Origin of the sequence: Paeniglutamicibacter sp. (assembly GCF_046714615.1) — a bacterium.
GTDB lineage: Bacteria > Actinomycetota > Actinomycetes > Actinomycetales > Micrococcaceae > Paeniglutamicibacter.
The window spans coordinates 1-40,447 of sequence record NZ_JBKKAP010000186.1 but is presented as its reverse complement, the minus strand read 5'-3'; the positions used below and the strand labels follow the sequence as shown (position 1 = coordinate 40,447).

At 65.2% G+C, this 40,447-nt stretch carries 34 protein-coding genes and 3 tRNA genes; 11 read left to right on the top strand and 26 right to left on the bottom strand.

Annotated elements, in window-relative coordinates:
* Positions 1-332: dihydrofolate reductase family protein (locus ACLQ7E_RS22030; RefSeq protein ID WP_411734719.1), on the top strand; the 332-nt coding region annotated here is incomplete at its 5' end.
* A 164-nt stretch (positions 333-496) separates the two neighbouring features.
* On the opposite strand, the gene ACLQ7E_RS22025 is transcribed toward ACLQ7E_RS22030, so the two are convergent.
* Positions 497-949, bottom strand: coding sequence for a MarR family winged helix-turn-helix transcriptional regulator (locus ACLQ7E_RS22025; protein ID WP_411734718.1), 453 nt, complete (start codon positions 947-949; stop codon positions 497-499).
* Positions 942-2,045, bottom strand: a complete 1,104-nt coding sequence (locus ACLQ7E_RS22020; RefSeq protein WP_411734717.1) for an LLM class flavin-dependent oxidoreductase — start codon at positions 2,043-2,045, stop codon at positions 942-944. Before ACLQ7E_RS22020 ends, ACLQ7E_RS22025 begins: the two co-directional genes overlap by 8 nt.
* A gap of 156 nt (positions 2,046-2,201) precedes the next feature.
* Here ACLQ7E_RS22020 and ACLQ7E_RS22015 point away from each other — a divergent pair, with 156 nt between their 5' ends.
* Entirely contained in the window at positions 2,202-3,698 is a 1,497-nt protein-coding gene (locus tag ACLQ7E_RS22015; protein WP_411734716.1) for an MFS transporter, read from the top strand.
* A gap of 103 nt (positions 3,699-3,801) precedes the next feature.
* Here ACLQ7E_RS22015 and ACLQ7E_RS22010 read toward each other — a convergent pair whose 3' ends face one another.
* The 4 genes from ACLQ7E_RS22010 to ACLQ7E_RS21995 form a co-directional block, all read right to left on the bottom strand.
* Positions 3,802-4,002, bottom strand: a complete 201-nt coding sequence (locus tag ACLQ7E_RS22010) for a hypothetical protein (RefSeq protein ID WP_411734715.1) — start codon at positions 4,000-4,002, stop codon at positions 3,802-3,804.
* 60 nt (positions 4,003-4,062) lie between these two features.
* Positions 4,063-5,928: an HNH endonuclease signature motif containing protein gene (locus ACLQ7E_RS22005; protein ID WP_411734714.1), complete on the bottom strand. Its 1,866-nt coding sequence runs from the start codon at positions 5,926-5,928 to the stop codon at positions 4,063-4,065.
* Between the two features lie 903 nt (positions 5,929-6,831).
* Complete coding sequence (locus ACLQ7E_RS22000; protein WP_411734722.1) at positions 6,832-7,284, bottom strand: pyridoxamine 5'-phosphate oxidase family protein; 453 nt, start codon at positions 7,282-7,284, stop codon at positions 6,832-6,834.
* A 239-nt stretch (positions 7,285-7,523) separates the two neighbouring features.
* Positions 7,524-8,009 (bottom strand): hypothetical protein, encoded by a 486-nt coding sequence (locus ACLQ7E_RS21995; RefSeq protein WP_411734713.1) that lies wholly within the window; start codon positions 8,007-8,009, stop codon positions 7,524-7,526.
* A 77-nt stretch (positions 8,010-8,086) separates the two neighbouring features.
* Between ACLQ7E_RS21995 and ACLQ7E_RS21990 the strand changes: the two genes are divergently transcribed.
* Both ACLQ7E_RS21990 and ACLQ7E_RS21985 read left to right on the top strand, forming a co-directional pair.
* A complete protein-coding gene (locus ACLQ7E_RS21990) occupies positions 8,087-8,308 on the top strand; it encodes a hypothetical protein (protein WP_411734712.1) in 222 nt (73 codons plus the stop codon).
* A gap of 531 nt (positions 8,309-8,839) precedes the next feature.
* Positions 8,840-11,425: an AMP-binding protein gene (locus ACLQ7E_RS21985; protein ID WP_411734711.1), complete on the top strand. Its 2,586-nt coding sequence runs from the start codon at positions 8,840-8,842 to the stop codon at positions 11,423-11,425.
* A gap of 118 nt (positions 11,426-11,543) precedes the next feature.
* Here ACLQ7E_RS21985 and ACLQ7E_RS21980 read toward each other — a convergent pair whose 3' ends face one another.
* Both ACLQ7E_RS21980 and ACLQ7E_RS21975 read right to left on the bottom strand, forming a co-directional pair.
* Positions 11,544-14,912: an efflux RND transporter permease subunit gene (locus ACLQ7E_RS21980; protein WP_411734710.1), complete on the bottom strand. Its 3,369-nt coding sequence runs from the start codon at positions 14,910-14,912 to the stop codon at positions 11,544-11,546.
* A gap of 1,057 nt (positions 14,913-15,969) precedes the next feature.
* Positions 15,970-16,407 carry a hypothetical protein gene (locus tag ACLQ7E_RS21975; protein ID WP_411734709.1) on the bottom strand — a complete coding sequence of 146 codons (438 nt, stop codon included), beginning with the start codon at positions 16,405-16,407 and terminating at the stop codon, positions 15,970-15,972.
* A gap of 269 nt (positions 16,408-16,676) precedes the next feature.
* Here ACLQ7E_RS21975 and ACLQ7E_RS21970 point away from each other — a divergent pair, with 269 nt between their 5' ends.
* Positions 16,677-17,648, top strand: coding sequence for an ImmA/IrrE family metallo-endopeptidase (locus ACLQ7E_RS21970; protein ID WP_411734708.1), 972 nt, complete (start codon positions 16,677-16,679; stop codon positions 17,646-17,648).
* A 167-nt stretch (positions 17,649-17,815) separates the two neighbouring features.
* Here the strand turns inward: ACLQ7E_RS21970 and ACLQ7E_RS21965 are convergent, their stop codons facing one another.
* From ACLQ7E_RS21965 to ACLQ7E_RS21950, 4 genes are all read right to left on the bottom strand, one after another.
* Positions 17,816-18,151 (bottom strand): hypothetical protein, encoded by a 336-nt coding sequence (locus ACLQ7E_RS21965; RefSeq protein WP_411734707.1) that lies wholly within the window; start codon positions 18,149-18,151, stop codon positions 17,816-17,818.
* Positions 18,152-18,670: 519 nt separating this feature from the next.
* Positions 18,671-19,753 carry a glutamate--cysteine ligase gene (locus tag ACLQ7E_RS21960; protein ID WP_411734706.1) on the bottom strand — a complete coding sequence of 361 codons (1,083 nt, stop codon included), beginning with the start codon at positions 19,751-19,753 and terminating at the stop codon, positions 18,671-18,673.
* Between the two features lie 204 nt (positions 19,754-19,957).
* Positions 19,958-20,368, bottom strand: a complete 411-nt coding sequence (locus tag ACLQ7E_RS21955; RefSeq protein WP_411734705.1) for a CDGSH iron-sulfur domain-containing protein — start codon at positions 20,366-20,368, stop codon at positions 19,958-19,960.
* Positions 20,369-20,415: 47 nt separating this feature from the next.
* Positions 20,416-21,441: an iron-containing redox enzyme family protein gene (locus ACLQ7E_RS21950; protein WP_411734721.1), complete on the bottom strand. Its 1,026-nt coding sequence runs from the start codon at positions 21,439-21,441 to the stop codon at positions 20,416-20,418.
* 448 nt (positions 21,442-21,889) lie between these two features.
* Here ACLQ7E_RS21950 and ACLQ7E_RS21945 point away from each other — a divergent pair, with 448 nt between their 5' ends.
* A complete protein-coding gene (locus tag ACLQ7E_RS21945) occupies positions 21,890-22,966 on the top strand; it encodes a helix-turn-helix domain-containing protein (protein ID WP_411734704.1) in 1,077 nt (358 codons plus the stop codon).
* A gap of 82 nt (positions 22,967-23,048) precedes the next feature.
* On the opposite strand, the gene ACLQ7E_RS21940 is transcribed toward ACLQ7E_RS21945, so the two are convergent.
* The 7 genes from ACLQ7E_RS21940 to bcp all read right to left on the bottom strand — a co-directional run bounded on the left by ACLQ7E_RS21940 (position 23,049) and on the right by bcp (position 29,562).
* Positions 23,049-23,234: a CsbD family protein gene (locus ACLQ7E_RS21940; RefSeq protein ID WP_411734703.1), complete on the bottom strand. Its 186-nt coding sequence runs from the start codon at positions 23,232-23,234 to the stop codon at positions 23,049-23,051.
* Between the two features lie 180 nt (positions 23,235-23,414).
* Positions 23,415-23,834 carry a hypothetical protein gene (locus tag ACLQ7E_RS21935; RefSeq protein WP_411734702.1) on the bottom strand — a complete coding sequence of 140 codons (420 nt, stop codon included), beginning with the start codon at positions 23,832-23,834 and terminating at the stop codon, positions 23,415-23,417.
* 204 nt (positions 23,835-24,038) lie between these two features.
* On the bottom strand, positions 24,039-24,740 hold the full coding sequence (locus tag ACLQ7E_RS21930; protein WP_411734701.1) for a PRC-barrel domain-containing protein: 702 nt from the start codon (positions 24,738-24,740) through the stop codon (positions 24,039-24,041).
* 601 nt (positions 24,741-25,341) lie between these two features.
* Entirely contained in the window at positions 25,342-26,766 is a 1,425-nt protein-coding gene (locus ACLQ7E_RS21925; protein WP_411734720.1) for a malate:quinone oxidoreductase, read from the bottom strand.
* Positions 26,767-26,915: 149 nt separating this feature from the next.
* Positions 26,916-28,757, bottom strand: a complete 1,842-nt coding sequence (locus ACLQ7E_RS21920; protein WP_411734700.1) for an ABC transporter substrate-binding protein — start codon at positions 28,755-28,757, stop codon at positions 26,916-26,918.
* 135 nt (positions 28,758-28,892) lie between these two features.
* Positions 28,893-28,974, bottom strand: a tRNA-Leu gene (locus tag ACLQ7E_RS21915).
* Between the two features lie 90 nt (positions 28,975-29,064).
* Positions 29,065-29,562 (bottom strand): thioredoxin-dependent thiol peroxidase, encoded by a 498-nt coding sequence (gene bcp, locus ACLQ7E_RS21910; protein WP_411734699.1) that lies wholly within the window; start codon positions 29,560-29,562, stop codon positions 29,065-29,067.
* A 226-nt stretch (positions 29,563-29,788) separates the two neighbouring features.
* Between bcp and ACLQ7E_RS21905 the strand changes: the two genes are divergently transcribed.
* From ACLQ7E_RS21905 to ACLQ7E_RS21895, 3 genes are all read left to right on the top strand, one after another.
* Positions 29,789-30,247, top strand: a complete 459-nt coding sequence (locus tag ACLQ7E_RS21905) for a hypothetical protein (protein WP_411734698.1) — start codon at positions 29,789-29,791, stop codon at positions 30,245-30,247.
* Positions 30,248-30,589: 342 nt separating this feature from the next.
* On the top strand, positions 30,590-32,353 hold the full coding sequence (locus tag ACLQ7E_RS21900) for a SulP family inorganic anion transporter (RefSeq protein ID WP_411734697.1): 1,764 nt from the start codon (positions 30,590-30,592) through the stop codon (positions 32,351-32,353).
* A gap of 92 nt (positions 32,354-32,445) precedes the next feature.
* Positions 32,446-32,649, top strand: a complete 204-nt coding sequence (locus tag ACLQ7E_RS21895) for a hypothetical protein (protein ID WP_411734696.1) — start codon at positions 32,446-32,448, stop codon at positions 32,647-32,649.
* Positions 32,650-32,708: 59 nt separating this feature from the next.
* Here ACLQ7E_RS21895 and ACLQ7E_RS21890 read toward each other — a convergent pair whose 3' ends face one another.
* From ACLQ7E_RS21890 to ACLQ7E_RS21880, 3 genes are all read right to left on the bottom strand, one after another.
* A complete protein-coding gene (locus ACLQ7E_RS21890) occupies positions 32,709-33,698 on the bottom strand; it encodes an AAA family ATPase (RefSeq protein WP_411734695.1) in 990 nt (329 codons plus the stop codon).
* Positions 33,699-34,251: 553 nt separating this feature from the next.
* Positions 34,252-34,324: transfer RNA gene (locus ACLQ7E_RS21885), tRNA-Lys, on the bottom strand.
* 788 nt (positions 34,325-35,112) lie between these two features.
* Positions 35,113-35,188 (bottom strand) — tRNA-Lys (locus tag ACLQ7E_RS21880).
* Between the two features lie 260 nt (positions 35,189-35,448).
* Between ACLQ7E_RS21880 and ACLQ7E_RS21875 the strand changes: the two genes are divergently transcribed.
* On the top strand, positions 35,449-36,366 hold the full coding sequence (locus ACLQ7E_RS21875; protein WP_411734694.1) for a 2-hydroxyacid dehydrogenase: 918 nt from the start codon (positions 35,449-35,451) through the stop codon (positions 36,364-36,366).
* 127 nt (positions 36,367-36,493) lie between these two features.
* Here the strand turns inward: ACLQ7E_RS21875 and ACLQ7E_RS21870 are convergent, their stop codons facing one another.
* Positions 36,494-36,910 carry a CBS domain-containing protein gene (locus ACLQ7E_RS21870; RefSeq protein ID WP_411734693.1) on the bottom strand — a complete coding sequence of 139 codons (417 nt, stop codon included), beginning with the start codon at positions 36,908-36,910 and terminating at the stop codon, positions 36,494-36,496.
* A gap of 437 nt (positions 36,911-37,347) precedes the next feature.
* Between ACLQ7E_RS21870 and ligD the strand changes: the two genes are divergently transcribed.
* Entirely contained in the window at positions 37,348-38,274 is a 927-nt protein-coding gene (gene ligD / locus ACLQ7E_RS21865; RefSeq protein ID WP_411734692.1) for a non-homologous end-joining DNA ligase, read from the top strand.
* A gap of 147 nt (positions 38,275-38,421) precedes the next feature.
* Here ligD and ACLQ7E_RS21860 read toward each other — a convergent pair whose 3' ends face one another.
* From ACLQ7E_RS21860 to ACLQ7E_RS21850, 3 genes are all read right to left on the bottom strand, one after another.
* Positions 38,422-38,847 carry a hypothetical protein gene (locus ACLQ7E_RS21860; RefSeq protein ID WP_411734691.1) on the bottom strand — a complete coding sequence of 142 codons (426 nt, stop codon included), beginning with the start codon at positions 38,845-38,847 and terminating at the stop codon, positions 38,422-38,424.
* Positions 38,848-38,901: 54 nt separating this feature from the next.
* A complete protein-coding gene (locus ACLQ7E_RS21855; protein ID WP_411734690.1) occupies positions 38,902-39,252 on the bottom strand; it encodes a lipopolysaccharide assembly protein LapA domain-containing protein in 351 nt (116 codons plus the stop codon).
* Between the two features lie 211 nt (positions 39,253-39,463).
* Complete coding sequence (locus tag ACLQ7E_RS21850) at positions 39,464-40,141, bottom strand: DUF6766 family protein (protein ID WP_411734689.1); 678 nt, start codon at positions 40,139-40,141, stop codon at positions 39,464-39,466.
* Positions 40,142-40,447: the final 306 nt, after the last annotated feature.

Here is a 40,447-nt window from a genome sequence, read left to right as displayed (position 1 = left end):
TGGTCGTCGTGACGCACCGGCCGAAGCCCGAGGGCTGGGACCCCGAGGCGCCGTTTCACTTCGTCGACGGCGTCGAGGCAGCCGTGGCCAAGGCGCAGGAGCTCGCGGGTGACCGCATCGTCGAGGTCGCCGCTGGCGACGTCGGTGGCCAGGTGCTTGCCGCGGGCCTGGTCGACGAGGTGCGCATGGACGTCGCACCCGTCGTGTTCGGGTCCGGCAAGCGCTACTTCGGGTCGGTCCACGCACAGCACCTGTTGGAGGATCCCGACGTGGTGATTCAGGGCAACCGGGTGCTTCACCTGCGCTATCGGGTGCGCCGTTGGCCGATCTGAGCGGGTACGCGAAGAAGTCCACTGCGAACGGTGACACAAGATCGGGCCTCCGGCTGCGTTTGCGCATCGCTACCCCGGGGCCGACGCGCCAGCCAACATCGAGCCAGCGATTACACCCTCAACCGTGAAGAGCCCCTTTGCCGCGTCCAGGGTGGACTCGGTGGTTACGGGGCTTCCACGTGCAGGCGCAACTTGTTGGCCAGCTCCTGCAGTGTCGTAAATTCCTCGGCGGAAAGTGCGGAGCCGATGAGCTCGTGAATGCCCTTGACGTGTTCGCGGCCCATTTCCTTTTGCAGACGGGTCCCTTCCTCCGTCAGGGTGATGAGGACGGCCCGCTGGTCGGAGGGATCAGACTGGCGCGAGACCAGGCCCTTTGCTTCCAGGCGGTCGGCCATGCGGCTGAGGCTCGGCTGGGAAATCAGCAAGTGTTGGTTCAGGTCCGAGAGACGGCTGCTTCCCGAGGGGCACCTGGAGAGGTTGAACAACACGTCGTATTCACGGGTGCTGAGCTCTTTGAACTCCGGGAGCTTCTGGATCTCGCGCATCACCGTGACCTGTGCCCGGAACAATGCTTCCCAGGCGGCGGTCGAGGAGCGCAGCGTGGCTGGGTTAGGCATTGTCGCTCCCGGCGGTCTGCTTGGCGTCGCGGGCCGCAACGCGGTTGGCGTGGGTCGGTGCCTCGGGGTGGTCGGCCGGCTTGCGGCTTTCCAGTTCCTTGCGGAGCGTCGGCAGCACGTGCTCGCCGAAGAGGTCAAGCTGCTCCAGGACGGTCTTGACCGGCAGGCCAGCGTGGTCGACCAGGAACAGCTGGCGGTGGTAGTTGCCGAACGCCTCCTGGAAGGTGAGGGTCTTTTCGATCATTTCCGCCGGCGATCCCACGGTGAGCGGGGTCTGGTCGGTGAAGTCTTCCATCGACGGGCCGTGGCCGTAGACCGGGGCGTTGTTGAAGTACGGGCGGAATTCGTTCTTGGCATCCTGCGAGTTCTTGCGGATGAAGAACTGGCCACCCAGGCCCACCATGGCCTGGTCGGCACGGCCGTGGCCGTAGTGCTCGTAGCGCTCGCGGTAGAGGTTGATCAGCTGCATGTAGTGTTCCTTGGGCCAGAAGATGTTGTTGGCGAAGAAACCATCTCCGTAGTAGGCGGCGATCTCGGCGACCTGCGGGGTGCGGATCGATCCGTGCCAGACAAACGGGGCCACGCCATCAAGCGGGCGCGGGGTGGAGGTGAAGTTCTGCAGCGGGGTGCGGAACTTGCCTTCCCAGTTCACCGTGTCCTCGTCCCACAGGCGGCGCAGCAGGTTGTAGTTCTCGATCGTCAGGTTCACCGAGTCCTGCATGTTCTTGCCGAACCACGGGTAGACCGGCGCGGTGTTGCCGCGCCCGAGCACCAGGTCCACGCGGCCGTCGGCCAGGTGCTGGAGCATCGCGAAGTCCTCGGCGATCTTCACCGGGTCGTTGGTGGTGATCAGCGTGGTGGCCGTGGAGAGGATGATCTTCTCGGTCTGCGCCGCGATGTAGGCCAGCGTGGTGGTGGGGGAGGAGGAGAAGAACGGGCGGTTGTGGTGCTCGCCGATGGCGACGACATCCATGCCGACCTCTTCGGTCTTCTTGGCGATGGCCACGATGTCCTTGATGCGCTGCTGTTCGCTCGGAGTTTTGCCGGTGGTGGGGTCGCGGGTGATGTCACTGACTGAGAAGATGCCGAACTGCATGTTTGCCTCCTGTTGGGCTGGTGGACTGCGCTCTGCTTTACAGTATGCCAGATTTGTATGCGTATGCATGTAATAGCGACAATGGTCACCAAATAATTCCCCGGGGTTCATGTGGGGTGACTCACGCCTCGGTCTTCTTCGCGATAGGATCCGGCCATGGATATCCCGCTATCGACCAACCAGGACCCGGCCAAGCAGCAAGCGGTGCGCTGGAGTGCGGTCGCAGGAGTCGTTGGATTCCTGGCCATCGTGGAGCTCACCAGCGGATTCCTGCAGGGCTACTACACGCCGCTGATGACCGACATTGCCCGACATTTGGGGATCCACGACGCGGACGTGAACTGGTTCGAGGCCGCCCAGCTCATGCTCTCCGCACTGGCAGTGCCGCTGCTGGCCTCCCTCGGGGATATCTTCGGGCACAAGAGGATGCTCCTGCTCTCGGCCGTGGTCACCGCGTTGGCTTCATGGGCCGTCGTGTTTTCCGGCTCCTTCACCACGTTCTTGATTGCCTGGGCGCTCCAGGGCTTCTATGCGGTGTGGCTGCCGCTGGAAATTGCCATCGTCTTTTCCCGTGCCCGCAAACTGGGCATCCCCGGACCCATGACGCGGCGCGCGGCAGGACTCCTGGTCGGGGCACTCGAGGTCGGGGTGATCGCCGGCGCCTTGGCCGGCGGTGCGCTGATTGAGGTCTTTGACGGAAGCGTGCCGCTGACCATGACGATCCCTGCCATTGCCACCACGCTTTGCATCGCTGCGGTGGGCTTTGGGGTGCCCGATGACGGGGTACGCAACGGGGCCAGGATTGATGGCGGGGGATTCGGCTATCTGGCCATCGGTTTGCTGCTGCTCACCAGCGGTCTGAGCTTCCTGCGGATCAACGGACCGGGCAGCCCGCTGGTGTGGGGATCCCTGGTGCTGGGCCTGGTCGTGCTTTACGTGTTCTACCGCCACGAAAACAAGCGGTCCGATCCGTTGATCGATTTCAAGGTCCTCTTTGCCCGGTCGATGTGGCCGGTGCAGCTGACCGCCGGTCTCTTTGGTGTTTCCGTCCTGGGCGCCCAGGTCCCCATGAGCACCTTCGCCCGAACAGACCCCGCCGTCATCGGCTACGGGCTGGGGCTCAGCGCCTCGGGGGTCTCGGTAATCATCGGGGTCTACGTGTTGGCCATGCTCGTTGGCGCGTTGCTGTTCCCGATTGCCGCCCGCTGGGCGGGAACGCGGATGACGTTGATTGCCGCCTGTTTCCTGGTAGGTGTTGGCTACCTTTTGTTCCTGCCTTTGCACGCGAGCCTTGCGCAAGTGCTGGTGAACATGATGATTGCCGGTGTCGGGTCCGGAGCGCTGATCGCGGCATTGCCGGCGGCTGCCGCGGCAGCCGCCCCGTTCAACCGGACCGGCATGGCCACCGGGCTGACCAATGCCGTGAAGACCATTGGCGGATCCTTCGCCTCGGCGATCTTCGGGCTGGCGCTCATTGGTCAGGTCGCCGGTGCGGTCTCGGAAGGGGCGGCGGGGAACACCGCTGCGCCGCTGGCCGGCTACATGATTGTGTGGGCCATTTGTGGCGGGACCGCGATCGTGTGCGCGCTTGCCTTGTTTGCCGTGCCGCGAGATGCACTCGAGGACGCCCGGTCGGACCGGGGCGCGGCGTAGGGACGGGATCAGGGGCAGGGCATAAAGCCACGGGATGCCCCGGGATTCGAACGATCCCGGGACACCCCTGGTTGCACTGCGTGGTCTGTCCGGAAATTTCGGCTTAGCGCGTCAGCGTCCCGCAGCCAGAAACCGCGAAACCCTTGGCGGAAGCTGGAACGTCGATGACCAGGCATCCTGCCGTGAAGTCATTGCTGACGAGGTCTCCGTATTTGCCGGTGAAGTCCCGGTAGGTGGCCCAATAGCAGGACGACGTGCCCTTGCCGAAGTATCGGCCCGGGGTGTCAAAATGACATACAGCCAAGTCACGGAGTTGTTCGGGAAGCGTACATCTCGCTCGGCGAGGGATTTGCGAACGAACCGGTCAGAAGAGCGGGGGCTGTTCGCCCTGCCAGTGCTTGTTGCGGCGGGGAAGCTGTTCGGGGTCCTCGAACGGGGCAAGCTTTACCCACGGAACGCCGTTCTTCATGACGACCTCGAAATCGCCCTTGTCGGCGCCGCGGTGCTCGGAGGGGCAGAACATGCCCAGGTTCCACACACTCGTTGTTCCGCCCGCGGACCAGGGCTTGATGTGGTGGAATTCGCAGTGCTCCGGCGGGATGGTGCAGTTGGGCTTGATGCAGCCGCGATCGCGGGCACGGATTGCCTGTTTCATGGACTCGGGCGGGTAGCGTCGCTCGCGCCCATAGTCCAGGATCTGGCCGTCGCCGCCGAGCACGATGGGAATGAATCCGAACTCGGCCAGGCGTTGGCGCACCTCGGTTACGGAGATCTCCAGGCCGTGCGCGCTCCATCCGGCGCCGCGGGCCAGCCCGAGGAGTACCTCAAGAGTGATGTAGACGAAGAGCTTTGCGGTAGGCAGGCCGGTGGCACCGTTGGCCGAAGTCTTCGGGGTGCGCATCAGGTTCAGCAGGGTTTGCAGGTGCCGTTGGGCGGGAGTTGGATCCTCGGCGACGGTGCCGGTTTCCAACGGCGGTGGATCATCGAAGGTTTCAGCGTCGGGCGGGTGATTGAACCAATCGGGACCGTCCGCCGGATCCGGTGGAGGGAACAAGGAATCCTGGGTGGGGTCGGGGCCGGTGGCCGGGACCAGAGTCGAACCGGGTGCCGGTTCAGTGTTGGGTTCGGGGGTTTCAGGGGTTGGGGGAGCGCCGATTCCTGCGGGGGAGGTCCCGTCGGCTTCGGCAAGGGTGTCATTGGCCGCGGTGTCGGTGGAGGTCTTTGCATCGTCTGCGGTGCCTGCGTCGCCGTCCTCAGCGGTGCTGGCCTGCGGGGTGGAGGGCCCGGTGGAGGACGTGCGGCCTGGGACCGTGGCTGCCGCCGCGATGGCCTGGCGGTTTCCGGCCAAGGTGCGGGCGTTGTCGGACTCGGCGAAGTGCGAGATGAAGACCTCTGCGTCGGCATTGAGCATGCAGGCTGTGAAGTAGGTGTAGTGCCGGGTGCGCCTGGAGACGAAGATGCCGGTCTTGTTGCGGATCTCCTTGGCCGTGGGGGTGGAGTCGGCTTCGTCGAGCTCGTCGCTGATCTTGTCGAAGAGCTTGGTGGTGTTCTTCGCGTCGCCCTCGGCCAGGGACTCGGCCACGCGGGACTCGAGCAGATCGGCGAATTGTGCGGCGTCAGGGCGGGCCTCGATGGCCGGGCGCAACTTCTCCAGCTTGCGCGCCGCAGCGGCAACGGCTCCAGGCGCGCTCTTGCCTTTGGCCAGCTGCTCGGCCAGCTGCGGGTAGCGCGGGCCGTGGGGCATACCGTGCTCGTCGACGCCCGGTAGCAGGTCGTCGCCCGCCTGCATGCGGTTGAGGACCTCGAAGTAGTCGATTCCCGCCATGCCTGCGAGGCAGTCGGCGGGGGTCTTGAACTGCAGCCGGCCGGTGGGAACGGTGCGCGGGTCTTCGGGCAGCTGGGTATCCCCGGCGAGGAATGCGCTGGGGTCCTCGGCGATGGCGCGCAGCTCGGTGAGGGTGTCGGCGGGCAGCTCGTGTACTAGGGTTTTCCGGGCCAGTTGCGCGACCTTCAGCTGTGCGACCGCGATGGCGTGCTTGGCCTGTTCGATGGTGATTGCGGTGAGCAGGGCCCGGGTGGGGGAAGCTGGACGGGCCGCGATGCGGGCGACGAGGACGTCGATTCCGCGGATGCCCTCGAACAGTGCGCGCAATTCATCGTCCGGGGTCGGCCTGTACCCCGGATCGTCGCTGTGTCCAGCGAGGTTGGCGATGAGCGCGTCTGTTTGCATTGCTCCAGTGTGCGGGCTTCGGGAGTGCGACGGCGGTCGGGTCGGGAAAATGTGGATAACCCGGGGTGAGGTCATTCCTGGAGTGGCTTGCCGGTGGGATCCGACCCGGGGTCTGATGCCCGGGCCGGCCTCGCGCGCGCGTACGCGAACGCGCGCGAAAAAGTGCGCGGTGTCCGTGCTCGAGGGTGCCGGGCGAGTGCTTGGGTGAGGGGAGGCGAACGCGACCGTCGGTGCAGGGTGTGGTCGGGGTAAAACCATGGGCGTCTATGGGTGGACCCTGGGGGATTTTACGGTGAATGGGCCCGGGCCCGGGGTGGAAGGCAGGGAGAAATGTTGTGCAAGGAAGGGTGGGTGGGGAACTGCCTGGGAAAGAGCGGGGAGCGGTGTAACCAAGGTCTTCGCTGTCCGAGGCAAGCTATGCAAGACGGCGTTGCCGACCCCCGGATTTGGGGACGCTTGGAATGCGGATATTCCAAACGCGCGGATGTCGGAGGGCGAACCGTGCTGCGGGAGAGGCAAAGAAATCCTGGCGCGGATCCGTTCGGAAGCTCCGAGATTTCAGAGAGTCACGGGTCATCCGAAGGTAAGCCACCCGCTTATGGCGGGAATTCCAAAAGAGCATGCCGGATCGATGGCAGGTAACGCTGAAGTTTGGGTGTCGGGGCCGGTACCGTGACAGGTTTTCGTGGGTTGCAGGGCCGAGCGCTTTGCTCCTTGACGCATTTGGGGGCGCGGTGCTGGCCGGTAGAGCCACATTGGCATCTTGAAGGGCTCCGACGCCTATGAGAATACTCTTCTCCCCGTGGTTGTACATGCCTGGAAGCATGGATATTCGTGAGGGTTTCGGGTTTGGCGAATCCTCTGTGACGGCTCGGAAATCAGCTGCCTCACCCGCGCCGCTGCCTACCCGTGGCGCATGTGCTTCCACCAGGTCAGCGGGTCGGCAACCTTGAAGCGCCGCCCCGTCATCGAGGTGGGGACGATGCGCACGAACTGGTCTTTGGGCCCCGATTCCCAGGGGAAGAGCATGAGGTTGAAGGAATCCAGGGTCTCCTCAATGCCGCCAAACAGCTCGGCCTTGCCCTGGACCATGACAGACCAGGCGACGCCCGTTTCCGGGTTCACTCCGTCTGCCTGGAATGCAACGTGGGGCTGCGCACGCAAGGTGTCCAGCTTGGTCCCCGGTCCGGTGCGGAACACCACGGTGCCGTGGTCGACGGTGAAGTTGATCGGGAAGATCTGTGGCATGTCGCCGTGGCTCACGGCAAGGTGGCCGAGTGAAACCGCCCGCAGCAGTTCCAGGCACTGGTTGGATTCAAGGGTCTCTACGTCCGTGTGTGTCTGTTGCTTTTCCATGCCTTGAGCGTACGTGCGGACGGTCGATGTTGCCAGCGTTTCGATGGTGAAAGCTGCGCCCATGTCGGTGTCGTGATCCACACGGCGACGCCATTGACCATTCACCCTTCCCTGAGGAAGCCCGTTACCCGTTTTCCCGTTGATGCCCCGCTGACGCATGCTGCGACGCGGCGCTGGACATTTGGTCGAGGCCAGTCCTGCGTTTCGAGCGCCACTGGCCTGCGCGGCCGGGACGGGCGTCACCCCGGCCTCGACGTGGTCCCGCGGACGGTGGGCGGGCTCTGGACCGACAGGGAAATCCGGCGATCATCGTCGGCGGCGGGCCACGAGATCTGCACGATCCACTCGCCGTCCGGCTCGGCGAGACGGTAGACCGTTATGAACGGCATCGTTCCGCCCTGGTCGACCGTCGGCTCCGCCGTCCACCGCTGGTCCAGGAGGTACGTGCCGGCCGCGTCGGCCGCCTCAGCGGGCGTCGCGTCGGTAGCCACCTCGACGGTCGACCAGGTCGCCCAGAAGGCGATGTCGCGCTCCCGACCGCCCAGCACTTCGGGCTCGCCGAACTGCGGCTGGGAGGTCATCCGGACCTCGAATGCGCCGTTCCCGGGAACGTGCTCGAGCATCCCCGCGTGGATCTCCTCGGCGCGGTCCTCGTACTCGTCGAGCCGGCTCTCCAAGGCCGGTGTCGAACACCCCGCGAGTGCCACACCCACAAAGATGATCACGCCGACCCCGGCGCCGCGCAACGTCCGCATGCCACCAACGTAGCATTCGAAGGATCCTCTCCGCCGAAACTGGTCGCATGGATCGCACACTGCGTCAGTCCGGGCTTGTCACCGACACCATGGATGGGCAGATTGGATTGCTGGTCATCACTGTCCTGCTGTGCGAGAAACATGAAAACACCGAAGTCCCTGTAAACGCGATCAGGGGAGGAGAGCGCGAATTCAACCCTTCCGTGCTCGGTCGGTTGGTTATATTCCCGCGCAAGGTCCCGAAGCCCTGGATCGGGTACTTCCGGTGACCAGCGTCGCCTCGGCAACCCCTGGAGCCGAGGCTGCCACGTCGAATCCGTCCGGCGACACTCGCCGCGATGGGAAGGGCGGTGCCGCCCGCAACGGGCATGTTCTCGACACAGTCCATCGGGTGGTTGACCTGACGGTGTCAGGTCGTGGTTACGGTGATGCAGGTTCCGATCAAGATGAGTCCTTCGCCGGACCGGAGGTCCAGGTCCGCGTGGCGTGCCGGTCATTGTTCGTCATCTTGCTGAAGATCCCGCGAAAGATCCCCGAATGCCGGGATCCGGTCGGGAGGGCCCGGTGCCGCAACGCCACCAGGGGGTTGCGGAGTTTGTGCGGGCCCCATGAAAACCAGCCGTTGATCTCTGCAAATCCTTCCACTTCGGAGGTATTGGTCAACTTGGATGTGCATCCGTGCCTTGCGCGGCCCGACTCCAATTCCTGGGTCGTGAATGACCTTCCTGTCGGATAACGGGACGTCCGGGAGAACTAATCCATTTGTATTAGGTTAGCCACGCCTAATATTCTCTCGGTTGATGACAATCCAGCCAGAACTTGCGACTGTCTCCTTCGCCGCCGATTTGGCGCGATTCGGAGACCGGACCGCAGTATACGTCGACGGTGGCTCGCTGAGCTACCGTGTTCTTGCCGATCGCGTAGATGCCGTGGCGCGCTCCTTGGGGACCGTGCGCCGGCTCGTTGCGCTCGAGGCCGATAATTGCCTGCCCTCGCTGGTGGCATACCTTGCCGCCCTGGCCGCCGGGCATCCGCTGCTCATCTTGCCCCCGGGCAAGATCGAGGCCATCGAGGCGCTTATCGCAGCCTATGACCCGGACGTTGTCGTCAGGTCGGTCGGGGACCGTCAGGGACTTGAGGTACGCCGCGACGGGACCCGCCACCAGCTGCATCCGGAGCTTGCGCTGCTGCTGAGCACTTCCGGATCCACGGGTTCGCCAAAGCTCGTGCGACTCTCCGCCGACGGCATCCACGCCAACGCCAACGCGATTGCCCAATACCTGAATTTGCGCCCGGACGACACGGCTGCCACGACTTTGCCACTGTCGTATTGCTACGGGATGTCGGTGGTCAACAGCCATCTGGCGGTGGGCGCCTCGATCGTGCTGACCGACACCTCCGTGGTGGATCCGTGCTTCTGGGAGCTGCTGAGGGAACACAAGGTAACCTCGTTTGCCGCGGTGCCCTACACCTTTGACTTGCTGGAGCGGGTCGGATTCCCCGAGATGGACCTGCCCAGCCTGCGCTACATCACCCAGGCCGGCGGCCGCCTGGACCCGGACAAGGTGCGCGCCTACAGCAATCTGGGGCTGAAACGTGGCTGGGACCTCTTCGTCATGTACGGACAAACCGAGGCAACCGCGCGGATGGCCTATCTGCCGCCTGACCTCGCCGCCGCGAATCCCGGGTTCATCGGAGTGCCGATCCCCGGCGGCAGCTTCCGGCTGGAGCCGGTCCCAGGGCTGGAGCATTCGGAACTGGTCTACACCGGACCCAACGTGATGCTCGGCTATGCCGAAACCCACGAGGACTTGAACCTCGGACGCGTCGTGGACGAATTGCACACCGGTGACCTGGCCCGGCGCACGCCCGGCGGTTTGTACGAGATCGTGGGAAGGCGAAGCCGCTTCGTGAAGGTCGTGGGCCTGCGCCTGGACCTCGGCCAAGTGGAACGGTTGCTGGCCGGCATGGGCGTCCCGGCTGCCGCCGCCGGCACCGACGACGGCATCGTGGCAGCCATCGAGGGCGAATTCGACCTGCCACTGCTGGCCAAGACCTTGGCACAGGATCTCGGGATACCCCGTGGCGCGGTTAGGCTGCTTGGCGTGGAACAGATCCCGCGCCTGGACAACGGCAAGCCGGACTATCCGGCGGTGCTGGCGCTGGGCACCGACCTCGAGTCGACCGCCGCCGGGGTTCGCGAGACTGCCGCGTTGGATGCCGGGGGAGTGGTGGACACCGTCCGTTTGGCCTTCGCCGATGCGCTCGAGCGCGAGGACATCGCCGATAACGACACCTTCGTGTCCCTGGGTGGCGATTCTCTGTCCTACGTTGCCGCCTCGGTTCGCCTGGAACAGATCCTGGGGACGCTGCCCGGCGGGTGGCACCTGATGCCGGTGAAGGAATTGTCGCTTCTGGCCACGGACCCGGCGGAACCCCGCGGGGGCTCCGCGGCCAGCTGGCCGGCCCGCATGCTGCGGCGGCTGGTGCCACCCCTGGAAACCGGGATCCTGCTGCGCGCGCTGGCGATCATCTTCATCGTGTCCACCCACGTTGGCCTCTTTTCGTGGCAGGGTACTGCGCACGTGCTCATGGGGCTGGCGGGCTACAATTTTGCACGCTTCCAGCTGGCCGGCACGCGCCGCGCCCGCTTCCGCAGGCAGCTGCGCACGGTCGCGCGCATCATCGTGCCAAGCGTCGTGGTCATCTGGATCGCGTTCGCCGTGAGCGACACCTATAGCTGGGCGAATGTGTTCCTGCTCAACGCGATTCTGGGTCCGCCGGGCTGGAGCGACTATTCGCGCTTCTGGTTCGTGGAGGTGCTCGTCTACATCTTGCTCGGCCTGGCAGCGCTGCTGGCCATTCCGGCCGTCGACCGTGCCTGGCGCAGGTGGCCTTGGCTCTTCCCGCTGGTCATTGCCGGAATGGATTTGCTGGTCCGCTTCCGCGTGGTGGATCTCCCGTTTCCGGGCCAAGGTCCAGTGTTGTGGATCTTCGCCCTGGGCTGGGCGGCTGCCGCTTCCCGGCGCTGGTGGCACCGAGCCGCCGTGTCGGCGGTGGCAGTGCTGGCTGTCCCCGGCCTGTTTGAAAACGATGTCCGCAACGACACGCTGCTGGCCGGCCTGCTGGTCCTGATCTGGATTCCTGCCATCCCGGTGCCGCGGTTCCTTCACCGGATCGCCGCCGTATTGGCCGGAGCTTCCCTGTACATCTACGTCTCGCACTGGCTGGTATATCCGCTCGTCGACCAGATATCCAAGGCGCTGGCCGTTGCCGCCTCGTTGCTGGTGGGCATTGCCTACGCCGCCGTGGCCACCAAGGTCATGAACCTCGCCGAGCGCCGCTGCCGAATCTGGCGGTCAACTCGCACCGCCACCGGTAGCTGACCAGGGGTACCCTCCCGGGGCTGCTGCCGATGTGCCATGCAACACGGGTGGCCCAACGGCAGGCCCGGGCGAGGGGAGGGGCAGGCCTTCCGGGTCCCGTGGGGAATCCCGGACGGGCCTAGGGTTTCTTGTTCCGCAGCTCGTCTTCGACTTCCTTGCGTTCCTTGCGGGTCAGCGGGATCATGCCGGTGGCGGGGTTGATCAACGTGCCGGGGGCCACGGCGCCCGTGGCACCGGCCGGGTGCGGAACCGCGCCAGGGCCCAGGTTGCCTGCCCCGCCGGAGGCGCCGCCGGCCACCGGTGTCCGCCCGGCAGAGGCCATGGCTTCGATCAGCTCCCGTGTCGGCTGCTTGGCCTTGGTCACCGTCGGGGTCCCGGTGTGTGAGAGGGGACGGGAATGCCGCTCGGTCCGGCGTTGCGCGGCCCGCTCCTTGGCGCCCTCCACCAGGTGGTAGAGCACCGGGACCAGGATCAGGGTGAGCGCGGTGGAGGAGACCAGCCCGCCGATGACCACCACCGCGAGCGGCCTGGAAATGAACCCGCCGCCCCCGGTCAGGCCCAGGGCCATCGGGACCAGTGCGAAGATCGTGGCAAGCGCCGTCATCAGGATCGGGCGCAGGCGCTGCCTGGCCCCGTGGTGAATCGCGTCCTGGAGGTTCATCGCCGGGTGCCCGTCGCGCGGCTTGCGGTACTGGTTGATCAGGTCGATGAGCACGATCGCGTTGGTGACCACGATGCCCACCAGCATCAGCATGCCGATCAGCGAGGGCAGGCCCAGCGGCACCTTGGTGAGCAGCAGCAGCGCGATGGCGCCGGTGGCGGCGAACGGGATGGACACCAGCAGGATCAGCGGCTGGACCAGCGACTTGAAGGTCGCGACCATCACCACGTAGACGATGGCGATCGCCGCCAGCAGCGCCAGGTAGAGCTGGGAGAAGGACTCGGCCTGCTCGGTGGCGGCGCCGCCCAGCTCGGCGGTGGCGCCCGCGGGAAGCGTGAGTGCCTCCAGGCGCTTGGCGACCTCGGCCGAGACAGCGCCCAGTTCATTCTCGCCCGGGGTGATGGAGACCGTGGCGATGCGCTCGGAATTGGAGGAGGTAATGGTTGCCGGGGATTCGCTGCGTTCAACCGTTGCCACGTCGCCCAGCTTCACGCTGCCGCCGGCCGCCGGCAGCTTCATATCGCGCAGCTGGTCCAGGTCGGTGAGGTCGGTTCCCTCACCGATCCGCACCGGGTAGTCGGTGTAGCCCAGGCGCACCGTGCCGGCGGGAACCGGGGAGAGCGTGCCGGCTGCCAGCGCGCCGACCTGCGCCTCGGAGAGCCCCGCGGCAGCGGCCTTGGACCTGTCGATGTCGATGGAGACCTGCGGACGCGCCTCGGAGAGGTTGTCGCTCACCTCGGTGGCGCCGTCGATGCCCGTCATGGCCGTCGCGGTGGCCTCGGTTGCCTCGGTGAGCAGCTCCGGGGTGGGTGCGCCGATGCGCACGGTGATCGCGGAGGAACCGCGCATGCCGCCCTCGGAGGCGGAAATGGAGATGTCTGAATCGCCGGCCAAGGGATCAACCGCAGCGCGGGCCGCTGCCTGGATCCCTTCCTGGTCGGCGTCGGCTTCGGTCATCACGGTGAAGGACGCCGAATCGGTTCCCCCGCCTTGGAAGGCGGAGAAGCCGCCGGAGGGGGAGCCTGCGGTCAGTTGGACATCCACCACGCCATCGAGCCCGCGCAACGCTTCCTCCACCGGCTCTGCCGCCTTCAGGGTGGTTTCCAGCGAGGAACCGGCGGGCAGCTTTTGCGTGACCGAGAACGTGTTTTGCCCGGTGCCGCCCAACAGGTTGGTGGGCACCAGCGGGACCATGATGACGGTGAGTCCCAGCAGGAGAACGGAGGCCGCCAGCGTAATGACCGGGTGCTTCTGGGTCTTGCGCAGGACAGGGGAGTAGCCGCGCTGCAGCCAGGAAGCCGCTTCCTTCGCTTCGGCAGCCGCCCGCGCCTTGGCGGCATTGGCGGCCCCGGGCCGGGTGTGGCCCAGGAACCAGTAGGCCAGCACCGGGACGATGGTCAGCGAGACCAGCAGCGAGGCCAGCAGGGCAATGGTCACGGTCAGCGCGAAGGGACGGAAGAGTTCCCCGGCCATGCCTCCCACCAGGGCCACGGGCAGGAACACCGCCACGGTGGTCAGGGTCGCGGCGGTGACCGCGGTGGCGACCTCGCGGACGGCGGTGAGGATGGCCCTGGACTTTTCCTCGCCATAGGACAGGTGCCGCTTGATGTTCTCGATGACCACGATGGAGTCGTCCACGACGCGGCCAATGGAGATGGTCAGCGCGCCCAGGGTGAGCATGTTCAGCGAATAGCCGCCGGTCCGCAGGCCGATGAAGGTCACCAGCAGCGAGAGCGGGATGGAGATCGCGGTGACCAGGGTGGAACGGACCGAGAGCAGGAAGATGAGGATGACCGCCACGGCGAAGCCCAGTCCCAGCAGGCCCTCGACGGTGAGGTCGTGGATGGATTGTTCGATGAAGGGCGCCTGGTCAAAGACAGTGGTGAACTTCGCGTCGGTGCCCAGCTGAGTGGCAAGCTCGGGCAGCAGTGCGGCGACGGCGTGGGAAATGCCCACGGTGTCCCCGGCAGGCTTCTTGGTCACCGACACGGCCAGGGTCTCGACGCCGTTGGTGCGGGTGATGGAGGTGGCGGTGTCCTCGGCCAGCTCCACCTCGGCCAGGGTGGCGAGCTCGTGCACGCCGGTGGCCCCGCGCACCGGCAGGGACTTCACGGCGTCCAGGGAATCCACCGAGGAGCCGGAGGTGACGGGCAGGTCAAGGCCCTCGGTGTCCAGTCGGCCCACCGGCATCAGCCCGGAGCCCTCCTCGATGACCGTCTTCAGGTCGTTCACGTTCAGGCGTTCGGTGGCCAGCTTGGCGCTATCGGGAAGCACCGCGATGTGCTGGGTGGTGCCGCCGGAGACCTCTGCGGTGCGCACGCCCTCGACCTTGGAGAGCCGCGGCAGCACCAGGCGTTCGACGTCGGCGCGCAGGTCGTTGAGGTTTTCGCCGCCGGAGACCGCGAGGTAGACGATGGGGAAGTCGGAGATGGAGCCGGCGAAGGCGGAGGGCTCGACGTCTTCGGGCAGCGTGGAGCGGGCGTTGGAGATGGCCTTGTCGACCTGGGCGCGGGCCCGGTCGAGGTCGGTGCCGTAGGCGAAGGACAGCGAGATCGTGGTGAAGCCGGTCTGCGAGGTCGAGGAGGAGGACTCCAGGCCCTCGACCGCCTGCAGCGCGCCTTCCAGGGGCTGGGCCACCTGCTTGTCGATGACCTCCGGCGAGGCCCCGGGCTGGGACGCCACGACCGAGATGCGTGGGAACTCGAGCGCGGGAATGAGTTCCTGCTTGAGTTGCCCCATGGTGATCACGCCGAAGACCGCCACGAAGACGGTAATCAGTGCGATGAGGGCGCGGTTGCCAAGTGAGAGTGCGGCCAGCCGGTGCATCTGCCATCCTAGAAAGATTGAGTTGTTCGCTATTGCTCAATGTCCTACTCTAGTTCTCCCGCGGCAGGCGGAAGTGCATCGCCGGGCGCAGTTTAAGGGCCGGAGGGCGGGGTGCCGATGGGTGGACGGCGGAGGTCGGTGCGTGCAACCATGGGCCAACGGCCCGGACCCCGATGGTGCCATCATCCGGCGGCCCGGCCGGTTCATCGAGTACGAACAACTTTCAACTCCCAGATGCAGAGGAGAAAACGTGTACACGCATACCCAAGATCCATTCGAGGAATATCGCGGTCCGGGTGGTTCGACAGTTCCTCCGGAACATGCCCCGTCTCCCGAGCCGACGCCGGGTCCTCCGCCGGGCCCGGATCCGTCGTATCCGCCCGGTCCGCCGTCCCGGCCTGATCCCGAGCCGAATCCCGGGCCGGATCCCGGTCCGTATCCGCAGCCGCCGGTTCCCGTCCCGGATCCCGCGCCCTTCCCTGGCCCTGTTCCAGGCCCCGACCCGATGCCGCATCCCGATCCCACCACCCGGCCGCCGGCCTGAGGCACCGGCCGGTACAAACGTATGTACCTTCGCGGACGCAGGGAATCCCCCGAGTCTTAAGTCTTTCCGGCGCCCGCGAAGGGAGCATTGATGGTGCATTGGATCCCGGCCTTGGCCGAATCGAGGGTAGGCTCACCACGTTTTGGCGCACCCGGCCAGTCGGCCAGATGCGCGCTGCCACCGAGAATGCGGTTGACTACCGTCGTCGAAGGAACCTCTCCACGGCACGAAACTGGAAGTCTTGCGTTGACGGGCACCCCCATGCCCGTCAACGACCTGCCGCACGCGTCACTGGTGACGTCGGTGGTCGACTGCGGACCTGCGTGTGCCATTGACCGTCCTCCTGATTCGTGTGGTGCACGTGACGTTACCGAATGACCACGTCAGGCGGGAAGGACCGGGCGCTTCTTTGCCCGGAAATCTTGTGTGGCGGGGCAACCGGTGTTGGGAAAATCGATACAACCGGCGTGCCGAAAGATTTGCGGCGCCGGCCCGGTCGCCGGGAGTCTGTTGCTAGAGCGGCCTTCCGGTGCCCAGGTCGATGGAGGCAATGTGCATCCCGCCGACGTAGACGTTCAGGTCCCCGGTGGCGCGCGGGGCGGCAACGGGCGAAACCGTTCCGATGATCTCGATGCGGAAGGACGGGGAATCGGGCGCCGGGAAGTCCAGGAAGCGGAACATGCCGTCACTTGACTCGGCGTACGCCGCGGGGGAAACCGAGGGCGTGCCCAGGGAATCAAGGTAAGCCTGTTCGATGGCCAGGGTGAGCGCTTCGGTGATCCTGCCGGCGGATCGGATCTCGACGGCGATGGCCGGCGCCGCACCGTGAATGGTGACGGCGTAGCCGCCGGTTCCGTCGTCCCCTGGGCCGCCGGCGGCGCCTGGATCCGGCGGGGGCGACTTCGGCGGGCGGGGCCCCTGCATCGAAGGGTCGGGATGAGCGTCCATCATGATTCCTCTCGTGCGTGCCCCGTGGGCGGATGCCGGTTCCGGGTGCGGCGCCACACTGCCACGGTCCCGCCATGCGCACCGCACGTCAAGCCCCGCGAAGCCCGTGGCCGCGGTGCCACTCCTTTACATGCCGGCGGTGGGGGTGAATGCTGTAACTATTGCCGCAGCGGCAAATCGAGGGTCCCGGGCCCGGGCCCGGGAGCGTGAACCAACGGGAAAAAGGGGCGTGGTGACCTACGAATAGCATCTCATTGCGAGTCCAGGACGCCATGCAGTCGTACAAGAACGGCCTGACGCAGGCAACAATTGCCCGCCAGACCGGGATGAGCCGCGATGCGCTGAGCCGGGCGCTCAGCGGGCAGCGGAACTTCAGTGCCGGCGAACTGGCGGCCGTGGCAGAGGTGCTCGAAGTCTCGCTGAGCTGGCTGATCACCGGTGACCCGCATCCCGAGGGGGCCGCCGCCGGAACGCCGTGGAACCATGACCGGGTGGCCGAGATCGTGGCCTTCCCCGCCGGCGCGTATCGGGAGGTGGGGCTCTCCACCGCCTCGGTGCCGCAGCTGGAAAACGGCTTGGAACCCGAGGAATGTGCTGCGGCGGTGGCCAGGCTGCTCACCGGGGCCCACGGCAAGGAGTTTGTCCGGGACCTGCCCTCCGCCATCGAGCAGGCCTACGGCATCGGGGTGTTCGTGGCTGCCGAGGGCCCTGCGTTCGACGCCCGGGCCATGCGGGCCAATGACGTCACCTACATCATGGTCCGCGGCACCGGCGCCTGGTACCAGGCCAACTTGGCGCTCGCGCGCGAGCTGGGCGAATTGCTCGGCGGACGCCATTCGGCCATTGGCGATCGCGGGCATGCCGAAGACAGCTGGGCACGTGAGTTTGCCTTTGCCCTGCTGCTGCCCGCCTCCCGGCTGCGGGCCATCGACTGGAACCGGCAGACCCCGCGCGAGCTGGCCGGGTTCCTCTGGGATTCCGGGGTCTCGGCCAAGGCGCTGGTGCACCGGCTCGAGGCGCTGGGAATTCCGCGCGGACCCGCCATGGTCCATGCCGACGAGGGCACGCTGCAGTTGCTGGTGTGGCAGGACCCGGGCTGCCTGAGCCACCACCGGGCGGGGGCCTATCGGGCGCCGCGGATTCCCGCGGACCTCTTCGGTGCCCACCTCAAGGGCATGCGCCAGGGTTTGGTCGACGGGACCTCGCTGGCCTGGATGCTGGATACGCCGTTGTCTGAACTTTGAACCGCGGCGGAACCTCGCCACCGCCCCCTTTGCCAATGCCGCTGCCCGCGAGGGCCGCTCCGCGGTGGGCAAGCGCGGAGGCGAAGCCGGCACCGGGGAATTGTGCCTCGACATCCAGCGACAGGGCGGATGCGGGAGATGGAACCAGCAGTTGCCCGGGGGACTCGCTAGCTTCCGGTGTTGGGGTCCATTGCCGCATAGTACCTTTCGAGCATTTCCTTCGCCTCGTCGCCGAGCTCTTCGGCGGGGTCGATGTTCGGCGCGTGCTTGATGACGTCCTTGGGAAAGCGGACCTGCAGGTGGCCGTCGGTGATGACGGCGCCCTCGAGCGAGACCAAGGACTCCACGGAACCGAAGAGCCCCAGGTGGATGCTGGCGAAGTCGGCGTCGCCGGTGCCCACGTCCATGAAGATGTTCCCGAGCGTCCCGACCTTTTCCCGCGCCGGCCCGTAGACGGTGCTCTTGGCCTTCTTCAACGCGTTCAGGTACCCGTGGCCCAGCATGGCAGTGTCCTTACCGGATGTTTCTCCCTGGCGCAGCAAGCCGAGCCGACTACATGCGGTTCCGCACCGATGCGAACCCGAGAGAAGCCAAGGGCCGCGCGATCTTATGTGCCGGGCATCCACCTCAAGCAAAGCACCGCGGGGGTGGCGCTTCAAGGGGGGGCGGGGACCGTGGCCCCCAGCTCGGTGCCGGGGCCCGATCCGATGCCGCACCCCGATCCCACCGCAAGGCCTCCGGTCTTCCCGGGCATGGTGCGTTGAGCCAGGCGCAGCCTGGTTCGGGCGCGATATCGCGCACACCCGTTCCCCGTGGTGCGGAACCCGGTTTCGGGTCACGCACCGTGGGGGGCTTCTGCGTGGCGAGCTTCCCCACGGGTAGACCATGTGGAACGCGCGTCGGACCCGATGGCCCGATGGTGGCCGTCCGGATAACTGCCTCTGCCTTGGTGCATCCAGTGGATGATTGGCCCCTTGGGTGGCCGGGTTGGCAGGGCCGTGGTGTTCGGCCTTTGCGGGCAGTTATGCGGTGAGGTCTGTTGCGGCGTCGGCGATGACCCGGGCCAACCCGCCGCGGGCCAGGCTCTCGCGTTGCCGCCGCGCTCCGTTGCCGTCCCTGGGGAGCCGCTCGAGTGTCGCGTCCACTAGGTCGCTGTCACCGTTTTCAGCCAGGGCGTCCCGGATTCGCTCGGCCAGCGCGCCGAGCATGTGCTGGACGGGGATTGCGTGCCCGGTCTCGGGATCGAGCTGGTTGCCTCCGAGTCCGTGTTTGGCTGCCTGCCAAAACGCAAGGTCGAGCATCTCGTTGTGCAGGCCGGTCTCCCTGTGGGGCGCGTGGATGCTCGTTTCCACCAAGGCCCGGATGACCAGGGCCAGGGTCACCGAGTCTTCGGCCCGCAACTGGGCATCGGCCACGCGGATCTCGACCGTCGGGTAGTTGCATGAGAGTCGGGCCGCCCATCCGATGTGGCCCGCATCCAGGACCGCATCGGATCCGAGCACCAGCGCCAGTCGTTTGTAGTAGTCGTCCGCGTCGGCGAAGTACGGCTGGATCCCCTGGACCGACCACTTCCGGTAGTGGATGCTCCGCCACGAGGCGAACCCGGTGTCCTCGCCTCGCCAGAAGGGTGAATTCGCGCCGATGGCAACCAAAAGCGGCAACCACCGGCGCAGGCCGTTCAGCGCCAGGATCCCGGCCTCCGAATCCGGGATGGCGATGTGCACATGCAGGCCGGAAACGTATTGCTCGCTACTGATGCCGGGCAGGTAGCGGTGTATCTCCCGGTAACGTTCGAGCGGGCTGATATGGGCCGGACCGTCCGGTATGAGCGGGGCCGTGCCCATGGACACCACTTGCAGGTCGATGCCGGCCGCGGTGGTCGCAAGCCCCCGCCGAAACCCGCGCAGGGACACGAGTGCCTCCTTGGCGTTCGTGCACACCGGGGTTGCCATTTCCAGCTGGCAGCCCAATAGCTCGTGCTGTGACCGGCTCCCCCCGGCCCGGATGGACATCAGCGTTGCCCTGGCCTTGGCATCGGGGACGGCCGGCAAGCCCGAAGTCGGGTCAAGGAGGAAGAATTCCTCTTCGATGCCAAAGGTATTCATGACGCCAACCTCTCCGGGGGTCCAAGGTTCTTGCCGTTCCTGATTGCGGTCGGGATTGCCGGCCTCGAAAGGCAGCGGAGCGCCGGGGCGGGCCCCGGAGCCGCCGGCTGCCCGCCCCGGCCGCGGGCTGTCCCGGAGATGGGCAAGCCCGCGATCGGTGGCAGGCCGCGTGGCTGCGCCCCGGCCGCGCCGCCAGAGTCGGAGCTAGCTGCCCGAGCCGTCCGAAGACTCGGCCTCCAGCGCCGGTCCGTCCGGGGTCGCTCCGCCCTCGTCGGTCCAGTCATGCCCGGGTTCGGTGTTCAGTGCCGGATCCGAGACGTGGTCCTTGGCTTCGTCCTTGGAAACGTCGCGTCCCGGGGTGTCGTTGGTGGGGGTGAGGTTTTCCTGTGCGTCGTTCATCAGCGTGTTCTCCTTGATCGGGGATGTCGGGTGGTCATCGTCGGTCAGGGCCGCATGTTCGGCCGGGTCGGGTGCGTCGAATGCCAACAACTTGTGGGTTCCGTCGCAAAAGGGCTTGATCATCGAGCCGCCGCAGCGGCACAGTGCCACTGTGCCGCGTCCCGGATCGACGGTCAAGCCCATGCCGCTCAGTAGCTCGAAGTCTCCGCGAACCACAAGGGGCCCGTTCGGGCACACCGTGATGCTGGTTCCGGAAAGCCCATTCACGCCGGAACCCCGACCGCGGGCAAGAGCGTCGAGGCCCCGCTTTCCCAGGTCTCCACCTGCCACGTGCCTGCCAGCCCATCGAGCAGCAGGGCAGCGGCGGCACCGAGGAATACGTTGCCGGCCAGCTGCGGCTCGGATTCGATGAGGCCGCCGGCCAAGTCGCGCCCGGCGATCTGCTCGTGGACGGCATCGGCCTCGACGTGTTCGTCGAAATAGTCGGTGACTGGCGGCTCGAAACCCAAGCGCCGGAAACCGCGGGCGTACTTTGCGTTGGGCAGCGAGGAGGTCATCTCGTAGATTGCCAGGTGTCCGCAAATTGCGCCGCGGTGCCTGCGGTGAAGCCCGAAGAGGGACATGAGGTTCACCGACGCCAGGATGATGGCCGGAATCCGGTCGATGTAGGCACCGAATTCGCTATCCAGGTCCAACCCGGCCATGGTGCGGGTGAAGAGCTCGGAGTGCATCCGTCCCGGCATCCCGTTTCCGTACTCGTCATTCTGGATTTCCACCAGGGCGGATTTCGCACGTCCGCCCAGGCGTGGAATGGCCCAGGTGTGCGGGTCGGCCTCCTTGAGCTGGTAGATCGACTTGTGGATCAGGAATTCCCGTGCCTGCTCCAGGGTTGCCCGCCGGGCGACATAGTCGGCCACGGAGGGACCGGTGGCTTCATCGACCATGGCGAACAGGGCCTCTGCGACCGACTGGGCGTTGGCATCGACCGGTGGAAGGGCGGGGATGGATCCTCGGATGCGCGTCTCGAATTCATCCTCCAGCAGGCCCCGAAGGTCCAGCAGTTTGGTGTTCCATTCCCAGAGGTCATCGATTGATTCAAACCCGGAATAATGCAGTTCGTAGAGGACAAACAGGCTGAGCTGCAGGTCCTCGTCGTAAAAGATGTCGGTGTCGCCTAGACGCAACTTTTCGACGTTAATTTGATCGTGGACCCGTGAGGGGTCGTTGCTTTCCAAGGTATCCAGCAATGCCTTGCTGAGCGGGCCACGAGGCTTCGGAAGTGTGCGCATCATGTTCCTTCTGTGGTCGATCAGGCGGCTCCGACGCGATCCACTTGAAGTGGCTTCGGGTCACGGAGCGCCTGTTCCTGGTGGGCGAAGGTTCGGTTGAAATCCGGTCCCTGAACTGCTGTCGGCGTGGAAGAAGGTGGCATCCCGGAATCATGGATTAACCGATCAAGGACGATTCCGGAGGCGTCCATTGAGGCGAAACCACATCCTTTCACGCCGTCTACTGAACGGTGAAATACGGTCGGCCGGCTGTCCGATCCGGTGACGTCAGACATCGGGGCGGCCAGACGTCGGCGAAACTGCGCGGCCAATGGTTTCCGCGGCAATATGCATTTATCTTTACACGGGCCATGACCGGCGGCAATGCTGAGAATGGCCCGTCGGAAGCAACGGGCGCAGCAAAGCCAGTTCCGTTGGGAAATGATCTAGGGGAGGAGTGCAGAGGCTGTTGAACCAAATCCGACTGCGCGTAGGGGGTGCCATTCGCTCGAACTCGGATGGGTTGAACCAATCCGGCATTGCCCGTCAGGCCTCCATGACCCAGGACGCCTTGAGCCGCTCCTTGAGCGGACAACGAAATTTCAGCGCCGGGGAACTGGCGGTGTTGGCCAAGATCCTGGGCATCTCTCTGCAATGGCTGGTCACGGGGGACCCAAGTGTCGACGCGCACGAAGCGGATGGGCAACTTGTCACGGAACAGCGGCCGGACCGGGTGGCCGAGACCGTTGCCTTTCCGGCCGGCGCATATCGGGAAGTCGGATTGGCCACGCAATCGGTTCCGGCGGCCAATTCCTGGGCCTCGCCCGAGGAGGTCGCCGGTGAGGTGGCTGCCCGGCTTACCGAGGGTTCTTCGCTCCCTTTCATCCACGATCTACCCGCTGCCATCGAGAACACCTTTGGCATCGGGGTCCTTGTGGCGGCCGGGGGCCCGGACTTTGACGCCCGTGCCGTGGTCACAAGCAAGGCGACCTACGTGGTTGTGCGCGTTACCGGCGCGTGGTACCAGGCAAACCTGGTCCTTGCCCGCGAGCTGGGTGTACTGGTAGGCGGTAGACAGCCAGCTATCGGACGACGGGGAAGGGTGCAGGACTGCTGGAATAACGACGTCGCGCTTGAGCTGCTCCTGCCCGCCGAGACTCTGCGTTCGATCGACTGGAACAAGCAAACGCCGAGGGAGCTGGCGAATTTCCTGTGGGAAGCTGGGGTCTCGGCCAAGGCCCTGGCCCAGCGACTGGATGCCTTGGGCATCCTGCTTGGGCCCGCCTTGGTGCATGCCGACGAGGGAACCTTGCAATTGCTGGTCTGGCAGAACCCCGACTGCCGCAGTCATCATCGGGCCCGTGCCTATCGTGCGCCGCGGATTCCCCACGATCTGTTGAACGCACACCTCAAGGGCATGAGGGAGGGCCGCGTGGATGGGACGTCCCTGGCCTGGATGCTGGATACGCCACTCTCGGAACTTTCGGAATCCAGCGTTTCGATGGCGGCTGGGAATGCCGCATGGCCCCTGTCGGGCATTAGGTGAGGAGCCGACCCCACGTGGAGTCGGCTCCTGCGCCATGTTCCGTGCCATCGAGCGGGATGGAATCTCGCTGCTCGCCGGCGGACTACCCGCGGTTGATGTCCTTGGTCTTATCCTTAGGGCGTTCGGCCGCCTGCTTTGCGTCCGCCACGGCCTGGTCTTTCAGGCCTTCGGCCTGCAGGCTTTCGTTGTCGGTTGCATCACCGGTCTTTTCCTTGACCTTCCCGGTGGCTTCCTTGGCCTGGTTGCTGATCTTGTCTCCGAGTCCCATGGTGGGTTATCTCCTTGGTGTGTGTACACATTCGTGGCGGTCTTGGTACTTGCGTCGCCATGGCATTGGCCGGTGCGGCCTTGCCGGGCTACGGCGTGCCGTGCCTGCGATTTCATTGGTGTGGGGCCTTGCACCTCCTTTCCTGTTTGCGCGGCCAACGCATGGGCTCTCCGACACGCGCTACCGCTGGCGGTAGGTCGCTTCGCTGTCCCGATCGATGCGCCGGTGATGATGCATCCCCGCTTGTCCGCCCAGAACCGCCCCGACCAGGGGGACGACAACGGCGCTGGCCAGGACGAGCCAGCCAAGTGCCCCCATGCTCCCGTCGAACGGGACCATAGGGCTGCGATTGAGCCGGGCCCACGCCTCGAAATCGACATCGGCGATGGCCGACAATCCGGCCACGACGAGCGCGGCGACAATGGCCCAGACCCAGACGGCCACGCCTTGGCGGATGCCGTTGAAGCGTGCCATCCGGCCGGCAACGTAGCCGCCGCAGAAGTAGGCCAGCAGTAGTACCAGGAACAAGACGACGGCGGAGTTCCAGTCCCCGGCGCCGAATGCGGTAAGCAAGGCGGTGAGCAGCACGCTGATCCCCATCGCGGTCACCCAGCCAAAGAAGGCGCTGCCAATCTTCAGGCCGCCGAACTGTCCGCTCTCGCGTCACAGCCGTTCATGCGCGCGGTGGCTGGAGGTACTTGATCCTGATCCCGTGGATTCCATCGAACGACCTCATTTCACTATCGAAAACGGGCAATGGCGTGTTGGGGCACTTAATCGACGCGGCATGCAACAAGCCACGTTTTAGGGGTCCATGCGGTTCACTGTCCCGGGTTCGCGGGTCTCGGGCCCGTCCTCGGTCGCCACACGGCTCCCTTCGGACAGCTGTTCGTTCGCGTGCGTGGACCGCGCACCTTCCCCCTGCTCCTCGGCGTCCTGCGCCTCGTGGCGGATGCCGGAAGCCTCTTGGCGGCCAATCGTCGCATCGCTGGCTTCCCCGGAGACTGCGGCGTCGGCCTCGACCGCGCTCACGACGTATTTCCGGATGCGCGGGCGCGTTGTCCCGCCTCCGGGTCCGCGCATATGCTCCTCGGAGGCAAGTGGGGAGCCGTGGACAAGTCCGACCGGCTCGCCGGCTTCCCGTTCCCTTGGCACCGGGGGTTCCTGGCTGATCTCGTCTGTTCCGAATCCGGCCTGTGAGTAGTAGTCGTAGAGTTGGTCCTCTTCCTCGGGACTGAGGTGACCCAGGGGGTCTATGTTCGGTGCGTCCTTGACCACGTGCTTGGTGAATTTCACGTAAAGCTGCCCGTCGGAAATCTCCGCATCGGAGAGCGGCACGAAATTCTCCTGCGTGCCAAACAGTCCCGTGTGCACCGTGGCAAAGTGGGGCAGATTGGTTCCGTCGTCAAGATAGATCTGACCGAGTGTGCCAATCTTTTCTCCGTCGGAGCCAAACACGGTGGTCTTGGTTTCCAATAGTGGTTGGAGGTCTTCGTTGTGCAACATGGTATTTTCCTTTCCGGGGGCGAGGCTAAACAACTTCCTTGCGATAGGGGCGGCAGAAAGATAGTCCGATCTGCCCCGCCGGCAGCGTCGGCCGCGACGTACACGGTGCAAAACCTAGCCAAGGCACTGAACGCGCACGCTCTTCGCGATTTGCCGCATCTTGTCGAGACATCATCCGCCTCTCGCCGTTGGCAAAAGCACTACTTGGCAATCGGGCGCGGCGCGGGAATTACGCCTCGCCCATGTCGCAAGCCAATCACCGCCACCGTCCCAGTTCAAGGAACTGTCACGTGGTCCGATGGCGAGCGGGAAATGAGGGTCGTGCGCATCGAGAAAATCCCAAGAAGGGTGCCGGCGAGCGGGCTTGGCTGCTTTAGCCCGGGTCGCGCGGGCCGTAATCCATCCCCGGATGGCATCCATCGAGCAATGTCTCCCCGGGGTTTTGCCGGATCAAGGTCGGCAATGCGAGTTGCCGTGAATGGGCAGGGCATCCACCTCCAGCAAAGCACCGCATGCGCGGTCATTCAAGGGGCCGGTGCCGGATATGCAAAATGCCCGGCTCCCCGTCGAAGGGGGAGCCGGGCATTGAGGCGTTCAGGGACTAGACGAGGCCGAGGACCTTGTCGGTCTCGGCACGGACCTCGGCGTAGAGCGAGGCGTTCTCGTTGAGCTTCACGCCGTAGGACGGGATGATTTCCTTGAGCTTGGACTCCCAGCCGGCGAACTGCTTCGGGAAGCAACGGCCCAGCAGGCCGATCATGATCGGGGTCGCGGTCGAGGCTCCCGGGGAGGCGCCGAGCAGGCCGGAGATGGTGCCGTCGGCGGAGGTGATGACCTCGGTTCCGAACTGCAGCACGCCGCCCTTCTTGGCATCCTTCTTGATGACCTGGACGCGCTGTCCGGCGGTGATCAATTCCCACTTCTCGCCGGTGGCCTCGGGCAGGTATTCACGCAGCGCGTCGTCCTTCTTGGAGCGCGACTTGAGCACTTCCTTGATCAGGTACATGGTGAGATCCAGGTTGTCCTTGCCCACTGCAAGCATCGGCAGGATGTTGTGCGCGCGGATCGAGGCCGGAAGGTCCAGCAGCGAGGAGGTCTTCAGGAAGTTGGTGGAGAAGCCGGCGTAGGGGCCGAACATCAGCGAGCGCTTGCCGTCGACGAAGCGGGTGTCCAGGTGCGGCACGCTCATGGGCGGGGCGCCGACCGAGGCCTGGCCGTAGACCTTGGCGTGGTGCTGGTCGATGATCGCATCGTCGGTGCAGCGCAGGAACTGGCCGGAAACCGGGAAGCCGCCGAAGCCCTTGATCTCGTCGATGCCTGCCTTCTGCAGCAGGCCCAGGGCGCCGCCGCCTGCGCCCACGAAGACGAACTTGGCCTTCACGTTGCGCTTGGCCTTGGTGGCGTTCTCGCGCACGGCGATGTCCCAGCCGGTGCCGTCGCGCTTGATGCCGGTGACGCGGTGGCCGTAGTTGACCTCGGCGCCGTTGGCGGCAAGGGTCTCGGTCATCTGGCGGGTGAGCGAACCGAAGTCCACGTCGGTGCCGGAGACGACACGGGAGGCTGCGACGCGCTGGGATCCGTTGCGGCCGTTGGCCACCAGCGGTGCCCAGGACTTGATGGTGTCAAGGTCCTCGGTGTGCTCGATCTCGTTGAACAGCGTGTGGGGCTTCAGCGCCTCATAGCGGGTCTTGAGGTAATCGGCGTTGGAATCTCCGATGACGAAGCTCATGTGCGGCAACGGGTTGATGAAGCTCTCCGGATCGCCGACCTGCTTGTTCTTCACCAGGTGGGAGAGGAACTGGCGGGATACCTGGAACTGCTCGTTGATGCCGATGGCCTTGGCCGGGTTGACGCTGCCGTCGGGGCCGGCCGCGGTGTAGTTCAGTTCGCAGAGGGCCGAGTGGCCGGTTCCTGCGTTGTTCCAGGGCGAGGAGGACTCGAGGCCGGCCTGGTCCAGGTTCTCGAAAAGGCCAATGCTCCACCCCGGCTCCAGCTGCTTGATCATGGTTCCGAGCGTGGCGCTCATGACACCGGCGCCGATGAGAACGACGTCGAAAGACTGATTGGTGGATTCAGAAGGCACGGGGGTTCTCCATTGAAAGTTCGTCTTGACTCTAGGCAAGACTAGCGCCATGCGGGGGTGTCCAAGAAATTGGTCCCTTGACAGCGAGCGGATTAAGTGGTCATCCTCACATCGGTGAAGACTTCGTCCAATACCGGGGACGAGGGGTAGTTCTTGACGGAGTCATTGAAGGCCAACGCGGAGATGGGAAAGGCCAGCGGAAGTGCCGGCAGGTCCCTGGCCAGGGTGTTGGAAAGATCCTGGTAGGCGGTGGTGCGCTGCTCGCCCGGTGGCATGGAGCGCGCCAGCAGCACCTGCGCGGAAAGGATCGGCGAGTCATAGCCGAATTGCCGGTTGTTCGAGGCAAAGAGGGCGCCCATGAAGTCATCCGGGTCCCGGTAGCCGCCGTTGAACCCCAGCAGGTGCAGTCCTGGGATGTCCCCGGAGCGGACCTTGGCCACATAGCCGTCGTTCCAGTCCATGGGCACCGGGGCGAGCGTGATGCCGACCAGGGCCAGCTGCCTCGAGAGCTCTGCATAGATGAGCTCGGGCAGCGGCAGGTAGGCCCGGGAGATGTTCAGGGGGTAGAGGAACGGGATGGGGGTTCCGTCGTAGCCGCAGGATTCGAGCAGGTCCTTGGCGCGGCCGGAGTCCGGTCCGTAGTAGGTGTCCGAGGTCTTGACGCCCAGCGAGGCGGGCAGGAATCCGCGGGCCTCCTTGGTGCCGGAGATGTAGAACTGCTCAATGATCTTTTGACGATCGATCCCGTGGGCGATGGCCCGGCGGAATTCGTCCTTGGCCAGCCACTTGTTCTTCTGGTTCATGCCCAGGTAGCTCACGGAGTACGGGTCGCGCTGCACGATCAGCTTGCCTTCGCGCACCAATTCGCGCAGTCCCGTCACCGCGACCAAGTCGAAGCCGTCGATTTCCCCGCGGTCCAGGGCGCCCAGGCGCCCCGACGGGGTGCGGATTTCGCGGAAGACCACCAGGGTCGGCGCGGTGTCGTTGGCCATTACGGAGGCGGCGTCCCAGTACTCGGGGAAGCTGCGCAGGGTGACGGCCCCGTCCTTCCAGGAGACGAACTTGAATGGGCCGGTGCCCACTGGCTGGGAGGACAGGTAGGATATCTGGCCGTTCGTGGTCGCGGGGGTGGCCAGCGCCTTGGGCGAGGCCATGGCCAGGCCCGGCAGCGTCAGGGCCTCGATAAGTCCGGCAATGGGCTGGCGCAACGTCAGCACCACGGTGTGGGTGTCGGCTGCCTTGATGGATCCGAAGTAGCTGGCGGTGCCGCCGACCGCGGCACCCACGAAGGGGTTTGCCTTGAGCTGTTCGCGGAGCGATGCCAGCAGCGCCACCTCGGCGGCGTGCTCGACCAGCTTTTGCGGGTCAACGGATTCGTTCCCGTCGCTGTCCGTGGTGGGTGTGGGATCGGGGATGGACTTGGGCAGCACGGGGAGCTGCCCGTTGTGCCGGAAGACCTGGGTGAATCCCTGGTCGGAGTTGGCGCGCACATCGGCCGGCAACGAAATCCAGTGTTCGAAGTTGGTGACCACGGCCTGGGCATCGAAGTCGGTGCCGTCGTGGAACTTGGCCCCGCGGCGCAGGATGAAGGTGTACTGCAGCCGGTCCGGGCTCACGATCCAGTCGGTGGCCAGCAGCGGGATCGGTGCCCCGGTTTCGCGGTCCACCCCGATGAGGCCCTCATAGATCTGGCGGGTGATGCGGAAGGTTTCGTTGTCACCGGAGATGGCGGGGTCAAGGGTCGCCGGGTCCGCGGCGGAACCAAAGTAAAAGCTGCGGATCACCGGCTCTGCGCTGGCCGTGGGGCTGGAGGGTGCAGGGGTGTCCTTGGGAACGCATCCGGTCAGCGCCAGGGCCATGAGCCCCATGCCGCCGGCCAGGAAGGCGCGGCGCGTGGCCCTGGGTGATTCCGGGCTGTGCGGCTGGCTAGGCACCAATGACTCCTCGTCAGTGTGTTGGGCTCCAGGTCGTGGCGGGCCGCTGCTCAATGTTAAAGCGCAGGGCCCCCGGAAGCATCCGGGGGCCCTGCGTGATGCCGTAGGTATCCAAGAATACGTTTGGCGTTTGTGTGCGAGCGGGGGGACTTGAACCCCCACGTCCGAAGACACTGGAACCTAAATCCAGCGCGTCTACCAATTCCGCCACGCTCGCAAGGCAGCGAACCGCTTTCGAAGTTCGGCAGAAATCAGTCTAGCGGAGAATTTTGGCCCGATTTGTGGCTTTTGGGCTGAGGGCGAAACTTTATTTTGGATCGAGACCCAAATCACGACGCAATTTTGCGACGTGTCCGGTGGCCCTCACGTTGTACTGCGCCATTTCAACGATTCCGTTCTCGTCCACCACGACGGTGGAGCGGATCAGGCCCTCGTAGGTGCGGCCGTAATTCTTCTTTTCACCCCAGGCCCCGTAGGCCTCGGCCACGGCGTGGTCCTCGTCTGCCAGCAGCGGGAAGGTCAGCTCTTCCTTGGCGGTGAACTTGGCCAACTTGGCCGGCGCGTCTGGGGAGAGGCCCACGACCTGGTAGCCGGCTGCCGCCAGCGATTCCAGGGAGTCGCGGAAGTCGCAGGCCTGCTTGGTGCAGCCCGGGGTGGAGGCCGCCGGGTAGAAGTACACGATGGTCTTCTTCCCGCGCAGCGAGGCGAGGGAAAGCTCCTGGCCGCGGGCGTCGGTGAGGGTGAAGTCCGGGGCGGTGTCTCCGGCGGACAAGCGGACTGCCTCGGTCGTGGCGTTCTGGCTCATAGGTGCTCCCTGATGATGGGGGATTCTCGGGCGGCATTGGCATGCCCCGACGAATCGGATCTGGATGGGTTCTACCCATGAGCCTATCGAAAATGTTGCCAGACGATATTGCCGCGGGAGTGAGTCAGCCCATGGGGATGAAGCGGCTTGGGAGTTTGTAGGTGATGCGCCGGCATTCCAGCCGGGGCGATTCATCACGGGTCCAGCTGGTCACGAAGTCCGCGCAGTGCGCACCAATATCGTCAAGCAGGTCCTGAACAACCACGCACCCAACGATCCGGGCGGTGCCGCCGAGCAAATGCGTGTGCTGGGTGCTGCACGCTGTGCCGGGGCACGGGCCGAGGTGCTGGTCCGCATTGCCGGGCTCGACCCGGTGCTGGTCAAGCGCGCCATGGGCATCTCCTGCCAGGGCATCATCGTGCCCAACGTCAATACGGCCGAGTATGCACGGCTCGCGGTCAGGGTGATGCCCTTCCGGGGTGGGGAGAATGGCGACACGCGAGGGGTCGCCTCTGGTGCGAGGTGGAGGGTTGGGGCTGCATCCGGAATGCGTCACCGGGGCCAGTGCCCAGGCGTGCACGATTGTCCAGATCGAGTCGGCCGAGGCGCTAGCGCGAATTTCCGGGCTATTTGGTTTCGCTCGCTTTCTCGGGAAGAAATCCGCATGATTTCGGTCCTATTCTAGGTCTCCAGGTTGACGAAGACCGTATGAGCCAAAAGCCATGGTGGAGGCAAAGTTCCACCCAAATGGTAGGGCGCATTGGAGTCAGAAAGGGGATCAGTGCTCCACCTGATAGATGGAAGACTGCCAGTGCCCACTTGTTCCACGATCTTGGTTCACATGATCCCGAACCTGCCCGGGAGACACCAAAAACGAGTTAGGTCATTTACCTTCGTCGATGGAAAAGCCGGATCGACTAGGCATAACGCGAGACTCGGATCACCTGGCCGGGAAGCTCCCTTTCGGTCGCTCGCGGACGGGCCCGCCTGTTCACGACCGGCCCCGGCCTATGCTGTGAGTATGTCCATGGAGAGCGTTTGGGCCGGGGTGAAGCGACTCGTGCCCGGGTTAGGGGTCGCGGCGGCGTACGACCGCCGCTGGCTCTGGGCCGACCTGCGCGCGGGCGTGGTCCTCACAGCTGTCCTCATCCCCGTGGGCATGGGGTACGCGCAGGCCTCCGGCCTGCCTGCCCACACCGGTCTCTACGCCACGATCGTCCCGCTGCTGGTATACGCGTTCGTCGGTCCGTCGCGGATTCTCGTGCTCGGCCCCGATTCGGCACTCGCCCCGATCCTCCTGGCCGCGATCGTGCCGCTGGCGGCCGGTGACGAACAACGGGCAATCGCCCTCGCCGGACTGCTGGCGGTCATGGTCGGGGTGCTGCTCGCATTCGGGGGCGTACTGCGGCTCGGTTTTGTCACGGATCTGCTGTCAGTTCCGATCCGCACCGGGTACCTCAATGCCCTTGCGCTCGTCGTGATGGTTTCCCAGCTGCCCGCACTGCTTGGCGTCGACGTCGACGCCGATGGACCACTGGGCCAGGTCGCCGGGGTCGCGGCCGGGTTGGCCGGGGGAGAATTGGTGCCCATGGCGGCCAGCTTGGGGTTGGGCTCCCTCGCGGTGATCCTGGTCTTCCGTTGCGTGCCCCGTCGACGGTGGCCGGGCGCGAAGGTGACCGGAATCATCGTCGCCGTGGCGGCCGCCGTCGTCGTGACCGTGGTGTGGCAACTTCAGGACGAGGTGCCCGTCGTCGGGTCCATGCCGCGTGGACTCCCGGCGCCCGCCCTCGGCGGACTGACGTGGTCCGACATCGGCATCCTTGCCGGACCGGCAGCGGCGGTGGCGCTGATCGCATTCGCGGACACGATCACGATTTCACGTGCCTTGTCCGCCCGGCGGGGCGAAGCCGTGGGCGGCAACCAGGAAATGGCAGGCTTGGGAATTGCGAACATCGCCGGAGGCCTGCTCGGTGGGTTCCCGGTGTCCGCCTCGGGATCCCGTACCCCAGTGGCCGAGCAGGCCGGGTCGAAGACCCAACTGACCGGAATCGTCGGCGCGGCCATGATCGTGGTGTTTATGCTGGGGGCTCCCGGGGCCACCGAGTTTCTTCCCGAGGCTGTGCTGGCCGCCGTCGTCATCACCTCGGCGCTCGGCTTCCTGGACGTTGGGCACTACGTACGGCTGTGGCAGATGGACCGCACCGATGCGGTGCTGGCCACGGCAGCCTTTCTCGGGGTCTTCTTCGTGGGGGTGCTGGAGGGCATCGGGTTGGCGATCGGGCTCGCCTTCGTGGCCTTTGTGGTGCGGGCCTGGCGGCCGTACCGCACCGAACTGGGGCTGATGCTCGGACGGCGCGGATATCACGACCGGCGCCGCCATCCCGACGCCGAACGGGTGCCGGGGATCCTGATCCTCCGCTTCGACGCACCTCTGTTCTTCGTCAACGGCGGGCTATTCAACCAGTGGGTCCGCCAGGCGGTTCAGCGGGCCGTCCGTGAGAACCGGGGGAGCGGTCGAGAGCCGCTGGGGACGCTGGTGTTGGCCTCGGAGCCGATCACGGATCTGGACACCACTGCCGCCGAGGAGCTCGTCGATCTGGACGACTGGCTGGCTTCGCGCGGGATCACGCTGGTGTTCGCCGAACTCAAGGGACCGGTAAAGGACACGCTCGAGCGCTACGGGTTGAATGGCCGGTTCACGGACGAGCGTTTCGCGCCGACGGTGGGTGCCGCGGTGGATGCCATCACCGGCGAGTTGCGAAAGGACATCGAAGACACCCCGACCGTCTAATCGCGGAGCGAGGTGGGTTTCGCGCGCGTGCGGCGTCCGACCCCAGCATCAGCGATTGATAAGAACCAATCACTTATGCTAGCGTCATTTTCATGTCCAAGAGCAAACGATCCAATGACTCCGCGGGATTTGCCCTGCCGGAGGAGCTCGTCGCCCGACGCGTGGCATTTGCCGCGTCAGGGGCCGCCGGCACCCATGAGGACCAGAAGGCGCGGAGCCACCGCACCGGGGCGACCAACAGGATTGGCTCGCGATCCGCGCGCACCCGTGCAGCAATCCGCAATGACGGTTCGTAGTCCGCGGGAGGAGCCGGCCGAACTTGAATCTGCCCAAGCGGCGGCTTGGCGTTTCAGCACTAGCCTGAGCACCCGATGCTTCCTGGCGCGATCCCGGGCTCGAAGTGGGCAGCTTCGCGGGACGAAGCCGGTTCCTGGTCGTTCTCCCCGGTGCCGCCGAGCAGGCTGCGGGTCAATGTCGCGGCATCCGACATGAGTTCGATTGCGGCCGCCATCATGTGCGAATCGCCGGGTTCCTGTCCGGCGATGGCCGCAAGCAGGATGGCGCGTCGTGTCATCTCCTTGGCGAAGGAAGCGGTAGTGCCCTCGATCAGCTCCGCCACGCGGTTGACTGTCTCGGGCGAGGGGTTGAGCTTGTGCCCATAGAGTTCCAGCAGCGCCCTCCTGGCGCCCGCATCCGGGCGCGGTATGCCCACTGCGAGGTCGACGCGTCCGGGGCGCTGGACCAGGGCCGCCTCGAGCAGTTCCAGCCGGTTGGTCGTGAGCAGGAATGCCACGTCCGCGTCGGTGTCCAGTCCGTCCATGGCATCAAGCACTTCAAAGAGCAGTGGCTGTGGCCCGTGCCCGAAGCTCCTGTCCTCGGCGACGAGGTCGCAGTCCTCGAGCACCACGATGGCAGGCTGCAGCGCGCGCGCCATTCGTGCTGCCTCGCTGACGTAGGCAAGGGTGTTGCACGCGAGCAGGATGACGGTGTGCCCGGCGGCGGCCGCGGCCAGGTAGCGCACCGTATGAGTCTTGCCGGTGCCGGGAGGGCCGTAGAGCAGCACCCCGCGCTTCAGGTGCGCGCCGTGTGCCAGGAGCTTCTCCCGGTGTTCACCGACTCCGAGAACCTGGGCCTCGATCCGGTCAAGGGTGCCTGAGGGCAGCACCACGTCGCCCGCCGCCACGGAGATGCGGCGGTGGAAGGTGATGCCCGCGGCCGAGGAGGAATAGTCGCTGGCGGTGAACGAAATGACGTGGCCGCGAAAGATGCTGTTCTCACGCAGGCTCGTCTTGAAATGCTTGAGGAAGGCATCCACGGCCTCAGGGCTGGTGCCAAGTACGTCCAAGGGGCGCGCTCGCGGCCATACTGGGGATTGGCCTGCCGCAAGAGCACTGCCAGGGGAGTGTCGCCGCGGGTGAAGAGGAAGAGTCCGAAGGAAACTATTCGCCGCTCCTCGTCGGGCCCCACCGATACTGTTTCGTAGTCGGGTTCGCCCAGCCGGCCCGCTTGCACTCCGTGGCTTGCCACGAGGTCGGACAGGTCCATGTGGTGGCGTTGTTGTCCGGCCAGGCCGTGGATCCGTGCGCCGGGGTCAGACACGACCAGCTCGTTCAGGATCCCCGAGGCGTCGGCCATTCGGTTTGCGGGAAAAGACTCAACCACCACGGGGAGTCGGCCGGGCTCCGTGCCAAGATGCGCCGTGACAACGGGCAGCAGCGGGGTGCCTCCGGTGATTTCGGAAGCCTCGCTTGCAAGACGCGTGAGGTTGGAAAAGTTCCGCAGGAAGGAAGCCAACTGTTCGTCCATGAACGGAGCCTATCGGCGGGCTCCGTCGCGCCGAGGCCCGGGGAAAAAACGAAAGACCCGATCTGTCGAAACAGATCGGGTCTTTCTCACTGTGCACCCCTCGGGACTTGAACCCGAAACCTACTGATTAAGAGTCAGTTGCTCTGCCAATTGAGCTAGAGGTGCTTAGCCGCTTCGGTCAGCGCCCCATGCGGAGCCCGTCCTTGCGACGCAGATAATCATAACCAGAAAGTGGCCTAGAAATAAAATCAGCCGCGAGTAGGGTGGTTGCACTCAAACTTCCCCGGAACCACGGTGTTTTCGGAACGCCTTTAGTGAATTTTGGCTGGGTTTCTGGATGATTTAGCCAGAAATTGATTTGTGATGGTGCGCACAGTTGGTGCCGGCGAGCTTCTGGTCCAGATTCTTGATGTCGGAGAAAGGTGTTCGTGGCGCCCCAGCGGTCCCGGGTGGAGGGGGTGTTGCCCTGTCGACGAGCAGGCATCCGGTAGCCGCGGATCACCACCAACCAAGCGCATCCCCGGCCATTGCCACTGAAATTCCTGCGGTCGAGCGCCGTATTGATTGGCGGCAGCCGCATTGTCGTCCGGATGAGGCGGCGCTGAAAATCTCTGCGTGCCCATGCTCCCGGGGGAGCCGGTGCGGTGGCCTCGCGCTGCGGGTGAACCGAGGGACACGCGCCCGCTGGAGACATGCATGACCAACAGGGTTCGAGACCCTTGCCGTGGCCACCTGGCGCATTGGAAGTCGGGCCCGCCTACTTTCCGCCACGGCGTGCCTAACGGGCGTGGACGAAGTGGAATCTTGGGCGCACGGGGTCGGATGGGAGAATCCGGTGGGAAACGTTGGAGGGCCACCGCAATTGGGCTGAATTGCCTGGTTCCGGGTTTGGCGGTTCTTCTGGTAATGCATAAAGTCCGGTTCGCTTTCGCTAACCGGACTTTCTTGGTGGTTGGTGCACCCCTCGGGACTTGAACCCGAAACCTACTGATTAAGAGTCAGTTGCTCTGCCAATTGAGCTAGAGGTGCGGCTGTTGTTTCGCTCGGAGTTCGTGGCTCCTGCGCTCTGCAACGACAAGAAACTCTACCAGCTTGCGGGCCGATTGCAAACCGAATCGGCCCTTTGGGATTGAGGTCACAAATATTGCCTTGAGTTGGGTCGTTGGGTTCCCCGGAGGTCGTGGCACACGCGCGTCATATGCGGGCGTCTTTTATGACGCGGGGCGTTTTGCCCTTGGGGCGGCGTGTCGGGCCGACCTACGCTGATGCATATGAAGCCGATTCGCGTTGTGTCCTTTCCCAGTACCGAACTACTTGAGGCAGTGGGTCCGCTGCCCAAAGGACTCAAGGCAGGTGTCTGGGACATCTCCGGGGAACCGGTCGGTGTGGAACTTGATGAGATTGACGTGGCCATCTTTCCGTACATGGCCAACATCTCGATGCTGAAGGGCATCGGGCGCGCCCGGAACCTCAAGCTGGCCCAGACGCAGACCACCGGATTCGATGGAGTGCACGACTTGTTGGGTCCCGACGTCGCGGTTGCCACCGCCGCAGGCGTCCATGCCGCGGCCACCGCCGAGCTGGCCGTGGGATTGGCCATCGCCTCACTGCGCGGCATTGGCGAGTCTGTGCGCGACCAGGCGACAAGCCACTGGAATCCCCGGCGCTGGCCGGGCCTGGCCGACCGCAGGGTCGCCATCGTGGGCGTGGGTGGCATCGGGGAGGAAATCCGCAAGCGACTGGAGCCCTTCGAGGTCGAAATGAGCCGTTTCGGCACCCGCGCCCGCACCGACGAGCACGGCGAGATCCTGGCGATCGGCGACCTGCTGTGCCATGCCAAGGATATTGAGGTGTTGATCCTGATCGTGCCGCACAACACGAGCACCCACCACCTGGTTGACGCCGAGCTGCTGGCAGCCCTGCCGGATGATGCGGTGGTCGTGAACGTGGCCCGCGGCCCGGTTGTCGACACCGACGCGCTCGTTGCGGAATTGAGGACGGGCCGGCTGCGCTGCGCCTCGGACGTTTATGATCCCGAGCCGCTGCCGGCTGACCACCCGATTTGGGCATTGCCCAATGCGCTGATCGTTCCGCACAATGGCGGGAACACAGAGGCCTTCCTTCCGCGCATGACTGCACTTCTGAAGCGCCAGCTCGTCGCATGGGCCAACGGAACCGAGCCGGAGAACCTGGTCCTGAAGTCGTAGTGAAGGACGGCCCTCGCCATCGAGGGTGATCGCCCGGACCTGTTGAGCCGCCCGGGGGCGGCAGTATGCCGCTCGTGGAGGTGGTGCGGCCCACGGGGGACCGCACCACCTCCACGAGCCGCCGTGCCTACTCGACCGAAATCAACTTGACCAGTTCGCCTACCCGTTCCTCGGGGTAGTTCTTGGCGATGTCGGCCTGGCTGAGCATCCCCACCAGCTGGTGGCCTTCAATCACCGGAAGCCTCCTGACTTGGTGCTCCTCCATGATCTTGATCGCCTCTTCGATGCTGTCGTCGGCGCCGATGGTGAAAGGCTTTCCCTCGCCCAGTTCCCCGGCGCGCGTGGTGCGCGGATCCCCGCCCTGGGCCACGCACTTGGTGACGATGTCCCGGTCCGAAATCATTCCCTTCAACCGCTTGTCCTCGCCGCAGATCGGCATCGATCCGATGTCGAACTGGAGCATCTTCCGTGCGGCCTCCTCCAATGTCTCGTTCTCGCCGATGCATTCGGGCGTACCCGTCATGATTTCGCGTGCTGTTGCCATTGTTCCTCCTGCGTTTCGATGTGATCCCATGGTTAGCAAGGGGCAACGGGCCGGTGTTTCGCGCCCGCCGCCGGCGATGGTTCGCGGTCGTTCGTCCGGTCAAATCCCTCCCGCGTCGCCGGTTCACCCCGGGACGCTCGGGCATCCGCGGGCCGGGCCCGCAAGGATGCCGAATCAGGTCGGGGACAACGGAACGCCAAGACGGCTTCCTTGGACGAATCGGTGCCTGCCGCACACCTTCGATACGAGGCCCCCGGGGGTGCCCGCGGCGGCCAAGCGTCAACAACCACCACGTTACGCACGGGCCGGCGGCACTGTCCAGAGATATGGACGCCGGAGCCCGCCCGGGCCGCCCGCGCCGCGTCCAACACTCCGAACGCTGGCAATCGGGCCACCGCAGCGGCACAGTGGAGGGAGCAACGGGAAAGGAAACCGCCATGGCTTCTCACGCAAGGGAACAGTTCCTCTCCGTCGAGGGCCGGGAGCTGAGGGTCAGCAACCTGGACAAGGTGCTCTACCCGCAGACCGGCACCACGAAGGGCGATGCGATCGAGTACCTCACCGACGTGGCCAAGGTCCTGCTGCCCCTTGCCCGCTGGCGGCCGGTGACGCGCAAGCGCTGGGTCGACGGGGTGGGCAGCGAAGAAAAGCCGGGAAAGGCGTTCTTCCGCAAGGACCTGGAGGATTCGGCCCCGGACTGGATCCCCCGGGCGCGGATCACGCACCAGGACCACGTGAACACGTATCCGCTGGCCAACGAGCCGGCCGTGCTCGCCTGGTTCGGGCAGCTGGCGGCCCTGGAGATCCATGTGCCGCAATGGCGCTTCAATGCGGACCTGGTGCCGGAAAACCCCGATCGGATGGTGTTGGACCTGGATCCCGGGCCAGGGGCGGGGCTGGGAAAGTGCGCCGAGGTGGCGAACCTGTGCCGCGAGCTGCTGGATGACATGGACCTTAAGTCCTATCCGGTGACTTCCGGATCCAAGGGCATCCATCTCTATGCGCCGCTGGACGGCAGCCAAACCTCCGACGAGGTCGTTGCGGTGGCCAGGGAACTGGCGACCCGGCTGCAGGGCGAACACCCGCAGCTGGTCGTCTCGGACATGAAGAAGTCCCTGCGCGAAGGAAAGGTGCTGCTGGACTGGAGCCAGAACCACGCCTCCAAGACCACCGTTTGCCCCTACTCGTTGCGGGGTCGCATCCTGCCCACGGTGGCCGCGCCGCGCACCTGGGAGGAAATGGGGGAGCAGGGGCTTCGCCAGCTCGACTTTCACGAGGTCCGGGCTCGGGTGGCGGATTCGATGGACCCCATCGCGCCCCTGGGCAGGAATGCTCCGGAGCACCGTGACGGGACGTCCGAATAGCGGCCGCGGGCACCCTTGGCCAGAAACCTGAACAGCTTTCGCGGAGGAGAGGGACCGGGTGGGCCTCCCATGCGAAGGGCCCCGGATGCCAACATCCCTCACGCGGGCGAGAAGGCATCCAGGGCCCGTCGAGGTGCGACGGCGCGGCTATGCGCCGAGGTCGGGATCCACCGGCTTGTGCTGTTCGGGGTCGTGCGGTTTGACTGCACCCAAATCGCGGGCGTGGGGCCCGGCAGCGCGGCGAAGCACGATCAGGGCCACCAGCACGATCACGGCCACGGTGCCCAGGACGGCCAATACGCGACCGCCGCCGGAATGCTTGCTTCCGGCTTTTCGCTGCGCCTTGCGCAGGGCGGCCTCCACTGCCTTCCGGGCCCGCTTCGCTGTCTTGCGGTTTCCGGTCACGGTGGCCACCACCTCCTCGTAGGCATGGGCCAGCCCCGCCGGGTCCATACGGTCCACGGCGTGGCGCACCGAGGCCTCCAGATGGCTGGGGTATTCCAGCTTCGCCTTCTCGGCCCAGTGCTTGAGTTGGGTCTGGATTGCCTTCATTTGCTTGTCGAGTTCATGCATCCTGGGATCCTCTCTGCTGTGACGACGTGGAAAGGTCCACGGCCACGTCTCATGCTATTTTTCCCCGTGGTCCAGGCGCTTGGCTGCGGCTCCGCCGCGGCTGCGCAACTGGATGATGCGAACCGCTGCGACGATGGCCACGACTACAGCCCCGCCCACGGCCGCCAGCAACATCGTCACTCCGAGGGCCATCTCGCCCTGGAGGCCGAGGAAGTACACGGTGGCCTGCGCCTGGTTCTGCATCATGAAGATCACCAACAGGATCAGCACCACGATGGCGACGATGGTGAACGCCCAGATCACCCCGGCACGGGTGGTGGCCCGTACGTTCTTGGGTATTGCAGTCCGGGTCGGTTTCGTGGAAGCGGGCTTTGGTTCGGAGGCTTTCCAAGGTTCTTCTACCATTTTGTTTCCCCGTTTCTTGGTGCGGCTCTGAGTCTTCGGCGCTGCGGGGCGGCGCCGTTGGCCAGGAAAATGGATCCCTGTGGCCAACATATGCTCATCGTTTCGAAGTGGCAAGGGGCTGCGCTCACTCGTCCCGCCGGGCGCTTGGTAGGCCGCGAAGTCGACGGGCAAAGTTGCTGGGAACCAGGATCAAGGGAAACGGGAAGGTTGGTCATTCGCCTTCCGTGGAGGTCTCTGCATGGGGGGTGCCCACGGGCTTGGACTCGGCGGAACCACGTTGGCGCAAGTAGATGGACAGGGCCACCATGCTGCCCACTGCCAAGAATTCGGATTGCCAGTTTTGGAGAGTCCGGTCCCAGAAGTCGGCGCTTATGACATACCCGATCCACCCGACCGGCGGTTGTCCGTGTCCGATCTGGTCGGCATTGAACACGACAGTCCCGGCGACCGATTGCAGCCACCACGAAAGCAGGAAAACAGTACCCATGACCAAGAGCAATGAATTGGAGTACAGGGTTCTCCGCCAGCCGGCGGCCTTCGCCCACTTCGGGGAATCTGGCTTGGCGAAGCGTCCCACAAGTTGCTTCTCGTCAGTGTCGGGGCCTTCGTCGCCGGGCTTCTTCGATTCCGGGGATCCCCGTTGGACAAACCAGATGGTGGCAAAGATGAAAAGGAAGAACTGCAGGTACTCGGATTGCCAGTTCTCGGCCACGTCGACCACGAAATTGCTTGAGGACACGAACTCCCAATAACCGATTGGCGTGGACCCGTGGGCAACCTGGTCGTCGTTGTACACCCCTAGCCCGGCGAAGGACTGTCCCACGAGCGCCCCGAGGAAGAGGACCGCGAAGCAGATGCTGAGGCCCTGGTTTCTGATTGCCTTGGACACTGCCGATCACCTCCCGGAAAAGCTGACGATGGTCATGAGTACCAGACCGCTGACTATCATTCCAAGCCACAAAGTAAATTGAGTCCGCATGACGCGAGCGTATGACCAATGGCGTTCAACGTAAAGGGCACTGCCATGCGTCACGGTGAACGCGGACCCGGGAGCTGACTCCGGTGTGAAGCTGCCGACAGGGCAGCGCCGGAGATCCGGTTTCCCGGACGAGCTGCTGTCGGTGTGCCGCCATGCGCCACGGGCACGCAACGGTTAAAGCGGAGGGTTGCCCCCGCCAAATCCGGGGGCACCAGC

Bases quoted from the DNA above. Each gene is read 5' to 3' on its own strand.
- ACLQ7E_RS21970 (WP_411734708.1), top strand. From the start codon at position 16,677: ATGCAGTCGTACAAGAACGGCCTGACGCAGGCAACAATTGCCCGCCAG.
- ACLQ7E_RS21950 (WP_411734721.1), bottom strand. From the start codon at position 21,441: ATGCGCACACTTCCGAAGCCTCGTGGCCCGCTCAGCAAGGCATTGCTG.
- ACLQ7E_RS22015 (WP_411734716.1), top strand. From the start codon at position 2,202: ATGGATATCCCGCTATCGACCAACCAGGACCCGGCCAAGCAGCAAGCG.
- ACLQ7E_RS21980 (WP_411734710.1), bottom strand. From the start codon at position 14,912: ATGCACCGGCTGGCCGCACTCTCACTTGGCAACCGCGCCCTCATCGCA.
- ACLQ7E_RS21900 (WP_411734697.1), top strand. From the start codon at position 30,590: ATGGAGAGCGTTTGGGCCGGGGTGAAGCGACTCGTGCCCGGGTTAGGG.
- ACLQ7E_RS22020 (WP_411734717.1), bottom strand. From the start codon at position 2,045: ATGCAGTTCGGCATCTTCTCAGTCAGTGACATCACCCGCGACCCCACC.
- ACLQ7E_RS21855 (WP_411734690.1), bottom strand. From the start codon at position 39,252: ATGGTAGAAGAACCTTGGAAAGCCTCCGAACCAAAGCCCGCTTCCACG.
- ACLQ7E_RS22025 (WP_411734718.1), bottom strand. From the start codon at position 949: ATGCCTAACCCAGCCACGCTGCGCTCCTCGACCGCCGCCTGGGAAGCA.
- ACLQ7E_RS21985 (WP_411734711.1), top strand. From the start codon at position 8,840: ATGACAATCCAGCCAGAACTTGCGACTGTCTCCTTCGCCGCCGATTTG.
- ACLQ7E_RS22000 (WP_411734722.1), bottom strand. From the start codon at position 7,284: ATGGAAAAGCAACAGACACACACGGACGTAGAGACCCTTGAATCCAAC.
- ACLQ7E_RS21870 (WP_411734693.1), bottom strand. From the start codon at position 36,910: ATGGCAACAGCACGCGAAATCATGACGGGTACGCCCGAATGCATCGGC.
- ACLQ7E_RS21975 (WP_411734709.1), bottom strand. From the start codon at position 16,407: ATGATGGACGCTCATCCCGACCCTTCGATGCAGGGGCCCCGCCCGCCG.
- ligD (WP_411734692.1), top strand. From the start codon at position 37,348: ATGGCTTCTCACGCAAGGGAACAGTTCCTCTCCGTCGAGGGCCGGGAG.
- ACLQ7E_RS21925 (WP_411734720.1), bottom strand. From the start codon at position 26,766: ATGAGCGCCACGCTCGGAACCATGATCAAGCAGCTGGAGCCGGGGTGG.
- ACLQ7E_RS21895 (WP_411734696.1), top strand. From the start codon at position 32,446: ATGTCCAAGAGCAAACGATCCAATGACTCCGCGGGATTTGCCCTGCCG.
- ACLQ7E_RS21965 (WP_411734707.1), bottom strand. From the start codon at position 18,151: ATGCTGGGCCACGGGTACCTGAACGCGTTGAAGAAGGCCAAGAGCACC.
- ACLQ7E_RS21935 (WP_411734702.1), bottom strand. From the start codon at position 23,834: ATGGGGATCAGCGTGCTGCTCACCGCCTTGCTTACCGCATTCGGCGCC.
- ACLQ7E_RS21990 (WP_411734712.1), top strand. From the start codon at position 8,087: ATGGATCGCACACTGCGTCAGTCCGGGCTTGTCACCGACACCATGGAT.
- ACLQ7E_RS21940 (WP_411734703.1), bottom strand. From the start codon at position 23,234: ATGGGACTCGGAGACAAGATCAGCAACCAGGCCAAGGAAGCCACCGGG.
- ACLQ7E_RS21930 (WP_411734701.1), bottom strand. From the start codon at position 24,740: ATGTTGCACAACGAAGACCTCCAACCACTATTGGAAACCAAGACCACC.
- bcp (WP_411734699.1), bottom strand. From the start codon at position 29,562: ATGAGCCAGAACGCCACGACCGAGGCAGTCCGCTTGTCCGCCGGAGAC.
- ACLQ7E_RS21960 (WP_411734706.1), bottom strand. From the start codon at position 19,753: ATGAATACCTTTGGCATCGAAGAGGAATTCTTCCTCCTTGACCCGACT.
- ACLQ7E_RS21860 (WP_411734691.1), bottom strand. From the start codon at position 38,847: ATGCATGAACTCGACAAGCAAATGAAGGCAATCCAGACCCAACTCAAG.
- ACLQ7E_RS22005 (WP_411734714.1), bottom strand. From the start codon at position 5,928: ATGCAAACAGACGCGCTCATCGCCAACCTCGCTGGACACAGCGACGAT.